The 57,671-nt window shown below is 62.7% G+C and carries 46 protein-coding genes, 1 tRNA gene and 2 pseudogenes (1 of these 49 running past the window's edge); 33 read left to right on the forward strand and 16 right to left on the reverse strand.

All coding sequences use genetic code 11. From position 1 onward, the window contains the following. The first annotated feature begins 175 nt into the window (after nucleotides 1-175). The 3 genes from AB4097_RS09745 (at nucleotide 176) to AB4097_RS09755 (ending at nucleotide 4,136) form a co-directional block, all read left to right on the forward strand. A complete protein-coding gene (locus AB4097_RS09745) occupies nucleotides 176-2,041 on the forward strand; it encodes an ATP-dependent nuclease (protein WP_442038902.1) in 1,866 nt (621 codons plus the stop codon). A 455-nt stretch (nucleotides 2,042-2,496) separates the two neighbouring features. Then, nucleotides 2,497-2,817: a DUF6894 family protein gene (locus AB4097_RS09750; RefSeq protein WP_442038904.1), complete on the forward strand. Its 321-nt coding sequence runs from the start codon at nucleotides 2,497-2,499 to the stop codon at nucleotides 2,815-2,817. Nucleotides 2,818-3,017: 200 nt separating this feature from the next. Then, nucleotides 3,018-4,136, forward strand: a complete 1,119-nt coding sequence (locus tag AB4097_RS09755; RefSeq protein WP_442038906.1) for a M20 family metallopeptidase — start codon at nucleotides 3,018-3,020, stop codon at nucleotides 4,134-4,136. A 4-nt stretch (nucleotides 4,137-4,140) separates the two neighbouring features. Here the strand turns inward: AB4097_RS09755 and AB4097_RS09760 are convergent, their stop codons facing one another. Continuing rightward, a complete protein-coding gene (locus AB4097_RS09760; RefSeq protein WP_442038908.1) occupies nucleotides 4,141-4,776 on the reverse strand; it encodes a MarC family protein in 636 nt (211 codons plus the stop codon). Nucleotides 4,777-4,845: 69 nt separating this feature from the next. On the opposite strand from AB4097_RS09760, the gene AB4097_RS09765 reads away from it, so the two are divergent. Further along, nucleotides 4,846-5,700, forward strand: coding sequence for a hypothetical protein (locus AB4097_RS09765; RefSeq protein WP_442038910.1), 855 nt, complete (start codon nucleotides 4,846-4,848; stop codon nucleotides 5,698-5,700). Nucleotides 5,701-5,902: 202 nt separating this feature from the next. Here AB4097_RS09765 and rnk read toward each other — a convergent pair whose 3' ends face one another. Next, nucleotides 5,903-6,331: a nucleoside diphosphate kinase regulator gene (gene rnk / locus AB4097_RS09770; protein ID WP_442038912.1), complete on the reverse strand. Its 429-nt coding sequence runs from the start codon at nucleotides 6,329-6,331 to the stop codon at nucleotides 5,903-5,905. Between the two features lie 1,621 nt (nucleotides 6,332-7,952). On the opposite strand from rnk, the gene gyrA reads away from it, so the two are divergent. Beyond that, nucleotides 7,953-10,634, forward strand: a complete 2,682-nt coding sequence (gene gyrA, locus AB4097_RS09775) for a DNA gyrase subunit A (RefSeq protein WP_442039062.1) — start codon at nucleotides 7,953-7,955, stop codon at nucleotides 10,632-10,634. Between the two features lie 43 nt (nucleotides 10,635-10,677). Here gyrA and AB4097_RS09780 read toward each other — a convergent pair whose 3' ends face one another. Next, nucleotides 10,678-11,268: a hypothetical protein gene (locus tag AB4097_RS09780; protein ID WP_442038914.1), complete on the reverse strand. Its 591-nt coding sequence runs from the start codon at nucleotides 11,266-11,268 to the stop codon at nucleotides 10,678-10,680. Between the two features lie 321 nt (nucleotides 11,269-11,589). Here AB4097_RS09780 and coaD point away from each other — a divergent pair, with 321 nt between their 5' ends. The 12 genes from coaD to AB4097_RS09840 all read left to right on the forward strand — a co-directional run bounded on the left by coaD (nucleotide 11,590) and on the right by AB4097_RS09840 (nucleotide 19,914). Then, complete coding sequence (gene coaD / locus AB4097_RS09785; protein WP_442039064.1) at nucleotides 11,590-12,090, forward strand: pantetheine-phosphate adenylyltransferase; 501 nt, start codon at nucleotides 11,590-11,592, stop codon at nucleotides 12,088-12,090. 32 nt (nucleotides 12,091-12,122) lie between these two features. Next, nucleotides 12,123-12,671, forward strand: a complete 549-nt coding sequence (locus AB4097_RS09790; RefSeq protein ID WP_442038916.1) for a peptidylprolyl isomerase — start codon at nucleotides 12,123-12,125, stop codon at nucleotides 12,669-12,671. Beyond that, nucleotides 12,671-13,189 (forward strand): hypothetical protein, encoded by a 519-nt coding sequence (locus AB4097_RS09795; protein ID WP_442038918.1) that lies wholly within the window; start codon nucleotides 12,671-12,673, stop codon nucleotides 13,187-13,189. The genes AB4097_RS09790 and AB4097_RS09795 overlap by 1 nt, the downstream gene beginning before the upstream one ends. A gap of 49 nt (nucleotides 13,190-13,238) precedes the next feature. Continuing rightward, nucleotides 13,239-13,706 carry a peptidylprolyl isomerase gene (locus AB4097_RS09800; protein ID WP_442038920.1) on the forward strand — a complete coding sequence of 156 codons (468 nt, stop codon included), beginning with the start codon at nucleotides 13,239-13,241 and terminating at the stop codon, nucleotides 13,704-13,706. Nucleotides 13,707-13,908: 202 nt separating this feature from the next. Continuing rightward, nucleotides 13,909-14,985 carry a tRNA preQ1(34) S-adenosylmethionine ribosyltransferase-isomerase QueA gene (queA, locus tag AB4097_RS09805; protein WP_442038922.1) on the forward strand — a complete coding sequence of 359 codons (1,077 nt, stop codon included), beginning with the start codon at nucleotides 13,909-13,911 and terminating at the stop codon, nucleotides 14,983-14,985. 114 nt (nucleotides 14,986-15,099) lie between these two features. Continuing rightward, nucleotides 15,100-16,281: a tRNA guanosine(34) transglycosylase Tgt gene (gene tgt / locus AB4097_RS09810; protein WP_442038924.1), complete on the forward strand. Its 1,182-nt coding sequence runs from the start codon at nucleotides 15,100-15,102 to the stop codon at nucleotides 16,279-16,281. Between the two features lie 146 nt (nucleotides 16,282-16,427). Then, nucleotides 16,428-16,503: transfer RNA gene (locus tag AB4097_RS09815), tRNA-Lys, on the forward strand. Between the two features lie 181 nt (nucleotides 16,504-16,684). Further along, nucleotides 16,685-17,314 (forward strand): nitrile hydratase subunit alpha, encoded by a 630-nt coding sequence (gene nthA / locus AB4097_RS09820; protein ID WP_442038926.1) that lies wholly within the window; start codon nucleotides 16,685-16,687, stop codon nucleotides 17,312-17,314. Beyond that, nucleotides 17,311-17,970: a nitrile hydratase subunit beta gene (nthB, locus tag AB4097_RS09825; protein WP_442038928.1), complete on the forward strand. Its 660-nt coding sequence runs from the start codon at nucleotides 17,311-17,313 to the stop codon at nucleotides 17,968-17,970. Before nthA ends, nthB begins: the two co-directional genes overlap by 4 nt. A gap of 4 nt (nucleotides 17,971-17,974) precedes the next feature. Then, nucleotides 17,975-18,340, forward strand: a complete 366-nt coding sequence (locus AB4097_RS09830) for a nitrile hydratase accessory protein (protein ID WP_442039066.1) — start codon at nucleotides 17,975-17,977, stop codon at nucleotides 18,338-18,340. Nucleotides 18,341-18,712: 372 nt separating this feature from the next. Further along, entirely contained in the window at nucleotides 18,713-18,877 is a 165-nt protein-coding gene (locus AB4097_RS09835) for a hypothetical protein (RefSeq protein ID WP_442038930.1), read from the forward strand. A gap of 257 nt (nucleotides 18,878-19,134) precedes the next feature. Next, nucleotides 19,135-19,914 (forward strand): STAS/SEC14 domain-containing protein, encoded by a 780-nt coding sequence (locus AB4097_RS09840; protein WP_442038932.1) that lies wholly within the window; start codon nucleotides 19,135-19,137, stop codon nucleotides 19,912-19,914. A gap of 319 nt (nucleotides 19,915-20,233) precedes the next feature. Here the strand turns inward: AB4097_RS09840 and AB4097_RS09845 are convergent, their stop codons facing one another. The 3 genes and pseudogenes from AB4097_RS09845 to AB4097_RS09855 form a co-directional block, all read right to left on the reverse strand. Next, the gene (locus tag AB4097_RS09845; protein ID WP_442038934.1) at nucleotides 20,234-20,746 is read right to left on the reverse strand and encodes a DUF421 domain-containing protein; all 513 of its coding nucleotides are present in this window, start codon (nucleotides 20,744-20,746) and stop codon (nucleotides 20,234-20,236) included. Next, complete coding sequence (locus AB4097_RS09850) at nucleotides 20,736-22,064, reverse strand: DUF2254 domain-containing protein (protein WP_442038936.1); 1,329 nt, start codon at nucleotides 22,062-22,064, stop codon at nucleotides 20,736-20,738. Before AB4097_RS09850 ends, AB4097_RS09845 begins: the two co-directional genes overlap by 11 nt. 144 nt (nucleotides 22,065-22,208) lie before the next feature. Continuing rightward, a pseudogene (locus AB4097_RS09855) lies at nucleotides 22,209-24,213 on the reverse strand (BCCT family transporter). Nucleotides 24,214-24,410: 197 nt separating this feature from the next. On the opposite strand from AB4097_RS09855, the pseudogene AB4097_RS09860 reads away from it, so the two are divergent. Both AB4097_RS09860 and AB4097_RS09865 read left to right on the forward strand, forming a co-directional pair. Continuing rightward, nucleotides 24,411-24,713 (forward strand): annotated as a pseudogene (locus AB4097_RS09860) (STAS domain-containing protein); the annotation flags it as partial. Nucleotides 24,714-25,012: 299 nt separating this feature from the next. Further along, nucleotides 25,013-26,245, forward strand: a complete 1,233-nt coding sequence (locus AB4097_RS09865; protein WP_442038938.1) for an anion transporter — start codon at nucleotides 25,013-25,015, stop codon at nucleotides 26,243-26,245. Between the two features lie 188 nt (nucleotides 26,246-26,433). On the opposite strand, the gene AB4097_RS09870 is transcribed toward AB4097_RS09865, so the two are convergent. The 5 genes from AB4097_RS09870 to AB4097_RS09890 form a co-directional block, all read right to left on the reverse strand. Further along, nucleotides 26,434-27,354 (reverse strand): Bug family tripartite tricarboxylate transporter substrate binding protein, encoded by a 921-nt coding sequence (locus tag AB4097_RS09870; protein WP_442039068.1) that lies wholly within the window; start codon nucleotides 27,352-27,354, stop codon nucleotides 26,434-26,436. A 164-nt stretch (nucleotides 27,355-27,518) separates the two neighbouring features. Then, nucleotides 27,519-30,254, reverse strand: a complete 2,736-nt coding sequence (gene acnA / locus AB4097_RS09875) for an aconitate hydratase AcnA (RefSeq protein ID WP_442038940.1) — start codon at nucleotides 30,252-30,254, stop codon at nucleotides 27,519-27,521. A gap of 243 nt (nucleotides 30,255-30,497) precedes the next feature. After that, on the reverse strand, nucleotides 30,498-31,385 hold the full coding sequence (locus AB4097_RS09880; RefSeq protein WP_442038942.1) for a GntR family transcriptional regulator: 888 nt from the start codon (nucleotides 31,383-31,385) through the stop codon (nucleotides 30,498-30,500). A gap of 103 nt (nucleotides 31,386-31,488) precedes the next feature. Then, nucleotides 31,489-32,127 carry a hypothetical protein gene (locus tag AB4097_RS09885; RefSeq protein ID WP_442038944.1) on the reverse strand — a complete coding sequence of 213 codons (639 nt, stop codon included), beginning with the start codon at nucleotides 32,125-32,127 and terminating at the stop codon, nucleotides 31,489-31,491. Between the two features lie 31 nt (nucleotides 32,128-32,158). Further along, nucleotides 32,159-33,553 carry a selenium-binding family protein gene (locus AB4097_RS09890; protein WP_442038946.1) on the reverse strand — a complete coding sequence of 465 codons (1,395 nt, stop codon included), beginning with the start codon at nucleotides 33,551-33,553 and terminating at the stop codon, nucleotides 32,159-32,161. Nucleotides 33,554-33,826: 273 nt separating this feature from the next. Here AB4097_RS09890 and AB4097_RS09895 point away from each other — a divergent pair, with 273 nt between their 5' ends. The 5 genes from AB4097_RS09895 (at nucleotide 33,827) to AB4097_RS09915 (ending at nucleotide 37,659) form a co-directional block, all read left to right on the forward strand. Next, nucleotides 33,827-34,114: a DUF3303 domain-containing protein gene (locus AB4097_RS09895; protein ID WP_442038948.1), complete on the forward strand. Its 288-nt coding sequence runs from the start codon at nucleotides 33,827-33,829 to the stop codon at nucleotides 34,112-34,114. A gap of 537 nt (nucleotides 34,115-34,651) precedes the next feature. Then, nucleotides 34,652-35,035 (forward strand): hypothetical protein, encoded by a 384-nt coding sequence (locus tag AB4097_RS09900; RefSeq protein WP_442038955.1) that lies wholly within the window; start codon nucleotides 34,652-34,654, stop codon nucleotides 35,033-35,035. A 206-nt stretch (nucleotides 35,036-35,241) separates the two neighbouring features. Beyond that, nucleotides 35,242-35,703, forward strand: coding sequence for a glutelin (locus tag AB4097_RS09905; RefSeq protein ID WP_442038962.1), 462 nt, complete (start codon nucleotides 35,242-35,244; stop codon nucleotides 35,701-35,703). 462 nt (nucleotides 35,704-36,165) lie between these two features. Beyond that, nucleotides 36,166-37,461, forward strand: coding sequence for an epoxide hydrolase family protein (locus tag AB4097_RS09910; RefSeq protein WP_442038964.1), 1,296 nt, complete (start codon nucleotides 36,166-36,168; stop codon nucleotides 37,459-37,461). Between the two features lie 18 nt (nucleotides 37,462-37,479). After that, nucleotides 37,480-37,659 (forward strand): hypothetical protein, encoded by a 180-nt coding sequence (locus AB4097_RS09915; protein WP_442038966.1) that lies wholly within the window; start codon nucleotides 37,480-37,482, stop codon nucleotides 37,657-37,659. 39 nt (nucleotides 37,660-37,698) lie between these two features. Here AB4097_RS09915 and AB4097_RS09920 read toward each other — a convergent pair whose 3' ends face one another. Next, complete coding sequence (locus tag AB4097_RS09920; RefSeq protein WP_442038968.1) at nucleotides 37,699-39,387, reverse strand: FAD-dependent oxidoreductase; 1,689 nt, start codon at nucleotides 39,385-39,387, stop codon at nucleotides 37,699-37,701. Between the two features lie 905 nt (nucleotides 39,388-40,292). Between AB4097_RS09920 and AB4097_RS09925 the strand changes: the two genes are divergently transcribed. The 9 genes from AB4097_RS09925 to AB4097_RS09965 all read left to right on the forward strand — a co-directional run bounded on the left by AB4097_RS09925 (nucleotide 40,293) and on the right by AB4097_RS09965 (nucleotide 51,538). Further along, nucleotides 40,293-41,270: a phosphate acetyltransferase gene (locus AB4097_RS09925; protein ID WP_442038970.1), complete on the forward strand. Its 978-nt coding sequence runs from the start codon at nucleotides 40,293-40,295 to the stop codon at nucleotides 41,268-41,270. A 3-nt stretch (nucleotides 41,271-41,273) separates the two neighbouring features. After that, on the forward strand, nucleotides 41,274-42,494 hold the full coding sequence (locus tag AB4097_RS09930) for an acetate/propionate family kinase (RefSeq protein WP_442038972.1): 1,221 nt from the start codon (nucleotides 41,274-41,276) through the stop codon (nucleotides 42,492-42,494). Nucleotides 42,495-42,498: 4 nt separating this feature from the next. Then, nucleotides 42,499-43,011 (forward strand): hypothetical protein, encoded by a 513-nt coding sequence (locus AB4097_RS09935; RefSeq protein WP_442038974.1) that lies wholly within the window; start codon nucleotides 42,499-42,501, stop codon nucleotides 43,009-43,011. Between the two features lie 35 nt (nucleotides 43,012-43,046). Next, nucleotides 43,047-45,476, forward strand: coding sequence for a DUF3141 domain-containing protein (locus tag AB4097_RS09940; protein WP_442038976.1), 2,430 nt, complete (start codon nucleotides 43,047-43,049; stop codon nucleotides 45,474-45,476). Next, on the forward strand, nucleotides 45,473-46,279 hold the full coding sequence (fabI, locus tag AB4097_RS09945) for an enoyl-ACP reductase FabI (protein WP_442038978.1): 807 nt from the start codon (nucleotides 45,473-45,475) through the stop codon (nucleotides 46,277-46,279). Before AB4097_RS09940 ends, fabI begins: the two co-directional genes overlap by 4 nt. A 49-nt stretch (nucleotides 46,280-46,328) precedes the next feature. Next, nucleotides 46,329-46,808 (forward strand): hypothetical protein, encoded by a 480-nt coding sequence (locus AB4097_RS09950; RefSeq protein ID WP_442038980.1) that lies wholly within the window; start codon nucleotides 46,329-46,331, stop codon nucleotides 46,806-46,808. Then, nucleotides 46,801-48,036 (forward strand): HlyD family secretion protein, encoded by a 1,236-nt coding sequence (locus AB4097_RS09955; protein ID WP_442038982.1) that lies wholly within the window; start codon nucleotides 46,801-46,803, stop codon nucleotides 48,034-48,036. Before AB4097_RS09950 ends, AB4097_RS09955 begins: the two co-directional genes overlap by 8 nt. Before the next feature lie 161 nt (nucleotides 48,037-48,197). Further along, the gene (locus tag AB4097_RS09960) at nucleotides 48,198-48,641 is read left to right on the forward strand and encodes a hypothetical protein (protein WP_442038984.1); all 444 of its coding nucleotides are present in this window, start codon (nucleotides 48,198-48,200) and stop codon (nucleotides 48,639-48,641) included. An 80-nt stretch (nucleotides 48,642-48,721) separates the two neighbouring features. Continuing rightward, nucleotides 48,722-51,538, forward strand: a complete 2,817-nt coding sequence (locus AB4097_RS09965; RefSeq protein WP_442038986.1) for an SH3 domain-containing protein — start codon at nucleotides 48,722-48,724, stop codon at nucleotides 51,536-51,538. A 26-nt stretch (nucleotides 51,539-51,564) separates the two neighbouring features. On the opposite strand, the gene AB4097_RS09970 is transcribed toward AB4097_RS09965, so the two are convergent. The 4 genes from AB4097_RS09970 to pflB form a co-directional block, all read right to left on the reverse strand. After that, on the reverse strand, nucleotides 51,565-53,007 hold the full coding sequence (locus tag AB4097_RS09970; protein WP_442038988.1) for a porin: 1,443 nt from the start codon (nucleotides 53,005-53,007) through the stop codon (nucleotides 51,565-51,567). A gap of 149 nt (nucleotides 53,008-53,156) precedes the next feature. Next, entirely contained in the window at nucleotides 53,157-54,725 is a 1,569-nt protein-coding gene (locus tag AB4097_RS09975; protein WP_442038990.1) for an aspartate:alanine exchanger family transporter, read from the reverse strand. Between the two features lie 9 nt (nucleotides 54,726-54,734). Further along, the gene (gene pflA / locus AB4097_RS09980; RefSeq protein ID WP_442038992.1) at nucleotides 54,735-55,556 is read right to left on the reverse strand and encodes a pyruvate formate-lyase-activating protein; all 822 of its coding nucleotides are present in this window, start codon (nucleotides 55,554-55,556) and stop codon (nucleotides 54,735-54,737) included. Between the two features lie 4 nt (nucleotides 55,557-55,560). After that, nucleotides 55,561-57,671, reverse strand: partial view of a formate C-acetyltransferase gene (gene pflB, locus AB4097_RS09985; RefSeq protein WP_442038994.1) — the 3' portion only. It continues 205 nt past the right edge of the window; only the last 2,111 of its 2,316 coding nucleotides appear in the window; the start codon falls outside the window, past its right edge; the stop codon is at nucleotides 55,561-55,563.

A 57,671-nucleotide genomic window follows, 5' to 3' on the forward strand; every position in this document is an offset into this window, starting at 1 on the left:
CTGGCGGTCGAGACGCACGAGAACTGGCTGGAAGCCCACCGCTACCTCAATATGGAGGATCTCAAGGAGCACAAGAAAACCACTCTTCGCGAAGCCGCTTAGCCAGCCCGACCGGCCGCCCCTCTTTGCAGAACTTGACGCACACAATCGCCTCAATCCTCCCGGCGGCCGGAGAGTGCTGTCTCGCATCAAGGACTTTCCACGCGACCGTCGTCTGGATGAATGTACCGACGAAACAGAGGTGGTCTCTTCGCGCTGGAAGTTGACCGAGACGGAAACGCAAACGCTCACGGAGCTTCTTGGGGAAGCCAGCCATGTCACCGAGGTGGACGTGGGACGCCGCTACGGCAAAACCCACCTTTGGATCAGTCTACCCGGCGCGAAGGCGCCCATGGTCGCGGACAAGGATGTAAAGGCAGCCTTCCGCAAGCTCGACCCGGTCATCACCGCTGAGGTTGACCGCGTCCCGGCGGACCAGAGTGGCCCGTCCGCTACCGCTTGGGAGGAGTTGAAGGAAGCAGGAGAGGATGTCTCCAACGTAAAAGCCTGGGCAGCGCGGGTCGAAGCAAAGGCAAAGGCATTCCGCTCAGCACTCGGACAGGCTGATGTCATTCTTTCGGACGCCGCAGACGAGCTTCTGGCAGGATTGGAAGAGAAGGCTGCCGCAGTCACGGGCTATGATAAGGCTTGTCAGACGGCGAGGGACACAGTTGCTGGCTGGCTACCTCTGTTCGTTTACGTCGCTGACTTCCCCGAACTCAAGGGGCATCAGGACATCGCTAGATTCATGCAGCGCCGGTCTGAGGGACAACCATTGACCGAGGCCGAAGAGAACTTCGAAAAACTTGCCAAGGTGGCTGACTTCAGCGCTGAGAATCTCAACGCGCTGTGGCAGGCGGGCGACCACGAGACGCGTAACCAGTTGCTCAACCGAGCCGGGGCGCTTGTTTCGAAGGAGATCCGCCGCCTTTGGAAGGACCGTTCGCTCAAGGTACGCTTCAACATCGACGGTGCACACCTTGACACCTTGATCTCGGATCCGAACTCGACCTATGACGTTGAGGTCAACCTAGACGACCGCAGCCGCGGGTTCCGCTGGTTCTTTTCTTTCTATATCTCCTTCGCCGCAGACACGGACGGCGGCCAAGCGCAGGGGGCGATTCTCCTGCTTGATGAGCCCGGCCTCTACCTGCATGCCAAGTCGCAAGAGGACCTGTTACGGCACTTCCTCCAAGACTTCGAGAATCAGATCATCTACACGACCCATTCGCCTTTCATGATCCCGGCTGACGACCTCAGCGTCGTTAGGACCGTGAACATCACGCAAGAGGCTGGGACGACGGTAACCAACGATCCGACCGGCGATTCGCGGACCTTGTTCCCGCTTCAGGCTGCCTTGGGCTACCATGTTTCCCAGACGCTGTTCATCGGCCCCGCCAACCTGCCGGTGGAAGGCATCACCGATTTCTGGATCCTATCCTCAGTCAGCGGTTACCTTCGTTCGCACGGAAAGGCCGGGTTGCCGGAGGACATGGTCATCACCCCCGCAGGAGGGGCAGGGAAGGTCTCTTACATGGTCGCTCTGCTTTCATCGCAGCAGTTGAGCGTCCTTGTACTGCTGGACGACGAGAAGGCAGGCCGTGAAGCTCAGAAGGAGTTGGTCACCAGCCGGTTGGTGCGCGACAGCGCATTAATTTTCGTTTCCGAGGCCTTCGCCCAGCCGCGGGAGGCCGATATCGAAGACTTGGTCGATCCCGCGATCTATGAGGAACTCGTGCGGCACACGTACCGCAAGGAGTTAAAGGGCAAGAATCTGAATCTTAATACCAACATCCCTCGGATCGTGAAGCGTTTCGAAATAGCATTCGTTGATGCCGGTCTCGAGTTCAACAAAACTCGACCTGCCCGAGAATTTCTTGCGCGAATGGCAACTGATCCGGAGAAGATTCTGAATGGCGCAGGCTTGCAAACTTTTGAAACGTTGTTCAAGGCGATTGCTGAGCGCTATGCCAAGACGAGACCAGCACTGGCGGCTGAATGAGCCAGACAGAATCTTTGATGCGGATTCTAGCGGAGACGACAAATTGGTCAGCCGTGAAGGCTGAAACGATAGCGGAAACAGTGCACTAACACACATAGACGCGCTTCTGTACCGCACACAAAGTTTCTAGCGCATCGGACGGAAAAGTGGACCCGGTATTCGCTGACGCGGCCCTGCGGGTCCGCTCCATCCGATGCGCCAGCCAAGAGAAAAAGCATCGGATGGATCCCAAAAGTGCAAATCCACTTTTGGGTCCGATGCTGTAGTCGGACGGTTCTCGGCAGGAAAGGCTATCCAGGAAGACGGCCTTTCCTGCAGCTCGCCGAAGCGGCGTGCGTGAACGACCATGCACGGCAGCGGCTGTCGCCAAGCTTGGCTGCGGCCGTGCGATTTGATCGTTCGGGACAATATTCTGCAGCTTCGCATGGATGTTGATGGTAAACTGAAAACTTACCTTGCGTCAGAGCATGGAAGCTGCTCATCTAGCGGCAGATTCAGGAGCCATTGCGGCTCGGATGTTGAGTGAAGATTTCCAGGGTTGTCCTGTCGTGCACTGCTACTTTCATCTTGTGCACACGCACGAACGGATCGTCGACGAGGCAGGGATCGAAGTCTCGGATTTGGAGGCAGCCCATTATCAGGCCCTCAAAGCCATCCAGGAACTCAGACAGGAAGGCGAGACGGACGAGGTTGACTGGCGCGGCTGGAATCTCGAGGTGGTCGACGAGGATGGAAACGTTCTGCTGTCGATTCCGCTCAATGTGGCACAGCACTGAAAATCGATCGATTTTTGAAGGAATTTGCGCGGAATGGGTCACCTATAGTGACGCAGCGCCGTGGTGCTCTCATGCATGAATTCTTCGTCATATGGCCATGGCTTTGTCTCGGGATGGCCTCAGCGTGTGCATCCGAGACTTGATGTTTCGGGCGAAGAATGGTTAGCCAGCAGGCACCCTCGTTCGAAAACGAAGACATCATGAGCCTCTCCTCGCCATCCCTCGATACGCTCTTCACCTGGATCCGCACTGAGAGCCCGACCCACGACCGGGCCGGGGTCAACCGGATGATGGATCTCGTGGTCGCACAGATGCAAGACGCGCCGGTGGCGATTGAGCGTCTCGCGGGCACGGAAGGTCTGGGCGACGTTCTCGTGCTGCGCGCCGGGCCTCAGACAGCCGAGCCGGGCGTTCTGGTGATGTCGCATCTCGATACGGTGCATCCCGTCGGCACCGTGGAGAGCGACCTGCCGCTGCGCGTCGAGGGGGACCGGCTCTACGGCCCCGGCATCTACGACATGAAGGGCGGGGCCTGGTTTGCTCTCGAGGCGTTCAAGGAGGTTGCCCGCAAGGGCACGGCGGCGCGGCCCATCGTCTTCCTCGTGACGCCGGACGAGGAAATCGGCTCGCCGATCACCCGGCCGATGATCGAGGATCTCGGCCGCCGTTCGGCCTATGCGCTCGTGACGGAGCCGGCCCGTGACGGCGGCCAGATCGTCACCGCCCGCAAGGGAGTAGGGCGCTTCGACGTGCATGTGGAGGGTCGCCCGGCGCATGCGGGGTCGCGTCACAAGGACGGGCGCAACGCCGTCTACGAATCTGCGCGGCAGATTCTCGCCATCGAGGGCCTCACCGATTACGCCCGGGGGATCACCACCACGGTCGRCATGGTCTCCGGCGGCACGGCGGTGAACACCATCCCGCAGCATTGCCGCTTCCCGGTGGACCTGCGCGTCGAGACGGTGGCGGACGGCGAGGCCGTGACGGCCGCGATCCTCGGATTGAAGCCCTCCAGCCCGGACTTCAAGGTCTCGATCACCGGCGGCATGAACCGGCCGCCTTATGAGCGGACCGAGGCTACCTCGCGGCTCTTCGACCACGCCAAATCCTTGGCCACCGAGATCGGGTTCGACCTCGTCTCGGCGCCCCGCGTGGGCGGCGGCTCGGACGGCAATTTCACGGCGGCGCTGGGAATCCCGACCCTCGACGGCCTCGGCATCGACGGCGACGGCGCGCATACGCTCCAAGAATACGGCCTGATCTCTTCCATCGCGCCGAGGCAGAAGCTCATGATGCGCCTGCTGGAGACCCTGCGGTAACGGTTCAAGCCGCTCCCTGAACCAGCGCCAGCACGCCGTCGATGATGAACTGCACGGCGAGGCCCGCGAGGATGACGCCGAGCAGCCGGGTGAGGACCACGTTGCCGGTCACGCCGAGCCAGCGGGAGACGCGATCGGCGGCCGAGAACACCACGAGGCAGCTCAAGATGCCGAGCGCGATCAGGATCAGCAGGGCGCTGAGATAGGCGATGTTGCCGTCCGCCCGCCCGGCGAGCAGGATTACGGCCGTGATGGCGCCGGGGCCCGCCATCAGCGGAATGGCGAGCGGGAAGGCCGCAACATTGCGGATGTGATCCTCGGTAATGGCGATATCCGCCGTATGCTGCTTGCGCTCATTGCGGCGCTCGAACACCATCTCGAAGGCGATCCAGAACAGCAGGAGGCCGCCTGAGATACGGAAGGCCGGGATGCCGACGCCGAGAAGCCGCAGCAGCACCTCGCCGCCGAGGCCGAAGAAGGCCAGGATGCCGAAGGCGATCATGCAGGCCCGCATGGAGACCCTGCGGCGCTCTTCTGCGTTCATTCCCCGGGTCAGCGAGACGAAGATCGGCGCAAGAGCCACCGGATCGAGGGTGACGAGCAGGGTCACGAGAGCGGCGGAGATGTAGTCGAGGAGCATCGGCTGGACCTTCCCTTAAGCTTTGCTTTATGGGGTCATCGGGCGGATTTGACGAGGGGCGATGCGACAATGTTCACGGTTTTGGATCGGATCAGCTGGCCGGGTCACCCGGACAAGCCTAACGAGGATATCTGCGGAGCCTCCGGCGACTGGGCCTGGGTGATCGACACCTCGATCTTTCCCGGCACCAAGCCCGTCATGCACGAGACGAGCGACGCCACCTGGCTCGCCCGCTTCGCAAATGAGCGGCTCTCGGAGCTTGTGCCTCATGCGGAGGACGGCGTCACGCTCCTGCGGCACGTCATGGAGGAGGCCCGCACGGCCTACCGGGCCGTCGCGCCTCTGGAACGGCACGAGGATTTCGTCACCTGGCCCCTCGGAGCCATGACGCTGGTGCGCCGCAAGGACAACGTTCTCGACGCTTGGACCTTCGGCGACACCACGGCCTATGTGCGGCAGCCGGACAACTCGGTTCAGGTGCTGGGCGACGCTCCCGGCCTGCGCGAGGCGGAAGCCGCGAAGGCGGCCGAATTGATGCAGCAGGCGGGCTCCCGGCCCACTGCCATTCTCGGCGAGCCCACTTTCCTCGCTTGGCTCGGCGAGCGCCGGGAGCGCCAGCGGAGAAGCGGCGTTCCGGCGGCCCTCCTGAGCCTCAATCCGGATGCCGTCGGCCGGCTGCGGCACGAGACGGCGCCCTGCCATGAGGGAACGGCGATCCTCCTCGCCTCTGATGGCTTTTCGGCGCTCGTCGATCTCTATCGGGCCATGGACGCCAAGACCCTGATGGAAGCCGCCCTTGCCACCGGCATCGAACCCCTGGCGAAGCTGGCACGGGGGATCGAGACCGAACGCGATCCGGACGGCCGGCTCTTTCCACGATTCAAGACGAGTGACGATACGACGGCGTTGCTGCTGAGGGCTTAGAGCATCGGACCCAAAAGTGGGCTTGCACCTTTGGGATCCATCCGATGCTCCACTCCTTGACGAGCGCATCGTTGGGCGCGGCCCTCTGGGTCCGCACAATGCGCTAGCCGGAGTGTCGCCCCGGCGAGCCGGAGGCTCAGGGAAGGGATCCATGACGCAGGGCTCGTGGAATTCCTTCGCCGACACTCCGGCCGGGACCTGCTCAGGCGGGCTCACGCTCTATGGCGGCAGGGCTTCTGACCTGAAGCACTGTCAATCGCCGCGTTTCTCCGGTGCGCGTGGTCCAGTCGATCGATTGACCGAGCGGGAGGCCAATGAGAGCGGTTCCGATTGGCGTCAGCACCGAGATCTTGCCCTGTGAAATATCCGCTTCATGCGGATAGACGAGGGTGACCGTCTGCACCCGTCCCGTGGTGTCGTCCCGGAAATCGACCTCGCTGCCCATATGGACGGCGTCTGGGCGCTGCTTCCCGCCAGCCAGAACATGGGCCCGGTCAAGCTCACCCGAGAGTTCCCGTGCCACATCCGGCATCGTGTGCATGGCCGCATCGGTAAGGCTCGTAAGCTTCTCGTAATCGGCCGCCGTCAGCGTGATCCGTGGCTTGGTTGTGCCGGTTGCTTTTCTGGACATGTCTTGTCTCCTGTTCCTGAAGTGCCGCAGCGCAAGACGCTGCAATGGGATCGGAATCGCCATCGGATTCCGATCGTTTGGGATGAGCGATGCGCTCGCGCATCGAAGTTGCGGATTGCCTCGCCGGCGACGGCACGCGGAGGCGAAGGGCCCTGGTGATCCGGCGTAGGAACGGAGGCGTCTCGACGAGGCGAGGCACGAGCCGGAAGAGGCACGGTGCGCGAAGCTAAACTTGGCTTCGCAGGACGTCCCGCGTTTCAGATACTAGGAAAGCGCCCCGAGCTCGGGGGCGCGGACGCGCGTTGAGCTCGGGGCTACTTGCCCGCGATGAGGTTGCCTGCCCGGTGCAAGCCGCGACGGTATCGTAAGAAGCTCAACATGATGAACCAAGGCTCCTACACCTTGCCGCGTTTGTCAATTGACGGCTCCGCCCTGCTTCTCGCACGCGTGGAAGCGGGCGCATCGGGTTCTGGCGACCTCTCCGTCATGGCCGGGCTTGTTCCGGCCATCCCGATGCTGAAGAGCGCCGCGCCTTTCCGATCGGGGTCACCGGCACGAGGCCGGTGATGACGAGGAGAGGCGGTGAGCGGATGTTATGTTCTTATTTTGTTCTTGACAGTTGTCTCAACCTTGGCTATATCATTGCACAGCCTGATCCGACGAGGGGCGCGCTTCGCGAGGCGTCGTAAGTTGTGGGAGCAGGCACGGTCCTGCCCGCCGGTCACGCAGCCGGCGCCAGGAGGCCCTTGGCAGCCCTGTGCTGGTCCAAGTCGAAACGCCTAAAAGAACCGTGCGCGAAGCGGCCTCCCGGCTCTTCCATCTAACACTCACAGCGAGCCGGACGGCCCGACGCGCCACCCTCGACCACCGGAAAGGCTCGCAGCGCAAGCTGCGGGCCCCAAGGTGCTGGCTCTTTGACAGGGATCCATCGACATCCACCCGCCGCGTCATGGCCGGACGCGTTCCGGCCGCCACGTCTTCGGCACCACAACGCTGTCAAGACGTGGATCCCGGCACAAGGCCGGGCAGAACGGGAGGGTTTCCACGGGCCGTTCTCCCAAGGCAGCAGGCCAGCCCAAGACTCATCGCCCTACGCGGCAGGACGCAACGCTTCTCGTGCTTGGGACCCGAGCGGTTCCAGATCCCTACCGGCGCGCCATCAATGGCGGTTTCACACCCAACCCGTGGAGGCTACGCATTGAGGAGAGAAACCGTGATAAAACCATTTAAATTCAATCCGCTGCAGCAGGTAGCTAATCCGGTTTCTCGCCAGTCGATCCCGTCTGTGAAAGCGCCACAATCGCGCGGCCGTTGGCGGCTGTGCCTGGCCTGAGAATAAGTTGCTGAAACGTAAACGGATTTTGGCTTCGTGCTTGCCTCTGGAAAACCTGTCAAAAAGCTTGAAAATTGCGCCGTTCTCGCCCATCTAAGAGACTGATTTCAATTGGATTCGCGGGCCTGCCGAACGGCTTGACGAAGCGGCATCGGAAGTCGCCTCTCGCGAAAGGGCAGACCGTTTTAAGAAAGACCAACCTTGACCGATCCGAACGATAACCGCCCTGGCGGTCCCGGTGGGGACCAGCCGGCGAGCGACATCAAGCTGATTTCCATCGTCGATGAGATGAAGCGCTCCTATCTCGATTACGCCATGAGCGTGATCGTGAGCCGCGCTCTGCCGGACGCGCGCGACGGCCTCAAGCCGGTGCACCGGCGCATCCTCTATTCGATGCACGAGAACGGCTACACGCCCGACAAGAAATACGTGAAATCCGCCCGCATCGTCGGCGACGTGATGGGTCAGTATCACCCGCACGGCGACAGCGCGATCTACGACGCCTTGGTGCGCATGGCGCAGGACTTCTCGCTGCGCCTCATGCTCGTGGACGGGCAGGGCAATTTCGGTTCCGTGGACGGCGATCCGCCGGCGGCCATGCGCTACACCGAGTCCCGTCTCGCGAAGGCTGCGATGCCGCTGCTCGACGACATCGACAAGGACACGGTCGATTTCACGCCCAACTACGACGAGTCGAAGGACGAGCCGTCGGTTCTGCCCGCGCGGTTCCCGAACCTGCTCGTCAACGGCGCCGGCGGTATCGCGGTCGGCATGGCCACCAACATGCCGCCCCACAACCTGGGCGAGGTCATCAACGGCTGCCTGGCCCTCATCGACAACGACGGCATCTCCACCGAAGAGCTGATCGAACTCATCCCGGGTCCGGATTTCCCGACCGGCGCGCTGATCCTCGGCCGCGCGGGCGCCAAGTCCGCCTATACGACCGGCCGCGGCTCCATCGTCATGCGGGCGAAGTCCGAGGTCGAGGAGGTCCGCAAGGACCGCGAAGCGCTGATCTTCACCGAGATCCCGTATCAGGTGAACAAGGCTTCGCTGATCGAGAAGATCGCCGAGCTGGTGCGCGAGAAGAAGATCGAGGGCATCGCCGACCTGCGCGACGAATCCGATCGCGACGGCATGCGCATCGTGGTCGAGATCAAACGCGACGCCATGGCCGACGTGGTGCTCAACCAGCTCTATCGCTACACGCCGTTGCAGACGAGCTTCGGCGCGAACATGGTGGCGCTCAACGGCGGCCGCCCCGAGCTGATGAACCTGAAGGACCTGATCAAGGCCTTCGTGGATTTCCGCGAGGAGGTCGTCTCCCGCCGCACCAAGTACCTGCTCAACAAGGCGCGCGAGCGCGCCCACGTGCTGTGCGGCCTTGCGATTGCGGTCGCCAATATCGACGAGGTCATCCGCCTCATTCGCACGGCGCCGGATCCGAACTCCGCCCGCGAGGCCCTCATGGGCCGCGACTGGCCGGCGCACGACATCGCGCCGCTCATCGCGCTCGTGGACGATCCGCGCCACAAGATCAATGAGGACGGTACCTATCGTCTCTCCGAGGCGCAGGCCCGCGCGATCCTCGACCTGCGCCTGCAGCGCCTGACGGCTCTCGGCCGTGACGAGATCGGCGACGAGCTCGCCAAGCTCGCGGCTGAGATCTCGAACTACCTCGAGATCCTGCGGTCGCGTGATCGCATCATGGGCATCATCAAGGACGAGCTGGTCGAGGTTCGCGACGCCTTTGCGACACCGCGCCGGACGCAGATCGTCGATTGGGATTCCGATGTCGACGACGAGGATCTGATCGCCCGCGAGGACATGGTCGTGACCGTGTCCCATGCCGGCTACATCAAGCGCGTGCCGCTCTCCACCTATCGGGCGCAGCGCCGCGGCGGCAAGGGCCGTTCCGCCATGACGACGCGGGACGAGGATTTCGTCACCCGTCTCTTCGTGGCGAACACCCACACGCCCGTCATCTTCTTCTCGTCCGAGGGCCAGGCCTACAAGGAGAAAGTGTGGCGCCTGCCGCTGGCCGCTCCCAACGCCAAGGGCAAGGCCCTGGTGAACATGCTGCCCATCAAGCAGGGCGAGCGCATCACCACCATCATGCCGCTGCCCGAGGACGAGGCGTCCTGGGACAAGCTGGACGTGATGTTCGCCACCTCCCGCGGCACGGTTCGCCGCAACAAGCTGTCGGACTTCGTCCAGGTCAATCGCGGCGGCAAGATCGCCATGAAGCTGGATGAGGGCGACCACATCGTCGACGTGCAGATCTGCTCGGAGAACGACGACGTGCTGCTCACCACGGCCAAGGGGCAGTGCATCCGCTTCCCGGTCACGGACGTGCGCGTGTTCAAGGGCCGCGATTCCATGGGCGTGCGCGGCATCAATCTCGCCGAGGGAGACGACATCATCTCCATGGCGATCCTGCGCCATGTGGAAGCGACCGGCGAGGAGCGGGCGGCCTATCTCAAGATGCGCCGCGCCGTCACCGGTGAGCAGATGGGCGCGGATGCCGACGCATCGGACGATGCGGAGGAGACGGAAGGCGCGAACTTCTCGCTCTCGCAGGAGCGCTATGCGGAGATGAGCGCGCACGAGCAGTGCATCCTGACGCTCTCCGAGAAGGGCTACGGCAAGCGCACCGTGTCCTACGAGTACCGCATCACCGGACGCGGCGGCAAAGGCATCACGGCCATGGCGGTGAACAGTCGCAACGGCAAGCTCGTGGCCTCCTTCCCGGTCGACAACGCCGACCAGATCATGCTCGTCACCGATGGCGGCCAGCTGATCCGCGTGCCGGTCGAAGGCATCCGCGTCGTCGGCCGCAACTCCCAGGGCGTCACCGTCTTCTCCACCCGCGACAAGGAAAAGGTGGTCTCGGTGGAGCACATCGAGGGTGAGGACGAGGAGAATGGTGAGGGCGTCGATGATGTCGCGACCGAGGGCGGCGAGGACTAAGCTTTAACAAGGCTTTTCGGAAGGGCGCCTCGGCGCCCTTTCTTTATGGCTTGCGAAGGGTGCGTTCAAATTCTGTGAGTACAGTCTCGGCAGTATCATTCGAGGAATTATCCGCCACTGCAGTCATTCGGATCTTAACGAACTTGCCGCGATTTACGGTGATGAAGATGAAGGAGTCGCGTTCATTCCCTCCCTGCGTAAGCCTGAGGCGAGCCTTCGCAAAGGAGTTGGATTCCGACCGATCGAGAACTTTCGCTTTTTGATAGACGCCTGCTTGTACGGCGGTGTTCACATCACCAACCGCCGCTTCCACTTCCCGTTTCGCGAAATCGAGCGCAGGGCCAGACGGCAAATCGAGCTGCTTATCGTAGATATAGATGTCGGCCCAAGCCTTGCCAGGTTCCGCATAGGTCACGCTGAAGCCTAACCCTGACGACTTATAATCAACTTTTGACTGACGTATCAGCCTACCCAAGGATTTTGGGAAAACAAAACCTTCGATATCAGCGGCGGAAATGTCTGCCGAAATCGGGCTGCGAACAGGCTGGGCGAAGACTGGATACGCTGCAAAGATGGACAGAGCTGCGAGGATGTACCAGCTGTAGAATGTCAGAGAACGGTAAGATTTGATCACATGAGCCCCCAGATATGTTACTTAGTTATATGGGGGTGAAGATTTTGGCGAGCCCTTTAATCCGCATCCTGCGAGAGGTAGTCAGCTGCTCCTCGGGCATTTGAGGGTGCTAGGGCATGAAAAGCCGCTCTCTGCTTCAGCCCAAGCTCGCCAATGCGGCAGGGCTCAGGACGGCGATGGCCGTGATGGCGACGATGAAAAGGCGGAAGACCATGGCTCTCTCCTGACTTAAGGTGGGCCCTATGTCTCATGGCGCCGTCCAGCCTGCCGTGTGCCAGCGCACGGCTTGCTCAGGCGCCTCAATCCGGCTACGCCTTGGGCATGATACGCACCGCGCTCTACACCGGCAGCTTCGATCCCGTCACCAACGGGCACCTGGACGTTCTGCGCCAGGCCTGCAGCGTGGCGGACAGGATCGTGGTCGCCATCGGGGTCCATTCCTCGAAGGCACCGGTCTTTCCCGCCGAGGAACGGGCCGAGATGCTGCGCGAGGTCTGCGGGCCGGTTCTGCAGGAGAGGGGCGTCGCACTGGAGGTGGAGACCTTCAACGATCTGGCCGTCGAGGCGGCCCGCCGCCATGGCGCGAGCCTCATCGTGCGTGGCCTCAGGGACGGGACGGACTTCGACTACGAGATCCAGATGGCGTCCATGAACGCCGCCATGGCGCCGGAGGTCCAGACCATGTTCTTTGCGGCTTCGCCCTCGGTCCGCCCCATCACGGCCACGCTTGTGCGCCAGATCGCCGGAATGGGCGGCGACGTCTCGGCCTTCGTACCGGGTCTTGTCGCCGAGCGCCTGAAGGCCAAATTCAAGCGGCCATAAAGTTTCATCATCCTCGAAGGAGATATCGACCCATGAAGCGTTTGTTCGCAGCCGGAGCGCTCGTACTCGCCGGCCTCGTCCCGGCCGTGGCCCAGCAGGCCAACGATCCGCAGAATACGATCTTCCTCGACACCAAGGAGGGCCGTATCACCATCCGTCTGCGGCCGGATCTGGCGCCCAAGCATGTGGAGCAGATCAAGGCCCTGACGAAACAGGGTTTCTATAACGGCGTCGTCTTCCACCGGGTGATCGACGGCTTCATGGCCCAGACGGGTGATCCCACCGGCACCGGCACGGGCAAGTCGAGCCTGCCCAACATTCCGGCCGAGTTCACCAAGACCCAGTACAAGCGCGGCTCCGTCGGCATGGCCCGCTCCCAGAGCCCAGATTCCGCCAACAGCCAGTTTTTCATCTGCTACGAGGGCTGCGGCCCGCTCACCGGCCAGTACACGCTCTTCGGCGAGGTCGTGTCCGGCATGGATGTGGCCGACAAGATCAAGAAGGGCGATTCCGCCGCAAACGGCATGGTGTCGAACCCCGACAAGATCGTGAAGATGCAGCTCGCCACCGACGCGAAGTGATGTACGCCCTGCGGTCAGGCGGAGCATGGATCTCCGCGCTCCTCCTGTGCACGGGAGCGGCTGCGCCGGTTCTGGCGCAGGTGGGGCGCCCCAGCGATCCGGATGGATACTGGGAGAGGTTCGAGCAGCCTCCGTCCCTGCCGGAGAGCTTCAATGGCATCATCCATCCCCGAACCGACGAGGAGCCGCCCAAGAAGGTGAACACCCTCGGCGACATCGGGAAAGCCATGCAGGCCTGCTGGCAGCCGGGCGGCGTGCGCTATTCCGGACAGGAAGTCACGATCCGTCTCAGCTTCAAGCGGAACGGTGAGGTGCTGGGCAAGCCCATGATCACCCATTACCGGGCAGGGGAGCCCGACGCGGAGAACCGTCAGGCCTTCACGCAGGCCGTGAGGGAGGCCCTGGTGCGCTGCTCGCCCATGCCATTCAGCGAGAGCCTCGGCGCGGCGGTGGCCGGTCGCCTTTTCACGTTTCGCTTCATCGACGCGCCGGTGCCGGAAAAGAACCAGGCCCTATAGTGGTCGGCCGCCGTCTTCCCTAAATACACGCCATTCGAAGGAGAATCCCATGGCAGATCCCGAAAACACCATCATCATGGAAACCACCAAGGGCCGCGTGGTCATCGAGCTGCGTCCCGACCTGGCTCCCGGCCACGTCGAGCGCATCAAGACGCTCTCCCGTCAGGGCTTCTATGACAACGTGCCGTTCCACCGGGTGATCGAGGGCTTCATGGCCCAGACCGGCGACCCGACCGGGACAGGCACCGGCGGTTCCGACCTGCCGGACCTCAAGGCCGAGTTCAACGCCGAGCCGCATGTGCGCGGCGTCTGCTCCATGGCTCGCACCAACTTCCCTCACTCCGCGAACTCGCAGTTCTTCATCGTGTTCGACGATGCCCGCTTCCTCGACAAGCAATATACCGTCTGGGGCAAGATCACCGAAGGCATGGAGAACGTGGACAAGATCAAGCGCGGCGAACCCGTGCGCGATCCCGATCGCATCGTCTCCATGAAGGTCGCGGCCGACGTGGCTTGAGATCAGCCGATATGTTTCGTCATGCCCGGGCTCGTCCCGGGCATCCACGTTTTCAGATGAAACGAACTGCCCTAAGCCCTCATCCTGAGGAGGTCACTTCAGTGACCGTCTCGAAGGACGAGGGCGTTTCCAGTGCTCTTTGGACCATCCTTCGAGACGCAGCTGCGCTGCTCCTCAGGATGAGGGTGGAGACATAGTATCCATGCGGGTCGACCTTTTCGATTTCGATCTTCCCGAGGGCAGCATTGCGTTGCGCCCCATGGAGCCGCGGGATGCCGCGCGCATGCTCGTGGTCCGGCCCGGATCAGGCCTTGAGGACCGGATCGTCCGCGATCTGCCGGATCTGCTTCAGCCGGGTGACGTGCTGGTGCTCAACAACACCAAAGTCATTCCATCCCGGCTCTATGGCTTGCGCGTCCGTGAGGAGAATGCGGCTCGGGTCGAGATCATGCTGCACAAGCGCGAGGGTGCCGACCGCTGGCGCGCCTTCGCCCGGCCGGCCAAGAAGCTTACCGTCGGCGACCGCATCCGCTTCGGAGACCCGTCCGAAAGCACGGCATGCGAACTCGTGCGGCTCGATGCCGAGGTCGTGGAGAAAGGCGAGGGCGGCGATGTGGCGCTCCGCTTCTCCTTTGCGGGCGCCTTCCTGGACGAGGCCATCGCTCGGCTCGGCGAGCTTCCCTTGCCGCCCTACATTGCCGGCAAGCGCCCGACGGACGACCGAGACCGGAGCGACTACCAGACCGTCTACGCGAAGGACGAGGGCGCGGTCGCTGCTCCGACCGCCGGCCTGCATTTCACGGACGATCTCTTTCGGCGCCTCGACGAGCGCGGCATCGCCCGGCACTTCGTGACGCTTCACGTGGGAGCGGGCACGTTTCTGCCGGTGAAGGCCGACGATACCGATGAGCACCGGATGCATGCGGAATGGGGCTCGGTCTCGGATGAGACCGCCCAGGCGCTCAATGAGGCCAAGGCCCGGGGAGGGCGGATCGTGGCGGTCGGCACCACATCCTTACGGCTTCTGGAGAGCGCTGCCCGCGAGGATGGGAGCATCGCGCCCTTCTCCGGCGATACCGCCATCTTCATCACGCCCGGCTACCGATTCAAAGCCGTGGATGTGCTGATGACCAATTTCCACCTGCCGCGCTCGACTCTCTTCATGCTGGTTTCGGCCTTTGCGGGGCTGGATTGCATGAGAGCCGCCTATGCCCACGCCATAGAAGCGGGCTATCGCTTCTACTCCTATGGCGATGCGAGTTTGCTGTTTCGACGTTGATGCTCCGGATCGACCCAGCACGGAACGCGCGGGAATGGATCCGTTTCCAGGCGCTGCGGATTCATGGATCCGCTTCCCTTCCGCTTCGGCGGGAGATGACAAGATGAGGTTTGAATGACCACCGAGACCTTCACTTTCACCGTCAACAAGACCGACGGCGCGGCACGGACCGGCGAGATCCGAATGCCGCGTGGTGTCATCCGCACGCCCGCTTTCATGCCGGTCGGCACGGCCGCGACCGTGAAGGCCATGTATCCGGATCAGGTGAAGGCGCTCGGGGCCGACGTGGTGCTCGGCAACACCTATCACCTGATGCTGCGTCCCGGCGCGGAGCGGGTGGCGAGGCTCGGTGGGCTGCACCAGTTCATGAATTGGCCCTATCCGATCCTCACGGATTCCGGCGGTTTCCAGGTGATGTCGCTTTCCGCCCTGCGCAAGATCGACGAGACCGGGGTCACCTTCCAGTCCCATATTGACGGCTCGACCCATGTGCTCACCCCGGAGCGCTCCATCGAGATCCAGGGGCTCCTGGGCTCCGATATTCAGATGCAGCTCGACGAATGCGTAAAGCTGCCGTGCTCCGACGAAGTGGCCGAGAAGGCGATGCGCCTGTCTCTCCGATGGGCGGAGCGCTGCCGGGTGGCTTTCGGAGAGCAGCCGGGAAAGGCCATGTTCGGCATCGTCCAGGGCGGCGCCGTGGAGCGGTTGCGCATCGAGAGCGCAAAGGAACTCGCGGCGCTGGATCTCAAGGGCTACGCCATCGGCGGTCTGGCCGTTGGCGAACCGCAGGACGTGATGCTGCGCATGATCGAGACGGTCGAGCCGCACATGCCCAGGGAGAAGCCCCGTTACCTCATGGGGGTCGGCACGCCGGATGACATCGTCGAGGCGGTTCGACGGGGCGTGGACATGTTCGACTGCGTCATGCCCACCCGTGCCGGACGCCATGGTCAGGTCTTCACCCGCCATGGACGCATGAACCTGCGCAACGCGCGCTTCGCCGAGGATACCGCCCCGCTCGATCCGGAATCGAAATGCACGGCCTCGAACACCTATTCGCGCGCCTACCTCCATCACCTCGTCCGCTCGAACGAGATCCTCGGCATGATGCTTCTGACCTGGAACAACCTGGCCTATTACCAGGAACTCATGGCCGGACTGCGCAAGGCGATCGCCGAGGGACGCCTCGATGACCATATCGGCGAGGTCAAGGAGGGCTGGGCCAAGGGCGAGCGGGACAGCAAGGCGGATATCGGCCGGCACGCGGACAACATCGCCATGGGGGACGAGGAGTAATTCCGCGGCCTGGAGCAGGACCTTTGTCCAGGCATTCTTGGGAAAATCGGCCGCTTAAGGGCCATAAGCTGAGGATTTACCCGCCCAGGCGGGGCTTTTCAATTGACCCGAGGCCCGAGACCCCCTATCTCCGGGCTCACCTCTGGGAGCGCGTAGCTCAGCCGGTAGAGCATCTGACTTTTAATCAGAGGGTCCTGGGTTCGAGTCCCAGCGCGCTCACCAACAACATCAAAGGGTTACCGGCATTTGCCCTTTGAACCGTTCTCTCCCAGGCAGCCGGACGATCTCCGCAACTGTGCAATGTCCGATCATCTGAATTTGATCGGCGCGGCAATGGCTGGCTTCGCGGCTACCACCCGGTTAGCATGGCACCGACTCATCTGGATAGGCGAGGGCGGTACGTATGGGGCACGACCATCATCACCACGATCATGACGACCACAGCCATTTATCAGAGATCGAGCTGCGGGTGCGTGCGCTTGAGTCCATCCTGGTCGAGAAGGGCTATGTCGATCCATCCGCTATCGATGCGCTGGTCGAGACCTATGAGGTCAAGGTAGGCCCCCGCAATGGGGCCAAGGTGGTCGCTAAAGCCTGGGCTGACCCAGCCTACCGGGAGTGGCTCCGGACGGATGCAACGGCCGCCATTGCCTCCCTCGGCTTCATCGGTCGCCAGGGCGAGCATATGGTGGCGGTCGAGAACACCCCAGATGAGCACAATATGGTCGTGTGCACCCTATGCTCCTGCTACCCGTGGCCGGTGCTTGGCCTTCCTCCGATCTGGTACAAGTCTGCCCCTTACCGCTCCCGAGCTGTGCTTGACCCTCGCGGGGTTCTGGCCGAGTTCGGGGTAAACCTGCCGGAGACCACCCGCATCCGCGTTTGGGACTCCACTGCTGAGATCAGGTACCTCGTGATCCCGATGCGCCCCGAAGGCACGGAGGGCATGGGCGAGGAGGCACTGGCCGAACTCGTCACCCGGGACTCCATGATCGGCACTGGTGTCGCCCAGACTCCGAAGGCAGTGCAATGAATGGCGCACAGGACCTCGGCGGCATGATGGGCTTCGGTCCGATCGCGATCGAGCAGGACGAGCCCTGGTTCCATGCCGAGTGGGAGCGACGGGCCTTTGGCCTCACCCTAGCCATGGGTGCTACGGGCAGTTGGAACCTCGATATGAGCCGGCACGCCCGCGAGTCCTTGCCGCCTGCTGAGTATCTGACGTCAAGCTACTACGAGATCTGGACCAAGGGCGTCGAAAAGCTTGTTGTTGCGGCCGGGCTCGTCAGCGACGAAGAGTTGAGACTCGGCCAATCCCTCGCAGAGCCGGCGCCGATCAAGCGGGTGCTCAAGGCAGAAGACGTGCTGGCCGTGTTGGCCCGCGGCGGTCCGGCAGATCGCCCGCTCGACCAGCCGGCGCGCTTTGCGGTTGGTGACCGGGTCCGCACCCGCAACATACATCCCAGGGGGCACACCCGCCTCCCTCGCTACGCCCGTGGCAGGGCTGGGGTTGTTGAGTTGGTGCATGGCGCGCATGTGTTTCCGGACGCGAACGCTCATGGACAAGGCGAGCAGCCACAATGGCTCTACACGATCTCCTTCTCGGGCCGGGAACTCTGGGGAGAGCAGGCGGATCCGACCATCAGTGTCTCAATCGATGCCTGGGAGAGCTACCTTGAACCGGCATGAGGATATGGTCCGTGTGGCCGCAGAGGTTGCGCCGATTCCCCGGGGGGATGATGGCGCGCCTGTCTTTCGCGAGCCGTGGGAGGCTCACGCCTTCGCAATGACCCTGGCTCTCTACGAGCAGGGCCTGTTCACCTGGACGGAGTGGGCTGCAGCGCTCTCGGATGAAATCAAAAAAGCTCAGGGCACTAGTGATTGCGACGACGGCTCGACGTACTATCATCACTGGCTTGCGGCGATTGAGCAGTTGGTCCGGGACAAGGGTATTGCAAGTGAACAGGTCCTGGAGGAACGACGGGACGCTTGGGATCGTGCGGCACACGCCACGCCGCATGGTCAACCAATTTTGCTCGCGAACGATCCATTCCGGTAGTTTACGAGCCAGGGCCGGGTGCAAGGCGATGCTCCCTGCGTCATGGGCTGACCTTAAAATGTGAGGATGCACCCGCTCCCCGAAGAGCGGCGAGTGATACCCTGCATCCAAGTCCCATATCACAGCGCCGCAGCTGCCTCAGTTGCCGCTGATAGACTTCAGCAACCATGCTCCCACCAGCAGTGACTCATAGCAAGGTTTCCGCTTGGTTATATGATCGACGGCGACTACAGCGAGCCCAATCCGCCAGCCCGCGGGAGAGATCGATGTGGCCGTCGTTGGGGGACCTCTCGGGGCTACTTCGCCGAGCGCGAGGGCATTGCGTTCAGAGTGACGCCTGTGCGACCGATCTTCGATGGGCCGCAGCTCTCTATGGTGTTCGATATCTCCATGGCAGCGCGCAAGGAGGACGAGGCATTACGTCAGGAGGTCGATGCGGCGCTTGCCCGGCGACGTGCGGACGCGGATGCTATTCTCAGGGACTACCGGGTGCCTCGTCTCGATAACGGCGCGATGCAGGCAGGACGAACGCCATGAGAGAGCTCCTGATCCTGTCCTCGGCTGTGACAGTTCCTGTCGCCGACTGACGAACGGGAGTGATGCGAATATGGCGCTAAAGCATCGGACCCAAAAGTGGACTCGCACTTTTGGGTCCGATGCTTCCTCTTTTAATGAGAGCATCGTTCGGGCCGGAAAACCGGGGCCACTTTTCCGGACGATGCTCTAGTCCCGTCATTTCCGAGAGAGTAAAATATAGCATTGCTTGCCCGCCTTGCTTTCCAAAGGATGCTGCCATGCTGGAGATCCTACCCACTTCCGAACACGTAGTGGCGATGCGGGTGAGCGGCCATGTCGACAGGGGTGACATTGAGCGCGGCATCTCCGCGGTCGAGGAGGCCCTGGCCCGGCAGGAGCGCATCGCGGTCTATGTCGAGATTGCCATGTCGGGTATGACGCCGGGCGCGTTCGTTCGGGATCTCGGCTACGGGCTGCGCCACCTGCGCCATTTCGCCCGAATGGCAGTGGTGACCGAGCAGGAGTGGGTGCGCTGGATCGTCGAGCTGCAAGGCCGCATCCTGCCTCAGATCGAGATCCGCACCTTCGCGCCCGGTGAGCGAGACGAGGCTCTGGCCTGGGCGAACCGGCCGATTGCAGCCGGTGTGCCCGACGCGGCACAGGCATCGCCCTCGGTCCGCCTGATCGAGACGAACAAGCCCGACGTGATCGCGTTCGAGGTGAACGGACGCATCCATCGGGACGATATGCATGTTCTGGTCGGGACTTTCGAGCGGGAGTTAGGCGCTCATGAACGGTTGCGCGTGTTTGTCCGGATCGTTAAGTTCGATGGCGTCACGCTTGAGGCCCTGCGCGAGGATGGGCTGACTTCTGTGAAGATGCGGGGCTGGCGCCAGATCGAGCGCTACGCCCTGGTCGGCGGCCCGACGTGGATGACCACCCTGACCGAATGGACCGCGCCTGTGGCTCGCATCGAGACCCGCCATTTCGAGTTCGCCCAGGAGGACGAGGCTTGGCGCTGGCTGGAAGCCGAGCCACGGATCGCAAATCCTGCGTGAGGCGAGAGCGAACGAAAGAACGCACAAGGGAAACCAAACCAATCGACAGCCCGGGCATTACCCCCGGTCGCTGTCGTGAATTCTCCCATGCCGTCTGCTTTCGATCTCATCGGGGTCCTTTTTCTCTGCGCATAGACGGTCATGGGGCCGTGGAAGATGAGGGAACTCCTCCAGGACCAGCGCCGCCAGCGTGGCCGGTGCCATTCATCGCGTCCAGGTCGAGATGCTGCATGCCAATTCAGGCAGCGGAGGCAAGGGGCCGGACAGCGATCATCCGGAGCAGTGCATGATAGGGCAGCACTTCCAGACGCGAGAGCCGCTATGCCTTGCGGACGGTGGCCAGGGTCGACGCGTCCGCATCATGGTCCGACGCATTGATGATGGCAAAGGTGCCATCCGTCTCCAGGACGACGGCCGCCACATCGGTGGCGTCTACGATTCCGCTGGAGCGCAGGGCCGCCATGACCTCCTCACGGGTGATCCGCTGCGTCCGCATCGCGCCATCCAGAAATCTGCCCTGGTGCATGATCAGGGTCGGTTCGCTCTTCACCAGATTCTGGAAGCTGCGTGAGTGGACGGACAGCCACGTGATCGCAAATTGTAGGAACACCAGGAGTACCATCGCCAGCATGCCTTCAACCAGGGCGACCGACTTGCTGAGCAGCACGGTGGCAAGGATTGAACCCAGCGCCACCGTGACCACGAGGTCGAAAGCATTCAGCTTGGTCAGCGTACGCTTGCCCGAGATCCGCAGGATCGCCACGAGGGCGATATAGGCCAGCGTGCCGACGACGAGGACACGTTCCAGCCCGGCCCATGAGTCAAAGAACATGAATCCTTGCCTCCTTCGCGCGAGTCGAGGTGGCGATCCTGGCCCGCTCGACCCGCAAGAGGACTGCGGCCCGGTCGCATGGGGCAAGCCGCGCCGCCTCGGCGGTCTCGGCCAACTTGCCGAGATGTTGGACCACCGCATCCTGAGTATCCTGGCGCCGGAGAATGGACGCAAGCTGCCCCAGGACATCCGCCATGCGGATCAGGACGGCCGGGATTTCCTGTCCGGCCTGCCGAAGCGGATCGAAGGCCGCATCGACGAGGCCCTGCACGTCGGAGCGACGCGCAATCACCCGGATCACACCCTCCTGGTCAGGAAGCAAGCTTGGCGGGAGGACACGCTGGAATATTTCCTCAAAGGCTGCGCCGAGGCGGTCCACCACGGCCACGGCCGTGTGCGGATCGTTGATGCCGGGCGACAGCGCCCGCAGGCCGATCTCGACGAGCTGGCGCAGGCCGTGCTCCAGATCCTGGGCCGGGCTGCGCTCCTCGCCGACCACGACGGCGTCCCTGACCGCTTCGACGGCATCGATGCCCAGGGGCCGTGCCGCATGGACGACCACATGTTCCCCGCCTGCCAGGACGAAGTGTCCCGCCCGCACCTTCACCTCGAGGAGGGCACGCTCTCGGCAGGCCACCGATACGAGCCTGTCGTAGTCGATCACCTGGATGTAGCCGCTTCGCCCCAACGACACGGTACCGGCCTTCGGTGGGATATCGTCCGGCATGGCGTCATCGCTTTCACCCGTCTCCGGGAGCATGCCGCGGACATTGCCACGCAGGTCATGTGCTACCCGTGCCACGATATTGTCGGCCACGATGGCACGGGCGACCTTGTGGACGTAGAACAACAGAGCGAAGAGGCATATCACCGTGAGGACGCTGCCGATCGTCACGGCGGCATGTGGCACGCCCTCGTTCCCAAGCGTCTCATTGAGACTGCGCAACACGACCAGAACATACAGGATGGTGCCGAGGAACAGGCCGATCACGGCTTGGATCTGCCGGTCGCCCATGAAAGTGGGGACCAGGCGGGGACCGAGCTGGTTCGCCGCGAGCGTCAGGATGACGAAGGTGACGGAGACCACGAGCGAGAACATGGTCATCAGGCCGGACAGCAGGCTCGACAGGAGGCCGCGGGCGCTGCTCGCATCACCCCCATAGATCCACCAAAGCTCCCCGTCGCCCCAGTCTTCGAGCAGCGAGGGACCGAACGTCAGAACCCAATAGGCCAAGCCGAGCGCGAGAAGACTCAGGATCAAGGGGAGGATCCAGAGTTGTCCGCGAAGAAGGACCATGATGTTCCGGATGCGCTCCATGTCCTGACAACCCCGGTTGCCCCGGCTGGATCCATCGTGCCTTCGTCGATGTCATGTCAGGCGGGCGCACGGGTCTGACGTCCGGAGAGGACGTTCCGGGCCGTCCCTGGGGCTGCCCGCTCGACGCCTTGGCCGCGACGGCAGTCACTGGGAGGGTGGATCCGGCTCATGTTCCGGCGCGCCGTGAAGGAGTTGCATCGCTGGCGATTGGACGAGCAGGAGATAGCGCTCGAACTGGACGAGAACGTCCGCGATGATCTGGTCACGGTGCAGGCCCATGATGTCGCAGCCGCGACCGCCGCTGGAAAAGTAGGTGCGGGCCTCGTAGCGGTATTCCGGCTTGCCGACGTCAAGAGGTGAGAGGGTGGCCATGGGCTGGGCGCTGCGGCTGACGCCATAGATGAAGTCGCGCACACCTTCAGCGGGTGAGCGCAGGGCGATCGCACCCCGATCCTCCTCGGCCACGGACGAGGGGCGTCCGCGCGCGCTCAACTCGCGCGCGACCTGGTCGAGCGCCGGAGGCACGTGGGTGGCGATGAACGCGCCGACTTCGGCCTCGGTGAGAGCATGGAGGATGAGGGCGAGGCGGCGCTGCCAGGTGAGACCTGCGGCGGGCTGGGCGGAGGGAATGTTCGTCCTGGCGGCGTGGGCCTCCTGCTGGGCGAGATCCGCCCGCATGCCGACCAGGAGCGACCAGACGAGCGCCAGCATGACGAAGGTGAAGGGCAGAGCGCTGGCCACGGTCGCCGATTGCAGGGCGCTGAGCCCGCCGGCCAGGAGCAGGCTGGCCGCCACAATGCCTTCGAGCCCGCACCAGAAGACGCACTGGCCGGTGGTTGTTTCGGTCTCGCCGCCTGCGGCAATGGAGTCGACGACCAGCGAGCCGGAATCCGCGGACGTGATGAAGAAGATTCCGACCAGGAGCACGGCCAAGGTGGAGGTGAGGCCTGAGAACGGCAGATACTCGAAGAACTTGAAGAGGCCGACCGACACGTCGTCGGCGACCGCCGTGACTAGGGCACCGGCTGCCGTGCCGGTATCCACGAAGATCGCGGTGTTGCCGAACACGGTCATCCAGAAAAAGGTGAAACCGGCCGGGATGAACGGCACGGCCGTGACGAACTCGCGCACGGTGCGTCCGCGCGAGATGCGGGCGATGAACATGCCGTCGAAGGGGGACCAGGAAATCCACCATGCCCAGTAGAAGAGCGTCCAGGCATCGATCCAGGGCGTCGGCTCATAGGCATAGATGTTGAAGGTGCGCAGCAGCCGCGTGTCGAGATAAAGGCCCAGGTTCTGCACGAAGTCGCGAAACAGCAGCGCCGTCGGTCCGACCACCAGGACGAGGAGCATCAGCAGGATCGCCACGACCAGATTGATCTCGGAGAGGATGCGGCCCACCTTGTCGAGGCCGGTGACGACTGACACCGTGGCCAAGGCCTTGATGGCAGCGATCAGGGGGAGTTGGACCCCGATGCCGATGGGGCTGCCGAGAAGATAGTTGAGGCCGGCGTTGATCTGGGAGACGCCAACGCCAAGGGAGGTGGCGATGCCAAACATGGTGCCGACGATGGCGAAGATGTCGACGGCGTGACCGATGGGACCGTCGATGCGCTCCTTGAGGAGCGGGGTAGAGACCGGACCGGATCGTCAGCGGCAGGTTGTAGCGGTAGCCGAAATACGCCAGCGACAGGCCGACCACGGCACAGATAGCCCAGGCATGGATGCCCCAGTGAAAGAATGTGACGGACATGGCTTCCCGCATCGCCGCGACCGAGCGCGGCGGGGCAGTTGGCGGTGTCATGAAGTGGGTCATCGGCTCGCCCACGGCGTAGAACATGAGGCCTATGCCCATGCCGGCGGCAAACAGCATGGCGATCCAGGAGGTGAACCTGAAGTCGGGCGTGGACTCGTCCGGCCCGAGCCTCAGCCGGCCGTAACGTCCCAGGCAGAGGAGCAGCACGGTAGCCAGGAAGATGCCGACGACGAGGAGATAGAGCCACCCGAAGCTGTTGAGAATAGCAGACTGCAAGTCCTTGAAGACTTGGCTGGCGCGATCCGGCGCAACAATCCCGATGGCAAGGAAGACGCCGATGACACCGACGGCACCGAAGAAGACCGGTGGGTTGATGATGAAGCGCTTGAACATGCGGCAACCCTTGGATGCTCCGTCCCCCGCCGCAGCTCTTTCCGGAGCGTGAGCATCGCTCTCCTGAATACCCAAGCTCCTGATCCAGGTAGAAGACGGCCAAGCCAGAAGAGTTCCCTGTCAAGAGGTTTCAATCGATCGATGATGTCTTTCAAAACGAAGGTCGTCCAAATGAGTCTCTTCGTGAAATCACGAACTTGGCGGCCGACGGTCAAGAGCGCGAGTACCTCGTCGAAGGGCAGCTCTTCTTTGCCTCGGCCGACGCTTTCATGGCGGCGTTCGACTTCACGGAGCCTGTGCAGCGAGTGCGCATCGACGTCAGCCGGGCCCACATCTGGGGCCTCACCGGCGTCAACGCGGTCGATCGTGCCGTCCTGAAGTTCCGCCGCGAAGGTATAGAGGTCGAGGTTGTCGGCCTCAACGAGGCCAGCACGACCATCATGGACAAGCTTGCCGTTCACAATGAGCCGGGAGCCATGGAAAAGGTCTTTGGCCACTGAGGCTTTGCCGCGCATAGGACACCCCGACCTGGCTCCTGAGCCCCTCCCGATCCGGAGCGCTGCCGTGCTAAGGAAGTCACTGGTGGGCGTCATGGGATGCCGCGAGTCCAAGCGGGAACGGACACCGACCTCGGCGGTTCCCTCTTTCGCGTCCTTGGCTCATTCAAGAACAGCGCATCCCGAGGAGATCGACATGGCGTGTTCTGGGCCATGATGCCCGAGATGAAAGGCTTTGCCCCCGATGCAGCCTCAGGAGAGGGCTCCCATGGGATAAAGGCTGCCCCGGGCAGGATCCGATGATGGATACGCAAGCCTTGGCCGCTGCGGCCATCTTCATCCTGACCTATGGCGGCGTGGCGCTTGGGCGCATCCCCGGACTTCGGCTCGACCGGGCCGGCATTGCCCTGCTCGGGGCTGCCTGCATGCTCGCAGCCGGAGTGCTCAAACCCGAGGAGGCCTATCGCGCGATCGATCTCGACACGATCACGTTGCTCCTCGGCATGATGATCATCGTGGCGCACCTGAAGCTGTCGGGGTTCTTTCGCCTGGTGAACGGCTGGGCTATCACCCACGCCCACTCGCCTCTGGTGCTTCTCTTCGTGATCGTTCTGACCACGGGCGTCTTCTCGGCCTTCCTCGTCAACGATGCGGTGTGTCTCGTGATGGCGCCGCTGGTCCTGGATGTGACGAGACGTCTTGGACGCAATCCCGTTCCCTATCTCTTGGCCGTGGCGATGAGCTCTAACGTGGGCAGCGTCGCGACGATCACCGGCAATCCGCAGAACATGATTGTCGGGGTGATCTCCCAGATCCCGTATGCGGTCTTCGCGGCCAATCTCACGCCCGTGGCGGTCATTGGCCTCCTCCTCGTCTTCGGGCTGATCAGGATCCTGTGCTCGAGCGAATTCCGGAGCCCGAAGGCAATTACCGCGGAGCCGAAGCCGTCTCGGATCCACAAACCGCAGATGGCCAAGGCCATCCTTGTCACCATCGGGGTGGTGGTCGCCTTCTTCGCCGAGATCCCGGTCGCAAAGGCGGCCGTTTCCGGAGCGGCGCTGTTGCTCGTGACGCGCCAAGTGAAGCCGGGCAAGGTCTACCGCGAAATCGACGGTCCCTTGCTGCTCATGTTCGCCGGCTTGTTCATCGTGGTCGCGGGAGCCGAGAAGGCCCTGCTGACCCCTGATGTGATCGAAGCCGTGCGCCGTCTGCAACTGGCCGATACCTGGGTTCTCACCGGCGTCACGGCCGGTCTGTCGAACCTGGTCAGCAATGTCCCGGCCGTGCTCGTGCTCAAGCCGTTTATCCAGGGACTTGCCGAGGAGCAACGGCTCTGGCTGGTGATCGCCATGGCTTCGACGCTGGCCGGCAACCTCACGCTGGTAGGTTCGGTCGCCAACCTGATCGTGGCCGAGAAGGCACGTGTGGTGGGTGTCGAGATCGGGTTCGGCACCTACCTGCGCATTGGATTGCCGGTGACGCTGATGACCCTCGCGGTAGGCGCGTGGTGGCTTTCGGGCATCTCAGGGCTTTAGAGTATCGGACGTGAACTCGAACTCACGTCGATACTCTAATCGTTTGGTTTTCGCATCTTTCCACGCAAAACCGGTTCCCACTTTTGCGTTCGATGCTCTAGAGGATCGCACGCAAAGCTGAGGAGCATGTCTACCTCGACCACGTCGCGGGAAGAGGGGGAGCCCGCATTGCGAACTCCCCGGTTGACTCAGGACTTCACGAGTCCGACCGATTTCAGGATATCGCCGACCCGGTTCTGCTCGTCCTTGATGAAGGCCTTGAACGGCTCGCCGGCGAGGTAATAGTCCTCCCAGCCGCGCGCCTTGAGGATCTCGGCCCATTCCTTCGACTTCACGACCTTCTCGATCGTGTCGGTGAGCGTCTTGCGCTGTTCGGCGGTGATGTCGGGACCGGCCATGACGGCGCGCCAGTTCACGATCTCGACGTCCATGCCCTGCTCCTTGAGGGTCGGGACATCGACACCGCTCATGCGCTGGCCGAACGAGATAGCGAGCGCGCGGAGCTTGCCGGCCTTGATCTGGCTCTCGAACTCGCCGTAGCCGGACACGCCCGCCGTGACCTTGCCGCCGAGCATGGCCGCGAGAGCCTCGCCGCCGCCCGAGAAGGCGATGTAGTTCACCTTCGCCGGATCGGAGCCTGAGGCCTTCGTGAACAGGGCCGCCAGCATGTGATCGGCGCCGCCCGCGGAGCCGCCGGCCCACGTGACCTTGGCAGGGTCAGCCTTTACCGCATCGGCCAAGTCCTTGACCGATTTGATCGGGGAGGTGGCCGGCACGACGATCACGAGCGGGTCGCCCGTCAGGCGCGCGATCGGCGTCACCTGGTCGAGGCTCACCGGCGACTTGTTGGTCAGGATGGCGCCGAGCATGGTGATGCCGTTGACCATGAGCTGGCTGGAATCGCCCTTGGCCGTGTTGACGAACTGGGCGAGGCCGATGGTGCCGCCCGCGCCGGTAACGTTGACCACCTGCGCGCTCTTGGCGGCTCCGGTCTGCGTCAGCACCTGCTGAAGCGAGCGCGCGGCGGCGTCCCATCCGCCGCCGGGTCCGGCGGGCGCGATGATCTTGAGTTCCTGCTGCGCTAAGGCGGATGACGCGACGAGCGTCATGGCCGCGAAGGCGGCGCCGCGGATCAGTCTGGTCAAGTGGCTCACGATTTCCTCCCTTGGGTTGCGTGAGATGATGAGCGCCGACCGAGATGTCGGTCAGCGTCCGCTGCAGCATCGGACCCAAAAGTGGATTCCACTTTTGGGATCCATCCGATGCTTATTCCTTAGTCTGGCGCATCGTTGACGCGGAAAACCGGATCCACTTTTCCGCACGATGCGCTAGCCGGCGATGTTGTTCGCCGTGAGCTTTCACCGGTTTCGGTGAATTCCTGGTCCCGCGTCTCGCGGCTTGTGGCCTCCGCGTTGGTGACGCGATGCAGAATGAGGGGAATGATGCCGCGGCCGCGAAGGATCTCGACCTCGAGGTTCGTCTCGATGGCGGCGGTGGCGATGAAGGTTTCGGTCTCGCCCGACACCCTGCGGATCGTGACGGGCACAGGGCAGCGCGGGCTGATCCGGGCGGGATCGGCATCGATGACGATGCTGTCGCCCGGCCGGAGATGAAGGCGGGTGGGATGCCGATCGGCCGGAAGGCGCAAGGGCAGGACCCCCATGCCGATCAGATTCGAGCGATGGATGCGCTCGAAGCTCGACGCCAGCACGGCGCGGGCGCCGAGCAGGGCAACGCCCTTGGCGGCCCAGTCACGGGACGAACCCATTCCGTAACGCTCGCCCGCCACGACGATCACGGAGGCTCCCTCGTCGGCATAGCGTTCGGCTGCGCGGAACAGGGGCAGCTGCTCTCCCGAGCCCACATGGATCGTGAAGCCCGGCGCGATCTGCGGATCGAGAAGGTTGCGCACGGACTTGTTGGTGAAGAGGCCTCGGACCATCGCCTCCCAATTGCCGCGCCTGGAGGCAAAGACGTTCAGGTCGCGAGCGCTCTCCCCACGGGCGATCAGATACTCGGCGGCCTCGCCCGTTCGCGGGATCTGCCCCGCCGGGGAGATGTGGTCGGTGGTGATGTCGTCACCCAGCACGAGCAGCGGATGAGCCGCATAGGTACCTAAAAGCGTGCCTTTGCCGAAACCTGCGAAAGGCGGGCGGCGGATATAGGTCGAGCCGGGATCCCAAGGAAACAGGGGCGTGGCCGGGGCATCGAGGATCCGCCACGTCTCGCTCGCCTCGGCCTCGTCGTAGGAAGGGCCGTAATCGCGGGTGTCGATGGCCGTTGCCAAGGCCGCGTCGATCTCGTCGCCGGTCGGCCAGAGATCGGCAAGCCGGATTGTCTCGCCCGACGATGTTCGGGCGATGGGATCGGCGAGGATGTCGCGATTGACGTCGCCCGCCAGCGCGAAGGCGACGACGAGCGGCGGCGAGGCCAGGAAGCCCGCTTCGAGCTGCGGATGCACCCGCCCCGGAAAGTTGCGGTTGCCCGACAGCACGGCCACGGGAACGATGCCACGCTCGGCCATGGCCTGCTCGATGATCGGAGGCAGCGGGCCTGAATTGCCGATGCAGGTGGTGCAGCCATAGCCGACGATGCCGAATCCCACCGCCTCCAAATCCTCCAGCAGACCCGCGCGACGCAGATAGCGCTCGGCCGTCGGCGATCCGGGAGCGAGCGAGGTTTTTACCCAGGCGGGCGGCGTGAGGCCGAAGCGACGCGCCTTGCGGGCGAGAAGGCCCGCGGCGACCAGGAGCCTGGGATCGGTGGTGTTGGTGCAACTCGTGATCGCCGCGATGGCCACGGCGCCGTTGCCCGGCTGATGGGCAGATGTCGGCGCGGGTCGGGCCTCCAGCATCGGCGCAAGCGCCTCGACGGTTCTTCCAGCCGGGATGCGATCCTGCGGACGGCGAGGGCCGGCAAGGCTGACCTCGACCTCGTCGAGGTCGATTTCGACCGTGCTCGTAAAGCGGGGCGCGGCCTTCGGATCGAACCAGAGACCCTGGCGCTTCGCGTATTCATCGACGAGGCGAACATGCTCGATGGAGCGGCCCGTCTCGCGAAGATAACGCAGCGTCTGGTCGTCGATGGGGAAGAAGCCGGAATTGGCGCCGAACTCCGGTGTCATGTTGGCAATGACGGACCTGTCACCGGCAGAGAGGGTCGAGACACCTTCGCCGTAGAACTCGACGAAGCGATCCGCGAGATCGATCCGGCGCAGGCGCTCCGTCACCGTGAGCGCGAGATCGGTGGCGAGAACGCCCTGGCGCAGGCGCCCTGTCAGTCGCACGCCTACAATGTCCGGCACGCGGATCATTGCCGGCATGCCGAAGAAGACGCTCTCGGCCTCCAGTCCGCCCACGCCCCAGCCGAGCACGCCGATGCCGTTGATCATGGGGGTGTGGCTGTCGGTGCCGATCAGGGTATCGGGCATGGCCCATGACTCGCCGTCCCGTTCGGCAATCGTCACCACGGTCGCCAGGCGCTCGAGGTTGAGCGTGTGCATGATGCCGGTGCCGGGTGGATGGACGCGGAACCCGGTCAGAGTCCGCGTGGCCCATTTCATGAAGCGGTAGCGCTCGGCATTGCGCCCGTACTCGCGCTCCATGTTGCGGCGGAGGGCATCAGGCGAGCCGAACACGTCGACGCCGAGGGAATGGTCGGTCGAGACGTCGACGGGCAGCACGGGATTGAGCCGGCGCGGATCGTAGCCCGCCTCGGCGAGCGACGCGCGCATGCCGGCGATGTCCACAAGGGCCGGGCCACAGGTGGTGTCATGCATCATGACGCGACCGGGCAGGAACGGGATCTCCTCCTCGCTGCGCCCAGTCTCCAGCCAGTTCAGGATGGCCGCCTTGGCGTGCGGAGCGTCCTCACTCGCATTGCGCAGGACATTTTCCAGCATGATCCGAAGGATGTGCGGTAGCCGGTTGAGGTCACCGCTGGCCGCCGCAGGAAGGTCAACAATGCGATGGCGGCGTCCGGTGATCGTCATGTCGGCGGTTTGGGGCATGGCTGCACGGTTTTGATTGGAAACAGCGGGAGCGGAGCATTCGGCCCGCTCAGCGCACTCACTGGCATGGGTCAGGCGTGGGCCCCGCCGGCGCCTAGGACACGGATGCACGCTCAAGACAGATATATTAAATAATGTGATTATAAAATACAATGCATACTATAGTTATAAAATGCAATGTCACCGAGATGCATATCTACCCATCGTCTGCCAAGCCCCGTGGGAGGACCTGCCATTCGGGACTCAGGTCAGTTGCGGGCTCTTGATTGCGCTGGCGCCGAGAATATGAGCGCGAAGGAACTCGGCTGCCCTCTGTCGATCCCCCGCCTCGATAAGATCGAGAATGTGAAGGTGCTCACGCGATTGCAGAGGGAGGCGGCTGCGGTCGACGGTGATCCGGTACTCGATCAGCCGGCGCAGGCGGTTCACCCGGCGGACGGCGTCCACGAAGAACTCGTTCTGCGAGCACCCGACCAGCATCTCATGGAATTGCGAGTTGGCCTGGAACAGGTGGGTGCGTGACATGCGCTCGAAGCCGCCATCCAGGATGGCCTGCTGCTCTTCCCGGGCAGCGCGGAACGCCTTCGGATCGATCCGGAACGTCGGGAGCAGCAAGGCCTGAGACTCGATAGCTGCACGGAATTGGTAGGCCTGCTCATATCCCTCCCGAGACGTTAGTCCGGCACGGAATTCCCAGCCATTACCAGGAAGTCGCTCGACCCAACCCTCCTCGGCGATCCGGTGCAGGATCTTGAGCAGGCGACTCCGTGGGATGCCGTAGAGCCTCATCAGTTCGTTCTCGCTGATGCGGTCGGCCAGCTTGCCGGACAGGCGATCCTCGGCGATCTGGAAATAGAGGTCGTCCTCGGGCTCCTTTTCAGCGAGGCTCGGCGTGCCCTCTCTGGCAAGCTCGCTGGCATCTTTGGCAAGGAAATAGCCGCGATACGGCTCCGACCGGACGATCTTCAACTCCTCCAAGCGCTTCAGGGCCGCAGCGATAGGGGCGCGGGACACCCGAAGCGCGTCGGCCAGCGTCTGGGTCGGCAGGTGATGGCCGCGGGCCAGATTGTTCTCGCGGATGTGCTCGATGATGCGGGCGGTCATCTGGGGCGAGAGACTGGGCCGGGCCATCTTTGAACCTCGATCGGATATGCTGCTGCGCGTCGGAATGTAGCCATGGGCCAATCCTTGTACAGCCCTTACCTTTCGGTGATTGTGTGTCGGGACCCCGATATCATCCTGCCAAAAGAACGATGCCGCCTCCGGCCAAGGCAACGCTCCAGAGAGTATCGAGGTTGACCCAGCCTCGTCTGAGGAACGCAAGTCCTTTGTCATAGACGAAAAGACTGACCGTGCCGATCATCACCAGCATCGCTCCCGTGTGAACAGCGAGTGCCGCAAAAGAGATCGGCAGAGAGGTCGAAGCGGCAAGTTCGCCGCCCATGCCTGGCGAAACGCACAATGACAGGAGTGCAGGGATCAGCATGAAGCCGGCCCCATGAGCACTGGCCATCATGAAAGACCACACGGCCAGACCCGCCAAGCCGGTCTGCATCCCGATGCGGTGCGGGATGCGATGGCGGGAAAGAGCATGTGTGGCCGCCAAGGCTATCAGGAGGATTCCGGCACCGCGGCCGAGGAACGTCGCGTCCACGACCGTTCCGAAGACGATCACGACCAGCAGAACGGCGCTCACCGCGACAGCATGGCCGAAGGCGATGGGGGCAAGGGCCAGAACCACAAGTCCCCGACTCCGCCGATGAAGGCCTAGCGCGACGGCAAACAGCCAGCCCATGGCAGGGTTCAGGCCGTGGAATGCACCGAGCCCCGCGAGAGCCAGCCATGGCCAGAGGGTGGACGAGACCGTAGACATTCCATGTCGCTCGCCAACAACGTGGCGCCCGTTACGGGTAGCAATAGGAGTCGGAGGAGCAATCGCCGCCTTCGAGTCGGATCTGGTGCGGCCGGTGTCCGTTGGGCCACTCGATGAAGAAGTCCTCATCGAACGCGATGCCGCCGTCCGGATCCGCATTCAGCTTCACCATCCAGCCCTCGAAGCCGCGATGGTAGAACTGCTGGTCGATGGAGCCGTAGAGCGAGTTGGTGAAGTACACCCGCCGTCCGTCCCGGCTGATCTCGACCATCTGCGGCCCGCCCGTCAGATGCCCGTTCCTCGCCTTGGGATGAGAGGCGCGGGACATGATCCCACCGATCCGCACCTTGCCGGTGAGCTTGGGGTTCAACGGGTCGGACACATCGTATTGCTGGAGATCGCCCGTGCCCCAGCAGGACACGTAGAGAAACCTGTCATCCATGGATAGGTCGATATCGGTCACGAGCGGCGGCACCGCGCCGAAGCCCTTCAGCATGTCCGGGAGGTCATCCGGGCTTGCGGGTTCGGCCGGGATCGTGATGATCTTTTTGACCGCCCACTGATTGCCTTCACGATACCAGGTCCAGATCGAGGAGGAGAGATCCTTCAGGCTGATCACGCAATTGACGAACCCGTAGGCCTTCGTCGGATCGTGCGCCGGCCGAAGCTCGAACACGAGTTGATGCTCCTCGCCGAAATCGATCTCCTGCAGGTGCTTGCGCTTCAGCAGATCCCAGAAATGCAGGCGCCGGCCATAGCGCGAGCCGAGTAGGATCTCGGGCACCAGGCCGTTCTCGAAGGTGTCAGGTGTGCCCCATTCGCTGGTGACCAGCGTGTCGTAGCCCAGATGCCACCAGCCGTCATAGGCCAGTTGTTGCGGACCCCGCTCGACCTCCCAGCGACCGAGCGGTTCGAAAGTCTCGTGGTCCATGATGAAGATGCCGCCGGGCGCCGCGCCCTCCGCACTGCCGAGGGCCGTAACGTAAATCCCGTCCGGTCCACAATGGATCGTGTGCGGCCGGGTGTAGCCGGTCCGTTCGGCGATCACCTCAGGCTCGATCACCTTGACGATAGTGGGATTGCGCGGGTCAGGCTTGGTGTCGAGGATGTGAATGCGCGACGAGCGCAGGCCCGGCACCACAAGGTAGCGCCGCTCCACATGCGGGTGAGGCATGTTGGGACAAAGACAAGAGGAACACGCATTCCACCCGAAATGGTGCAGTTCGTCACCCGTGTTGGGCATGGCCACAGAGCCGATGATCTGGGCATAGGATGGCGAGGCCGGGTTGAGATCAACGACGGCGATGCCGTCGGGCTGCTGCCGGTCCGGATCGAACATGGCCACATAGGCCAGCGTCTCGGGTGGGGCCTTCTCGGCCAGGCGCGGGGATGGATAAAAACTCGGATCGGGCTGCCAACGCGTCACGACACCCTCCCTGATCGCCCCCTCAGGTCGACGGCAAATGTCTTTGTTCTTATGCAGGCCTCGGCATCATATCCGATCCTCCCGCTTGTGTCGCCTCCTGCCTCATCAGCTGATACGCCGATTGAAACGTCTCCTAACCCGTTCCAGATGTTCACCGATCGACCGGCCTGCAAAGAACGAATTTCTCCATGTGCCTCAGGATGGCGTAAGATGGTCTGGCTCGGCGGTCCTTAATCCGCCAAGAGATGGAACTGCCGTGAAAGTGAGGGTTCCATGTTGTTTGTCGTCATTGGCAAGCCAAAGGCCGCAAGCAGGGGCAAGGAACGGATCACCCGCCGGATGAGCTGGGGATACCCCATGGCCATGCGGATGATCGCCGAGTATTGGCCTATGCCCACCGAGATCGCCGTCTTCGCTATAGAGGAATTCGATAACGTTGCTTCACTCATGGCAGCTATCGTGGACTGGGATGATGTTGTCGACCTCACCGTCATGCCGGCGATGACGGCCAAGCAGGGCCTCGAACTGGCCAGGCAGATGCCGGCCAGCTCCTCTATCTGAGGCTCTCGCGAGGGGCCCGCTGCGAACATCCTTCGGCATTCGAACGGCACGGTCTATGACTCAGTCTACGGGCCCGGATCGTGCCTCTTTGCCGCCGGGATCCGTGACCGACAGCGCCCATCCAAGGTGCAATTCGGACGTCGCTCCCATGCGCTCCAGGGTCGACACGGGCGCACTTTCGCAATTCCAGTCATTGGCTTCATCTTGTGAAGAACAAGGGACACTCGTTGAGATTTGCCCCGGGCGTGCGCCGGCGCGGATCGGAGGCCGATCTCATAAAGCACGACGAGTACAAGCGCTGCAGATATCGGGTCGAACACCTTGGGGATGAGCCGAGCATCGTCTCGCAGTGTCGGGGGTGGCGTGTGGGTGTCAGCATCAGGTCGTGCCTCCTGGTCCCGGTCCTTGCCGGTCTCTCTGGCCCATTTGGTCAAGTCGGTGTCCCGTCCTGTCAAGCTGAGCGCTCACTTTTGCTGGAGGCTGTTGACTCGGATGGAGACGTTCCCGTCGCGATCCCCAGCCACCTGGAGAGAAACAATGCAATTTCCATCGATACTGGCGCTTGGCGCCGTCAGTCTTGTCCTGGCCGGGTGCCAAACCTCGCAACAGGCGGTTCAGAACAAGGAAGATCTGCTCGCGGCGGCCGGATTCACGCTGCAGCCAGCCAATTCGCCGGCACGAATTGCCGCCATGAAGAAGCTTCCGCCGAACAAGTTCGTTCGCCAGACTTCGGGTGGGACGGTAGTCTATGTCTATGCCGATCCTGCCGGGTGCCAGTGCGTCTATTTCGGCAACCAGGCAGCATGGTCGAGTTATCGTGCCGCCGTCTTTGCCAAGCAACTGGCCGACGAGCAGCAGATGACCGCAATGATGAACCAGAACGCCTTCGATTTTGGGCCGTGGGGTCCAGGTTTCTGGTAAGCCGTTTTTTGCGCTCGAATGCGAGGCCATTCTATCGCGAGTGGGGACCGCACGAGCGGCCATCGACAATCTTCGAGCACGATTTTGCTCGCCCGGTTCCTTAGCAAGATGGCTTACCGGGTTCCATCGTAATGATGCATTCGAGGGAGAATGTGATGGTCGTGAGACCTGTCCTGCTTCTGGTCTTCGCCTGCGGAGGCGGGCTCATGGCGTCATTCGTACGACCGACCACCGCCGCAGCCGCCTTTACCTGCCCGGAGACCGTGACGACCGATGCGCCGAGGAATACGCCCTCCCTGAGTGGTCTGTATTCAGACGCAACGAACCCGACAGCCGGCCCCCGCGTCGGGGAGTTAGTCGCCGACCTGCGCAGGGATGGTCTCAAACCGGCGCTCGTCGTTGACCATCTTGTTGGCGCCTATTGCCCGCTTGTCGCAAACGACGCCAGCCTCTCTGACTCGCAGAAGGCCGACCGGGTTCGGCGGTTCGCCCGGCAGGTGACGGGGCTCGCCTACGGGCAGACGGGCCAACAGGAGTTGGATGTTCTCGTTGACGTGCCCTTGATGCCAACGGTGCTTCACCAGGTAGAGCAGGCGGCGGCCGGGGCTGGGATGCCGCGGGACGCATGGATCAAGCGAGCGATCAAGCGACAGTTGGCGGTACCGTGATCCGGCAGTCTCGATTCCAACCTCGCGCCGACGCCTTCGTCATGGAGACTGGAGCCACCAACCAGGATGCGGAACATCGAGTGTATCCCAAACGTGACGTCCACTTTTGGCCCCTATTAGGTTCAGGAAGATACGCGCCCTCACAGAACCTGCATGAGTAAGCGGACCTGAGCCCAACTTCTTGAAAAACAGGTGAAGCGGGCATTCACACGGACTTGCGTGAAGACTCCGTTTGCCGCCTGTGGACCTTTGCCGCGAGCGTCGCGGGACACCTCATGGACGTTTGCGATGGGCGCCCCGGCCAGTGCTTCGCTTGTCACTCGGGCTGGAAAGCGTATTCTGTTCGCATGCGTTCAAGTCCCGCGTTGGCCCTGGGCTCCCCGATGAGCCGCTTTTGATCGACACCTTTGTCGACGTCGCTCCTGTACCGCGTGGTTTCCTCTACCCCGAAGGAGAATGACGATGTCCTATCTTATCACTTCAGCCGGAATGTTGCTTGTCGCATCGGCAGTCGTATTCGCCGTCGGTCTGGCCCCCATGCCTTTGGCGGCGCAGTCCGCTCCATCGAGCACGGCGAATGTTGACACCGCCATCCGCCCCTTCCGCGTCAACATCCCCGACGAGGCGCTCAGCGACCTTCGTCGCCGCATTGCCGCAACCAAGTGGCCGAAGCAGGAGACGGTTCAGGATCCGACGCAAGGCGTGCAGCTTGCGACCATGCAGGCCCTCGCGCGCTATTGGGGAACTGATTACGACTGGCGCAACGTCGAGGCGAGGCTGAACGCCCTGCCGCAGTTCATGACGAACATCGACGGTCTGGACATTCACTTCATCCACGTTCGCTCGCCTCAGCCGAATGCGTTGCCGGTCATCATCACGCACGGGTGGCCCGGCTCGATCATCGAGCAGTTGAAGGTCGTCGAGCCGCTGACCGATCCGACGACCCATGGCGGCAGTGCATCGGACGCCTTCGATGTGGTCATTCCATCGTTGCCGGGCCACGGGTTTTCGGGGCAACCAACGGCCCCCGGTTGGGACCCGCAGCACATCGCCCGCACCTGGGTCGAACTCATGAAGCGCCTCGGCTACACGCGGTTCGTGGCGCAAGGAGGCGATTGGGGTGATGCCGTCTCGGAGCAGATGGCCGTGCAGGCGCCTCCCGAACTGCTCGCCATTCACACCAACATGGCTGCCACCGTGCCCGACGAGATTGCCAAGGCGCTTCAATTCGGCGATCCGGCGCCGGCGGGGCTCTCAGCCGACGAGAAACATGCCTACGATCAGCTCGATTATTTCTACAAGCATGGTCTGGCCTATGCCCAGGAGATGAGCAATCGCCCGCAGACACTCTACGGGATCGAGGACTCACCCATTGGTCTTGCCGCCTGGATGCTCGATCACGACATCCGCAGTTACGAGCTCATTGCTCGGGTCTTCGATGGCAAATCAGAGGGTCTGACGCGCGACGACATCCTCGACAACGTCACGCTCTACTGGCTGACGAACACGGCAGTCTCTTCGGCTCGTCTGTATTGGGAGAACAAGCTCGCCTTCTTCGCCCCGAAGCACATTGCTATTCCGGTTGCTGTGAGCGTCTTCCCGGATGAGATCTACGCCGCGCCGCGCAGTTGGGCCGAGAAGGCTTTTCCCAAGCTGATCCACTACAATCGTCTCGACAAAGGCGGGCACTTCGCGGCCTGGGAGCAGCCGGACCTCTTCGTGCAGGAATTGAGGACTGCGTTCAAGCCGCTGCACTGATGGAACGGAGGTCGATCAATGTCCGAAGAGATCGATCAGGATCGCCGCCGCTTCCGGAGCGCTGCTGCCATCACGGTCGCCTCCGCCGAACTCGCCATGATGGGTTCGGCAGAGGCACAATCCAGCCCAGGAGCGGCATCCGATTTGCGCGCAATCGGCCCGAGTACGAACACGTCGTTCGGTGGGCGCTGGGTGTGACGTCACGGATCGTCGCTGGGTGGCTACATCGACCGTCCATCAAATAATCCTCATCACCTGCGGCACATTCGGGTGCCGATCGTTCCTGGCCAAGTATGCGTGCAACGCCGCCACGACCTGGGCGCCTTCTCCGACGGCGGCCGCCACTCGCTTGACAGAGCCTGAACGCACGTCGCCTATCGCGAAGACGCCGCTGCGGCTGGTCTCCAGCGGATGCCGCTCCTTTCCTGCCGCAACTCCGGTTTGGATGAACCCTTTCCCATCGAGGGTTATGTCGCTGTGCGCGAGCCAGTCGGTATTGGGATCGGCACCGATGAACAGAAACAGGTGGCGGATCGGGCGTGCCGTTTCTTCTCCCATGCGGTTGCACCAGCGGACTACTTCGAGATTGCCTTCCGGGCCGTCCAGCGCCGTGACCGTCGTCTCGGTTACGACATTGATATTGGGCTGAGCCTTGATGCGCTCTATCAAATAGCGCGACATACTGGGGTCCAAGCTTGCACCGCGCACGAGAAGCCACACCGTCTTGACGTGGCTCGCCAGAAAGACGGCCGCCTGTCCGGCCGAATTGCCGGCTCCCACCAGGGCGACCTCTTGGCCGGTGCAGAGCCGCGCCTCGATGGGGGACGCCCAGTAGTGAACCGACGATCCTTCGAATTGTGCGAGGTTGGACATGTCGAGGCGGCGGTAGCGGGCGCCGCTGGCCACAATCACCGCTCGGGTCTGGATCGCTTCATCGCCGCTCGTCTCGAGGCGAAAATGCTGGCCGGTCTCGACCGCCGTGATACTCAGATGCTTTGCCTCGTCAGGGATGGCCATCTCCACGCCGAACTTCTGCGCCTGGTTGTAGGCCCGCGCCATCAAGGCCATGCCGGAGATCCCGGTCGGAAACCCAAGATAGTTCTCGATGCGGGCGGAGGCGCCGGCCTGTCCGCCGAAGGCCCGGCAATCGAGCACGAGGACCGACAGGCCTTCCGAGGCCGCGTAGACGGCAGCCGCTAGGCCGGCAGGGCCAGCCCCGATGATGGCGACGTCATAGAGCTTCGACTCATCAATCGACATCACCAGACCGAGGCAGCGTGCGAGGTCACGCTCTCCCGGATTGAGCAGGAGCTTGCCATTGGGACACAGCACGATCGGCAGGTAGTGGCGGTCCACGTGGAACCGCTCGACGAGGATTCTGGCGCAGGAATCCGTGTCGGCATCGAGTACGCGGTGCGGATGACCGCTTCGGGCAAGGAATCCTTGCAGGCGCAACAGATCGACGCTGTCCTGATGCCCGATGATGATCGGTCCGCTACCGCCGCTTTCCAGAAGGCCTACCCGACGCAGGATAAGCGCCCGCATGACTCGCTCGCCGAGGCTGGCCTCCTGTACCATCAGGTCGCGCAACCGCCGCGAGGGAATGACGACCGCGGCTACTGGCTCGATGGCCTCGGCCGTCACGAGCGAGGGACGTTCGGAGAGTTGCGCCAGCTCGCCTGCGAAACTGCCGGGGCCATGGACGACGATGGTCTCGCGCCTGCCGCCGCCGGCGTCCTGGCTGACCTCGACCTTGCCGGATACGACCACGATAAGTCCTGGTGAGATGTCTCCGGCTTCAACAATGCGCTCGCCCGCGGCAAAGAATGCCGCTTCGCCGAAACGGCCCATCCGGGCGACGTCGTCCGGCGGCAGAGTGGGAAACATCTGATCTCGACGGGCAGCGAGCGTAGCGGATTGCGACATGGTTTCGGCCATCTGGCTCAGAGCGTAGAGCGTGAATCGCTCTTCCGTTGAGGTCCTGTGGCGCAGCCTAACCCTTGATGCCTGCCCTGAACAGGACCCCCGGTTATAGATGTCTCTCGACTAATGGCTTGATGGCTGAGCCACTTTCGTGGACCCGGTTGAGCAGAGCTATCACGTTTCGCTTGCATACTTCCGCGATCGACTAGAAACCCAGAAAGGCAGGAACTCTCGATTCAGAAGGCAGGATGTCTCTGCCACTATCCGATTCTGGGTGACATAGCGGTCGATAAACTCTGCAGCGAAACCGGCTATCTGCTCAGAGGCGATGCGGCGCTTTGGCAATCTAATGCTTGGCTTGAGGATCCCTTCTTGCAACGCGTTCGACCATAATAGGCCTAAACCTAGATCCATCGCGGTTCGTCTTGCCCAGTCTTTAGAATCCCACGCAATTTGCGCCTGCACGGCGCGAGAGCGCCGTGTTACGGATGATGATAGGACGACGATCCCAAGAGCCAGGGCTTGTTTAGAAAGAGTGCAGTCACGCTGATTGACCGCTTCTGCGACCGATCGCCGATTCAGCGGGCGCGCTCGCCGATTGATCCGTACAGCACAGCCATATGCGGCACCGGTTCGCCTCCTCAGCTGAATTCCTAAGAACTCCCAATCAGCTTGCGAAAAGTCAAAACGCTCTCGGAGTGAGGCGGTAGCAGTCCAATCATGGCCTTCATGGGAGGGGGCGCATCTCCTCGTCCCAAATCGTCAAGATACTGGCCCAATCGGTCAAGCAGTATGCTTGGTGAAGTCCAAACTGGGTGAGGCCGGCAAAGCTGCGATTGCCGACACACCGGACAACGTTCCGGCAGCCGCTATGGCGGCTAGCCATCAGATAAGGAGCAGAGGCGGCTATGACTGTTGCGACATCAGCTCAGAGCACTTCTCAACCAACGCGCCCGCACGCGAAATACGACCGGCTCGTGGCGGCCGCTCGATCTCTGCCGAGGTTGAAGGTTGCGGTGGCGCATCCGTGCGATGCGGCCTCGCTGAGTGCGGTGTTCGAGGCCACAGACCTCGGCCTGATCGAGCCGATCCTCGTCGGACCGCAGGCCAAGATAACGGCCGCCGCGCAGGCGCTCGGCAAGACGGCTGCCACGCTCCGCATCGTTGACGCTCCCCACAGCCACGCGGCCGCTGCGAAGGCCGTCGAGCTCGTTCGGGCCGGTGAAGCCGAGGCGCTGATGAAGGGGAGCCTGCATACGGACGAGCTCATGGGAGCGGTGGTCAGCCGTGACGGTGGCCTGCGGACGGCGCGCCGGATCAGCCACTGCTTCGTCATGGACGTTCCCAATCACGAGACGACGCTCATCATCACCGATGCGGCGGTCAACATCGCGCCAACGCTGGAGGATAAGGTCCACATCGTCCAAAACGCCATCGACCTCGCCCGGGCGATGCGGGTCGATCCGGTGCGAGTGGCGATTCTGTCGGCGATGGAAACGGTCAACCCAAAGGTGCCCTCGACCATCGAGGCCGCTGCCCTGTGCAAGATGGCCGACCGCGGCCAGATCACAGGCGCCCTCGTGGATGGACCTCTGGCGCTCGATAACGCCATCGATCTCGGCGCGGCGACGATCAAGAAGATCCAGTCGCCGGTTGCCGGGCAGGCCAACGTGCTCGTCGTGCCGGATCTCGAAGCCGGCAACATGCTCGCCAAGAGCCTGACTTTCCTGGCCGACGCGGATGCTGCCGGCATCGTGCTCGGGGCGCGGGTACCGATCATCCTCACCAGCCGGGCGGATTCGACGATCACGCGCTTGGCCTCATGCGCCGTCGCATCCCTTGTGGCCGATGCGCAGCGCAAGCAACTCGGCCTTCCGGAGATCTAAGCCATGATGCCGGTCCTCATCGTCCTCAACGCCGGCTCGTCGAGCCTGAAGTTCCAGGTTTACGACGTGGTTGACACCGCTGAGCCGCTGCTCGTCTGGAAAGGGCTCTACGAAGGTCTGGGCGGCGGTGCACACTTCGTCGTCAAGGCGAACGATGGCAGGATCCTCGAGGAGCGAACATGGGACGCAGGTGAGCAGGTCGGGCACGAGGAGGCGCTGATGCACCTCGTGGCGTGGCTGAGCCAGTTTCGGGACGAGCGCAGGCCCGTGGCCATCGGGCATCGGGTTGTTCATGGCGGCGAGGCCTTCTCCGGCCCAGTGCTTGTCAACGACGCCGTGATCGAGACCCTGGAGGCGCTGGTGCCGCTTGCGCCCCTGCATCAGCCGCACAACCTGGAGCCGATCCGGATCGTCCGCCGGCGCCTGCCCGGGATGCCGCAGGTTGCCTGCTTCGATACCGCCTTCCACCAATCCCAGTCCGACATTGCGACCTTGTTCGCGCTGCCGCGCGAGATGCGGGAGCGCGGCGTGCGACGCTATGGCTTTCATGGACTGTCCTACGATTACATCTCGTCCGTGCTGCAGGACAACGATCCACGCCTCGCGAAGGGACGGGTGATCGTCGCGCATCTCGGCAACGGTGCGAGCCTCTGCGCTCTTCATAAGGCAGCGAGCATCGCCACAACGATGGGCTTTTCGGCCCTCGACGGGCTGCCGATGGGCACCCGCTGCGGCGCCGTCGATGCAGGGGTCGTCTTCTTCATGCTGCGGGAGATGAAGCTCAGCCCAGAGGAAGCCGAGCGCGTGCTCTACACCAAGTCCGGTCTTCTCGGGGTGTCCGGCTTGTCGAACGACATGCGGGTTCTGCGTTCCAAGGCTGGCAGTGACCCGGACGCCAGGCGTGCCATTGATCTCTTCGTCTACCGTATCCAGCGCGAGATTGGCTCCCTCGTAGCGGCGCTCGGCGGGCTCGACGGGCTCGTGTTCACGGGCGGGATTGGCGAGAACGACGTGGCGACGCGCGCCGAGGTGATTGCCGGCCTTGCATGGGCCGGTCTCAGCCTCGATGAGGTGGCGAACCGCGCCGGCGGCCCGCGGGTCTCCGCCGGATCCGGCCCCGCCGCCTGGGTCATTCCAACCAACGAGGAACTTGTGATCGCCCGCCAGACGCGCAGCGTGCTTGGCCCGTCTTATCCAGATCCGCATCGTAACCAGGGAGATTGACGCCATGGAGACAGTGAGAACCGCATCGGAAACAGGACCGGCCGGGCAGGAGCTTGGGGACGAGACTTTCATGTCAGCGGCCGATCTGCGCAATTACATGACCGAGATGCAGATGGCGAAGGCCGGCAAGTCGGTCGAGGGCATGGATCGGGCCGAGAAGGCTCGGCAAGACCTGGTCAAGCGCCTGTCTCAACCGCTTGCCCTGACACCTGAGGCGTTGCGGGACATCCTCATGCCGCTGAAGGCGAAGCTGCGGGCGGCGGCTGAGCGCGGTCAGACCGAGTTGATGGTCATGCGCTTTCCCAATGTCCTGTGCACAGACCAAGGACGGGCGATCAACAATGCAGATCCGACATGGCCGGAAACCCTGACCGGACGCCCGCGTCAGGCCTACGAGTTATGGCGTGACCAGCTCCGGGATGCAGGTTTCAAGCTGAACGCAATGATTATCGAATGGCCAGGCGGAATGCCGGGCGATGTCGGCTTCTTCCTCAAGTGGGGGGAAACCAAGCGATGACTTTAGCCTGAGATCTCTTTGTATGGACGGCGATGATGCAAACGGCAAAACGGCAGACCGACTCTCAATCTGAGCGCGAGGACACTCCAGCGCAATCGCGGCTGGAGAAAGTCGTCCAAGCCCAGGCGAAGGTTACGCAAGTCTATCAGGAGCGATGTGCGAAGGCGTTTCAACGCCACGTCGATTCCGCCAAGGAGGCAAGCGAGCAATTCTGGGGCGGATCGCACGCTTCGACATCGCCGTTGGAATTTTGGCGTGACGCCAGTTCCTACTGGCTCGACTTCACCCAGCGCTCCATCCTGTTCTGGGACACCCTGCGGCAACGTGGCAACAACTGGCTCGAGCATGAGAAGGCCGGCAAGCCGCCGCTGCTCGACTTCGAGTGGGAGATGATCGCGGACGCCCGCTCCTTCGAGCGACCGACCAACTATGCCCTTGTGCGCATCGTTCGACCGGATGGCCTTGAGAGCGACCCGGACCGGCGCCCCTTCGTGATCATCGATCCACGGGCCGGTCACGGTCCTGGCATCGGCGGGTTCAAGCAGGACTCGCAGGTTGGAGTCGCGCTCAAGGCGGGCCATCCGGTTTATTTCGTCATCTTCTTCCCCGAGCCGATGCCCGGACAGACTCTCGCGGATGTTTCGCGCGCGGAGACCGAGTTCCTCCGCATTGTTGGTGAACGGCACCCGAAGACCCGTAAGCCTGTGGTGATCGGCAATTGCCAGGGCGGCTGGGCCTCGATGCTCGTTGGCGCCATGGAGCCGGAACTCGTCGGACCCATCGTCATCAACGGGGCGCCGATGTCGTACTGGGCAGGCAACGACGGCGAGAATCCGATGCGCTATGCGGGTGGCATTCTCGGAGGCGCGTGGCCCGCGCTTCTGGCGAGCGACCTTGGCGCCGGGACGTTCGACGGGGCCTATCTGGTCGAGAACTTCGAGTACCTGAACCCCGCGAACACCTACTTCAACAAGTACTATACGCTTTTCTCGAAGATCGACACTGAGCCAGAGCGCTTCCTGGAGTTCGAGCGCTGGTGGGGCGGGTTCTTCCTGATGGACCGGCAGGAGATCCGGTGGATCGTGGAGAACCTGTTCGTAGGGAACAACCTTGCCCAAGGCGAGGCCGAGTGGTCTGAGGGGCGCGCCTTCGACCTGCGCGCGATCCAGTCGCCTATCATCATCTTCGCCTCGCTCGGCGACAACATCACCCCGCCGCAGCAGGCGTTCAACTGGGTCGCGGATATCTATCCCACGACAGAGGCGCTCAAGGCGAACGGCCAAGTGATTGTCGGCCTTATGCACCAGAGCGTCGGCCATCTCGGCATCTTCGTCTCAGGTGCCGTGGCCAAGCGCGAGCACAAGCAGATCGTCGATCTCATCGAGTACATCGAGCATCTTCCACCCGGCCTCTACGGCATGCAGGTCGAGGAGCATAAAGAAAATGGGACCACGCGTTACGACGTGATGCTGACCGAACGTCGCGTCGAGGAGCTTCAGGTACTGCAAAAATATGACCGCAATGACGAAGTCCCGTTCAAGGCAGTCGAAGCGACCTCAGAAGCACTCGTCTCGGCCTATGCAACCTTTGTGCATCCCTTCGTGGCGTCGATGGTCACCCCGGCCGAGGCAAAGGTGGCACGGGCATTCAATCCGCAGCGGATGCAGCGCTGGGCAGCGTCGGACCTCAATCCTTACCTGTGGCCGCTGAAGGGCATGGCCGACATGGTCCGGGCTAACCGGGCGCCGCACGACAGTGATGGCACGATGGCCATGATGGAGCGCTGGACCGCGACCATGACGTCGGCCTCGCTGGACCTCTATCGCGACCTGCGCGACGCGGCGGTGGAGAACGCCTTCTTCCGCACCTACGGTCCGGCTGGCATCGTCATGGGCGCGGATCAGGGGCGAACTGCTACCGAAGAACCTGTCGATGCGCGCGATGCCCCTCTGGTGAAGGAGGCGCTCGCACATATCGAAGAGGGCAACCGGACAGAGGGCATTGTCCGTGCGGCGCTCCTGCTCCTGAAGGCCGGCACCGGACGGCGGCGACTCTCGGCCATGAAGCGGGCACGGGATCTCGTCGGCAAGGACATCGGCCTTCTCGACATGCCGGCGGAGGCCGCGCGCGAGATCATCCGCGAGCAATCTTACATCGTCGACTTTGAGCCGGTGAAGGCGCTCCTGGCGCTGCCGAAGCTCCTGCGAACCTCCGCCGACCGGCGTGGACTCCTCGACCTGCTCGATCGCCTGGAAGGTCGGATCGAGGCCAATGACAAGCAGATCACCTTGCTGGCTGAGATCAGGCGCCTCCTTTCTGGGCGCGATCCTGATGCTGAAGCGCGGGACGAACCGATCACGGTGACATTGGTCGAGAGGCAGCCTGTAAGCCGCCCCGAGGTGCCAGAGGAACCAAAATCTCTTCATCGACCGCGTGACCGTCGACGCACGAGGGCAAGTCAATGAATGATCAACCGGCAGAATTGAGCAAAATCGCGATTCAATCGAAGATCCTGCATGGCAAGCGGGCGCTTATTATCGGTATCGCGAACGAGAACTCCATCGCCTATGGCTGCGCCCGGGTCTTCCGACAGCTCGGTGCCGACCTCGCCGTCACCTATCTCAATGAGAAGGCCCGTCCTTATGTCGAGCCTCTGGCCAAGGAACTTGGCGCCTCGATCCTTGCCCCTTGCGACGTGGGTCGGGGCGGCGAGCTCGAAGCCGTCTTCGGACAGATCCGAGAGACCTGGGGCAGTCTCGACATAGCGCTCCATTCCATCGCCTTTGCGCCGAAGGAGGACCTGCAGGGACGGCTCGTCGACAGTTCCGATGAAGGTTTCAAGGTGGCTATGGACATTTCCTGCCACTCGTTCATCCGCATGGCCCGCTTGGCCGAACCCTTGATGAAGGAGGGCGGAACGCTTCTCGCGATGAGCTATCATGGCGCAAACAAGGTGGTGCCGAATTACAATTTGATGGGCCCCGTAAAGGCGGCGCTGGAGAGTGCTGTACGCTATCTCGCCTATGAATTGGGCGACAGGCAGATCCGGGTTCATGCTGTCTCGCCAGGTCCCTTGAAGACCCGGGCAGCGTCCGGCCTGAAAGATTTCGACGTGCTCCTCACCGAAGCTATCGAGCGGGCGCCTATCGGCGAACTGGTCGATATCGACGATGTCGGCCTCACGGCCGCCTATCTGACGACACCGTTCGCACGGAGGCTTACCGGGACGACCACCTATGTCGACGGCGGGCTTAGCATTATGGCCTGAGGAAGCGCTCGATGTTTGAAGAAGAATGGAAATCTCCAGGAGAACAGGCATGACATCAGCGCTCAATCCTGCGGCGCCGCACCATCTTCCGATATTCATCACCGCACCTGGTGAGACCGACGTCTTGATGGTCGTCATGGCGGTGGTGCTCGTGCTGGCCGTGCTGGGGGTCGGGATCCTGTTTCTTCGCCTGCATACGATGCCGGAGCGTATGGCGCACAAGTCGCAGAAAATTCAGTTCGAGATCGTTGCGGTATTGGGCTTGCTGGCGCTCTTCACCCACATGCACATCTTCTGGGTGGCTGGCCTGTTGCTTGCCTTGATCGATATTCCTGATTTCGGAAATCCGCTGCGCCGGATCGCCGGGTCGCTTGAGAAGATCGCGGGCCTCAAGCCCGGAGAGGGGGCGGGCAGGGCACCGGACGAGATCGGCGTTGAACCGCCATCAAGCGGGGCGGACGGCCACACGGTCGATGTGCCAAAGACGGTTGCACCATCCCGGATGCCGAAGGAGAAGGCCCGTGCTTGAGCTTCTTCTCTGCTCGTTGCTGACGATCCTGCCGGACTATCTCTATCGCCGTTACGCACAGGGCAAGCGGTTCGGGAAGGAGATCACGCTTTTCTCGGTCTGGTTCGAGTTGCGCTGGGGTATCATTTCCTGCCTGATGCTCACCATTGGGTTGATCACGGTGATCTTCTACAACCACCCCTCGACGACGAACGCCACGGCCTTCTTCCGGACCATCCCGATCCTTCCCGAAACCAACGGACGGGTCGCCGAGATCTATGTCGACGGCGTGAGCGGCACAGTCAAGCAAGGCTCGCCGATCTTCAAACTCGACAACTCGAAGCAGGAGGCGGCAGTCGAGACCGCCCGCCGCAAAATCGCCGAGACCGAAGCAGCAATGACAGTTGCGCAAGCCGACATCGTCGGTGCCGAGGGCAGGATCGTCGAGGCGAAGAGCGCTTATCAGCAAGCGGTCGATGAGCTTGAGACCAAGGAGGAGATCTACCGGCGCAATCCTGGCGCGGTCGCCACGCGGGATATCGACAAGCTCCGCGTCGCGGTGCAGGGGCGACAGGGCAGCATTGATGCTGTGACGGCCGCGAAGGCCCAGGCGGAAGCGCGGTTCTCTTCCCTGCTGCCTGCCGAGAAGGCCAGCGCCGAGGCCGAACTCGCACAGGCCGAAGTGGATTTGTCGAAAACCGTGATCCGGGCTGGCGTGGACGGGCGGGTGGAGCAGTTCACGCTTCGGGTGGGTGACATCGTCAATCCGTTGATGCGACCAGCCGGCGTCCTGATCCCCGAGGGCGCCGGGCGGGGACGGTTGCAAGCCGGCTTCCCACAGGTCGAGGCGCAGGTGATGCAGGTTGGAATGGCAGCCGAGGTAACCTGCGCATCCAAGCCTTGGACGGTGATCCCGATGGTCGTGACCGGGGTGCAGGACTTCATCGCTGCCGGCCAGATCCGCAGCGGCGAGCTATTGCTCGACGCGCAGCAGGTGGTCCGGCCGGGCACCATCCTGGTATTCATGGAGCCGCTTTACGAGGGTGGCTTCGACGGTGTCTCGCCCGGCAGCTCCTGCATCGCCAACGCCTATACCAGCAACCACGACCTGATCGCCTCCGGCCAAGTCGGAACCCTGAAAGGGATCGCCCTGCACGGGGTGGATGCCGTTGGGCTCGTGCATGCCATGATCCTGCGCATTCAAGCATTGATCTATCCGATCCAGACCCTGGTGCTCGGCGCGCATTGAGCGGCCCGTCTACCTGCAGCCTGAGCGGATCGAATACTGTGTTTCGGGACAGGGGTGTGGTGCAGTGGCGTGAGACCAATGATCGCAGGCAGGCTCCTAATCGTTCAGTTGGACGAGCTTTACGCTCTTCCGTTCGTATTCATGCACTGAAGGAGTGATCGATGTTCAGGACTCCAAACGCTCTTCGATATGGTCTGATCGCGCTTGCGACCACGTTCGTCTCGGTGTCGGCAGGTCCAGCATGGGCCGCGACCGGAACCGTGCATGTCGCGATCGCTCGGGCAGGCTTCATCGTCGGCGTCGGAGGTGGTCGCGGGACCCTTGTCTTCCAGGGCCGGCGCTACCCCTTGAGCGTCGGAGGCCTGAGCGTTGGCGCGACGATCGGCGTGTCGAAGGCGGAGTTGGTGGGGCGTGCCTACAACCTGCGTCGGCCCACCGACATTGCCGGAACCTACACGGCCGTAGGCGGCGGCGTCGCAGCGGGCGGTGGCGCATCGGGCGTTCGGCTGCAGAACGCGAAGGGCGTCGTCCTCGAGCTGCGTGGCCGTACGATTGGACTGGAGCTCAACGCCAACGTGAGCGGTGTGGAGATCAGCCTGCGCTGAGGCGGGACGAGGGCTCGGACGTTGCGGCGCGTATCCAGGGCAACTGGAGGATTGGGTGGCCTGGAGCCAAGGAGACCATGATGGAGAAGAGGTTCGGTTCACGTCAGATCATCGCGCTTTCACTCGTCCCAATCATTACTACGGCGCCAGCCCTGGCAGGCCCGGGCATCACCACCAGCAACGTCAATTTCCGCTCGGGGCCTGGGACGCAATTCTCCTCCATTCGCACGCTTCCGGAGGGAACCGCGGTCGATATCGGTGACTGCGAGGATTCAGGCAGCTGGTGCGCCATTACCGTCGGCGGGCGCAGCGGCTTCGTCAGCGGGCGCTATCTCGAGGAGAAGTCGGGATCGGAGGATTGGCCACGATCATATGAGATCGGCACAGGGCGCATGATCTTGTATCAGCCACAATTCACCGAATGGACCGACTTCAAGTCGGTGGACGCGCTGGCGGCGGCGGAGTTCCTGAAGTCACCCGATGCCAATCCGGTCTTCGGAGTGATCGGATTGAAGGGCAAGACCTCCTATGACGAGGATGCAGGTGAGGTCGTGATTTCCGATATCGCCGTCGCCGACCTGAATTTCTCCGGCCTTGGACGTGACGACCTGAAGGCGTTGGCGGTAGAGACCGGCAAATTCCTGCCGACTGGCCCTATTACTGTATCGGAAGCACGCATAACGGCGAGCCTTGCCGAGCAGAAGCGCATGACCGACGTGCAGGGGCTCAAGGCCGATCCGCCGCCGATATTCGTGTCGAAGTCTCCGGCAATCCTTGTGCAGACCGACGGAGCCCCCTCCTATGCTCCGGTGAAGGGCAAGACGGGCGTCTCGTTCGTGGTCAACACCAATTGGGATCTTCTCCGCGTGGACGAGGGCGGCGCACTTTTCCTGCGTGATGACACGCATTGGCTGACGGCCGGTACACTTGCAGGTCCATGGACAGCCGTGTCGGAACTGCCCGCGTCGCTGAAGGAGCTGCCCGATGATGGCAACTGGTCCGATGCCCGCGCTGCAATGCCGCCTGAGGCCTACGATGGCAATGCCGTGCCGAGCGTGATCACCACGGACAAGCCCTCGGAGCTCATCCTGTTCGCCGGTGAGCCCAAACTCGAGGACGTGCCCGGGACAGCGCTGCAATGGGGATCGAACAGCGAGTCCGATGTATTCTTCGATAAGACCGGCAGGCAGTGGTACGTTCTGCTGTCCGGCCGCTGGTTCCGCGCTGCGACGCTCGACGGGCCATGGACTTTTGTGACGCTCGACCTGCCGGCGGACTTCCGCAATATACCAGAGGATGCACCTTATTACGCCGTGCGCTCGTCTGTGCCAGGGACATCGGAGAGCGCGGAGGCACGGCTGAAGGCGAGCATTCCTACGACGGCCCGTGTCGAATCGGGCTCGATTACGCCGAAGGTTGCCTATGCGGGAGACGCCCAGTTCGCGCCGATCGAAACGACCGATCTCTCTTACGCGACGAATACGACGGACACTGTGATCAAGGTCGGAGATCACTATTTCCTGCTGCAGGATGGCGTCTGGTTCATGGCCGACAGCCCGAACGGACCATGGCAATTGGCACGCGAGGTGCCCGAGGCTATCTACCAGATTCCACCGTCCTCACCCTTCTACAACGTGACCTATGTGCGTGTGTATGACACTGAGCCTGACGCCGTCTGGTACGGCTACACCATGGGATACCTGTACGGCTTCCTAGCCTGGGGTACGTATGTCTATGGTACCGGCTGGGCCTATCCGGGCTACTGGTACAACTGGCCGGGCTACAGCTATTCGATCTATTATTCCCGGCCCGTAACGTGGGGTCTCGGAGCTTATTACAATCCCGTGCGCGGCATGTATGGCCGCTACGGCTACGCGTATGGGCCCTATCGTGGGATTCCAGGCGCGCGCGCCTGGAATCCTGTCACTGGTACCTATGGGCGTGCAGGAGCTGCCTGGGGGCCGCGAGGCTCGGCCGGGTTCGTCGGCGCCTACAATCCGCGCACTGACGGAGGAGCTTATGCGGCCGGCGGACGTAACGTATACGGCGCCTGGAAGTCCGCAGGGGTGAAGCGCGGCTCCGACTGGGCGCGGCTGACGGCGCGCGAGAACGGGGCCGGAGGCTCGTCCCTCCGCTGGAACACGTCCAACGGGCAGGGCTTCATCCGTGAGGGCCGGCGCGGTGACATCTATGCGGGGCGCGATGGCAATGTCTATCGCAACACCGGCGACGGCTGGCAGCGGTTCGACAGCGGTTGGCAGGATGTGGGGCGGCCGGAGCCACGGGATCTGCTCCAGCGTGGCGAAGGGCGCGAGGGGTTGTCTGCGGAGGGACGTGAGCGGGTGCAGGAGCGCGGCGGCAGCGAGGCGCTCAGGGGGCTCGCCGGAGCTGGAGCTGCCGGGGCGGCGGGCGCTGCGCTCGGTCAGCGTTTGAGCGGCGGTGAGCAGGTCCGGCGCGATGTTTCCGACAGCGATATCAGCCGCGATCGGGCGCAGCAACGCCAGACGCCTCAGCAACGTCCGGCAACGCGAAAAGGTCAGGCTCCGCAGCAACGCGAGGCAGTTCAGCAGCGCCGTGCGACTCAGACAGGCTCTGCCGTCCAATCGCGACCGTCAACACGACAACGCCCAACGCAGTCGGAGCGGCCGGCTGCCCAGCGTCCGGCTCCTCGTCAGCAGCTTCCGTCGAATATCATGCGCGACGCTCAGGCCCGCCATCTCGGCAACCAGCGGGAGATGGCAAGCCGCCAGTTCTCACGTCCTCCGGCGCAGTTCTCCCGGTCGCCATCGTTCGGTCCGTCGCGGAGCATGGGGCCGAGCGGCGGCTTCGGAGGCGGTCGCGGCAGCTTCGGGGGAGGGCGCGGCGGCGGAGGCTTCAGGGGCGGTGGCCGTCGCTAACGAAGCCGCGGCTCACCAAGGTCGTCTCAGAAGTCACGCTGGACGCGCAGGCGGCCCTCCCAGGTATCCTCCGATCCGGTCGCCCGGAAGGTGCCGGTCGGATCGCCGGAGGCGGTTGTCAGCGGAACCGCCACGCGTTCGCGCGGATCGACCCGGATGTAGAGCGCCTCGACACCGATGAGGAAGTCTTTCACTGGAGTCCAAATCACGTTGGCGCCGACGCGAATCTCATCGAAATCGACGAGGCCCGTGGTCGTTCCGGCCGTCCCGGCTGCAATCGTCGCGGCCGTCGCGGGGACCGTGTACTGAGCGATCCCCGGAGCATCGAAGCGCATCCAGGAGCCGAACACATTGGTCTGCCAGGTCGGACTCCAGTTGTGATTGAGGCCGCCCGCGATGGCATAGGCCTTGTTGGTCTTGAACTCGCCCGTGAGCGGATCGACGAAGGCATCCGTAAAAGGCATCGCCAGCGCGCCTGCGCTGATGAACCCGTTGCTGATCGGGCTCGTCTGGCCGGCATTGAGGTAGCCGATCGCGCCGTCCGTATAGGTCGCCATCATCCACACGGCATCGCCCTGACCGAGAGCGGGTACATTGGCATAGCCAAGGGCGGCAATGGCGAAACCGTAATCCGTATCGGCGTAGGTCGGATTGGGCAGGCCGGTGATGGGGTTGAGCACCGGGACGTTCACGCCGTTGACGGTCGTGATGCCCGCTGATACGTCACGGATCTGGTGCAGGGCGCCGGACAACTGCACTTCGCCCCAGGTGCCCTTGTAGCGGAGGTTCGCGACCACATCCGGCACGCGCTCACCGCCATAGGTGGAGGCGATCGGAGCGAAAACCGGGAACGGACTGCCAGCGCCGAAGACCGGGAAATCGAGATCATTGTTGACGCTGCGCTGGGTTCCGTCCTCGAACGACAGGGTCGCCGAGAGGCCATTCCCGAACGAGAAGGTATAGGCGAACAGGCTGACTTCGGCATTGGAGGGGTCATCGAACTTCAGGTCGCCGAAGTTCGGAGCCGGCAGGTCCGGGCTCGTGAAGAAGGACACCGCGCGACCGGCAGTCAGGCCGCCGAACTGGACAAAGGCCTGATTGACATTAGGCGAGGTGGAACTGAAGCCGTAAGCCCCGGTGTTACGGGTCATTTCCATGCGAATGTAGGTGCGCAGCATGCCGTATGCGGTGGCCGTGCGCGCGTCGAGATTGATGCGGCCACGTCCCCGGAAGCCGATCGCGTCCTGCGAGCGATCGAACGGTTCGAGATAGAGGAGTTCGGCGCGAACGCGACCGCTGACCCGCAGGCAGGTATCGGTGCCGGGGATGATGAAGAAGCCGCTGCCCTGAGTGGAGCAGATCCGGACGTAATCGACGGGGGCTGCGCTCTTGGCGGGCAAGTCGGCGGCCTGTGCCCCGCCGCTAACGATCGCCGCACATCCAAGCAGCAGAGTTCGGACAGACGCCATGGTGCAAACTCCAAGACAAGGCCCAGCCTTAATGATGAAAGAATGTGCAGACAGGCGAAACGGCGTCAAGAACGCTCAAACGTACGAATACTCGGGATCTTTTAAATTCTACCGAGTGTTGCCGGCTCGCATCATGTAAAGGGTCTGGATTAGCTCAGGAGAACCTGAACGGCGATGATCTTGATGATGGTCATGCTTGGAAAACAAATCGCATAGCCGATATCCGTCCTCTCAGTGGGCGCAAGGCGGCCTGCCGCAACGACAATGGCGGGATTGCCGGTCGATCCCGCACAGACACCGAGCAGATCGTCGAAGGGGATGCGCAATAGGTATCCGACCACCAAGACGATGAGGACGAGGGTAAGCAGTACAGCGGCACCGCCGAGCAGGATCTGTATTCCATTGCTTGCGACGGTTTCGACGAAGGGGCTTCCTGCCCCAATGGCGACAGCACCGATGAAGATCGCCAGCCCAAGATTTCGCAGAACCAGATTGGCCACCACTGGTATCCTCCAGCCCAAGGGGCCGGTTCGGCCGAGCCAGCCGAGGACGAGTGCAATGACGAGGGGTCCGCCGGCAACGCCGAGGCTGAAGGTGCCGCCTCCCGGCAGAGGCACAGGTATCATGCCGAGCAGAAGTCCCAGCGCGATCCCGACTCCGATCGACACGAAGGACAATTCGGCATTGCCCTTGATACTGTCGCCGAAGTAACGCTGGACTTCGCTTTTGCGGTCGGAGGGGGCGGCCGCCACGAGGAGATCGCCGAACTCGATCGTGAGATCCGGCGACGCGATGATATCGATGTCACCCCGGCGGATATGCGAGATGACGACGGGAAAATCCGGAAGCGGGATCTCCTGAACTGTCTTCCCGACAAAAGCCGCCTTTGAAACGTATACCCGCACCACGTCGAAACTGGAACGATCACGACTGATACGCCCTGGTTCCTCGTGGCCCATGGCGATCTTTGCCTGCTCGATACTCGCCGGGCTCCCGACCAGGAGCAATCCATCACCTTCGTGTAATCGAGTACCTGCTAGGGGCGGCGCATTCGCATGGTGCTGGCGAATGGCAACGATCTTGATATCGGCAGGCAGTATAGCGGAGACATCCTCAACCGTCTGATCTTCGCAATTCGACTCCAGGGTCAACTCAGCAATCCGCACGTTCTGAGAAGGTGCCTTGAAGGTTGGTTTGATCAGCGCGGCCATAACAGTCATCAGAACGATTGGGCCGATTACACCGAAGGGATAAGACACGGAGTAGCCGATGGCGGGGTCCTGGTTGCCCGCCGCAGACAATGCTGCCTGCAGGGTCGGCGTGCTCGTGCCCGAGCCGGCAAACAAGCCGGCCGCTGTCGCCATGGAGATGCCAAGGGGGGCAGCAAGCGACATCGCAACCAGGAGCGAGGCAATGACCGCGGCTGCGGCAAGGGCAATGTATTTAAGGCCTGGCCCTTTCAAGCTCGCAAAGAACTGAGGTCCGTACTGGATTCCGACACCATACACGAACATCACGAGGCCGAGCGTGCCAACCAATCCGGGAGGCGCCGCCTTTGGCGCAATGGCTCCGATGATCAGACCGGTGAACAGCACGGCGCCGGCGCCGAACGAGACACCAGCAATCGAGATCTGTCCGATCGCATAGCCGGTCGCGATGGCAAGGAACAGCGCCAGCAGGGGGGACGCTTCAAGCAACGTACGGAGGAGATCAAGCATCGATTTGACTCATCTTGCGCGACAACCGGCCTCACGAAATTGACCTAGCACCCGCTCCAGCAGTTCAGGGGAGGGAGGTGAGGTGTCCGAGAGCTCGTAGTTCAGGCCCATCGCCTTCCACTTGAAGACGCCCATCTGATGGAACGGGAGTACCTCGACCCACTCGACATTCTTCATGGGTGCAACGAAACGGGCGATGCCCTCGACATTGGCAGGGTCGTCGGTCAGGCCGGGAACCAGCACGAACCGTACCCACACGGGCTTGCCGAGAGCAGCCAACCGCTCCGCGAACTGAATGGTTGGGCGAATGTCTTGCCCGGTGGTTCGCCGATAGGTTTCGGGATCCCAGGATTTGATGTCGAGCAACACGAGATCGACTTGGCGCAGGTAATCGTCTTCAGCGCGTGCACCGAGAAAGCCCGATGTATCCAGAGCCGTGTGGAGACCCATTTCCTTGGCGGCAGCGAGCAGCCGTTCGGTGAAGTGCAGTTGAACCAGCGGTTCCCCGCCGGAAATCGTCAATCCCCCATCCATAGCACGCAGCGGTACTGCATAAGCCTCAAGCGCGGTCCGGGCACGCTCGAACGAAATGCGCGTGCCGTCCTTGAGATGCCAGGTATCGGGATTGTGGCAGTACAGGCACCGCAGCAGGCAGCCGCTCATGAACACGACGACCCGGATGCCGGGACCATCAAGGGTGGAGCCGGTCTCGTAGGAGTGAATCCATCCAAAGTCACCGCGGGGATCATTGAACGTGGCCGTTTCAGGAGCGTCTGGCGACCGCGCCTGCTGCAAGTCGTACCGGCTGTGGGCCCAGGGTTCGTCGGCCATGACCTCAGCCATCTCCATGGAAGGTGCGACTGATGACGTCCATCTGCTGCTCGCGGGTCAGACGCACGAAATTGACCGCATAGCCTGAGACCCGGATCGTCAGTTGCGGGTACTTGTCCGGATGCTCCATCGCATCGATCAGGGTGTCGCGGTTGAGGACGTTGAGGTTCATATGGAATCCACCCTGGCCGCAATAGGTATCAAGCACCTTCACGGCCTGCTTGATCTTCTCGCCCTGATCGAGGCGATTAAGGCTCGGCGTGACGGATACGGTATAGCTGATACCGTCCTGTGCGTCCGCATAAGGCAGTTTCGCTACCGAAAGGCAGGATGCGAGCCATCCATGACTGTCGCGACCGTGCATCGGATTGGCGCCAGGGGCGAAAGGCTCGCCAGCCTTACGGCCATCCGGCGTGTTGCCGGTATGCTTTCCGTAAACGACATTGCTCGTGATGGTCAGTACTGACTGAGTGTGAACGGCATTCCTGTAGGTAGGGTGCTTCCTGATCTTTTGCATGAAGGTGGAGACAAGGTCAGCCGCAATGCTGTCGACGCGGTCGTCGTTGTTGCCGTATTGCGGGAATTCACCCGTGATCTCGTAATCGACGATTAGCCCGTCGTCCCGTCGGATGGCCCGGACCTTCGCGTGTTTGATGGCGGACAGGCTGTCGGCCACCACCGAAAGGCCGGCGATGCCGAAAGCCATCGTGCGCAGGATCTGCTGATCGTGCAACGCCATCTCGAGGCGCTCGTAATAGTACTTGTCATGCATGTAGTGGATACAGTTCATGGCATGGACGTAGGTTCGTGCCAGCCACTCCATCATGACATCGAACTTCGCCATGACATCATCGTATTCGAGAACATCGCCGGCCACGGGTGCCGATGCCGGGCCGATCTGCTCGCCGCTGACCTCGTCCCGGCCGCCATTGATGGCGTAGAGCAGGCACTTCGCGAGATTGACCCGTGCGCCGAAGAACTGCATCTGGTTGCCGATCCGCATGGCCGATACGCAGCAGGCAATGCCGTAATCGTCGCCCCAATAGGGGCGCATGAGATCGTCGTTCTCGTACTGGATGGAAGAAGTCTCGGACGAGACCTTGATGCAGTAGCGCTTGAACCCATCGGGGAGCTGCTTTGACCAGAGCACGGTCATATTGGGCTCCGGCGCCGGACCCAGGTTCGTCAACGTGTGCAGCATCCTGAAGCTCGTCCGAGTAACCAAGGGACGGCCGTTGAGGTCCATGCCTCCGACACATTCAGTCGCCCAATAGGGATCGCCGGAAAACAGAGCATCGTAGTCGGGCGTGCGCAGGAAGCGGACTATGCGCAGCTTTTGGACGAGCTGGTCGATGAGTTCCTGGGCGCCTGCTTCGTCGAGAGCGCCGCTCTTGAGGTCTCGCTCGATGTAAATGTCTAGGAAGGACGAGATGCGGCCGATCGACATGGCCGCGCCGTTGGCTTCCTTGATCGCTCCGAGATAGCCGAAATAGGTCCACTGCACGGCCTCACGGGCATCGGCCGCCGGGCGCGTGATGTCGCAACCGTAGCCTTTCGCCATGGTCGCGAGATCGGCGAGGGCCCGCATCTGCTCGGCCATCTCCTCCCGCTCTCGGATGACGTCGTCGCTCGGCCATTTTGCGTCGAGCAGCGCTCGCTCTGCACGCTTCGCCGCCAGCAGCTTGTCGGTGCCGTAAAGAGCGACTCGGCGATAGTCGCCGATGATCCGGCCCCGGCCATAGGCGTCGGGCAGACCGGTGACGATGTGGCTGCGCCGGCAGGCCATGATCTCTGGCGTATAAGCGTCGAAGACCCCCTCGTTGTGGGTTTTGCGGTACTTGGTAAAGGTCTCGTGCACGATCGGGTCGGGCTCGAACCCTGCTGCCTTCAACCCGGCCTCCACCATGCGCAGTCCGCCATAGGGCATGATGGCGCGGCGGAAGGGCGCGTCAGTCTGCAATCCGACGATTACCTCGTTGACGCGGTCGATGTAGCCGGGCGCGTGAGAGGTCATCGAGGAGGGCGTCTTGACATCGACGTCCAACACGCCCTTCCGGATCTCCTCCTTGAAGTAGGGTTGGAGCTTCGCCCAGATGGCGTTCGTGCGCTCGGTCG

The organism is Microvirga sp. 2MCAF35, from assembly GCF_052115545.1.
In the GTDB taxonomy this organism is placed as follows: domain Bacteria; phylum Pseudomonadota; class Alphaproteobacteria; order Rhizobiales; family Beijerinckiaceae; genus Microvirga.

Excerpts from the sequence above, each read along its gene's own strand:
- AB4097_RS09760 (WP_442038908.1), bottom strand. The coding sequence starts at position 4,776 with ATGCTCCTCGACTACATCTCCGCCGCTCTCGTGACCCTGCTCGTCACC.
- AB4097_RS09765 (WP_442038910.1), top strand. The coding sequence starts at position 4,846 with ATGTTCACGGTTTTGGATCGGATCAGCTGGCCGGGTCACCCGGACAAG.
- rnk (WP_442038912.1), bottom strand. The coding sequence starts at position 6,331 with ATGTCCAGAAAAGCAACCGGCACAACCAAGCCACGGATCACGCTGACG.
- gyrA (WP_442039062.1), top strand. The coding sequence starts at position 7,953 with ATGAAGCGCTCCTATCTCGATTACGCCATGAGCGTGATCGTGAGCCGC.
- coaD (WP_442039064.1), top strand. The coding sequence starts at position 11,590 with ATGATACGCACCGCGCTCTACACCGGCAGCTTCGATCCCGTCACCAAC.
- AB4097_RS09790 (WP_442038916.1), top strand. The coding sequence starts at position 12,123 with ATGAAGCGTTTGTTCGCAGCCGGAGCGCTCGTACTCGCCGGCCTCGTC.
- AB4097_RS09795 (WP_442038918.1), top strand. The coding sequence starts at position 12,671 with ATGTACGCCCTGCGGTCAGGCGGAGCATGGATCTCCGCGCTCCTCCTG.
- AB4097_RS09800 (WP_442038920.1), top strand. The coding sequence starts at position 13,239 with ATGGCAGATCCCGAAAACACCATCATCATGGAAACCACCAAGGGCCGC.
- queA (WP_442038922.1), top strand. The coding sequence starts at position 13,909 with ATGCGGGTCGACCTTTTCGATTTCGATCTTCCCGAGGGCAGCATTGCG.
- tgt (WP_442038924.1), top strand. The coding sequence starts at position 15,100 with ATGACCACCGAGACCTTCACTTTCACCGTCAACAAGACCGACGGCGCG.
- nthA (WP_442038926.1), top strand. The coding sequence starts at position 16,685 with ATGGGGCACGACCATCATCACCACGATCATGACGACCACAGCCATTTA.
- nthB (WP_442038928.1), top strand. The coding sequence starts at position 17,311 with ATGAATGGCGCACAGGACCTCGGCGGCATGATGGGCTTCGGTCCGATC.
- AB4097_RS09830 (WP_442039066.1), top strand. The coding sequence starts at position 17,975 with ATGGTCCGTGTGGCCGCAGAGGTTGCGCCGATTCCCCGGGGGGATGAT.
- AB4097_RS09835 (WP_442038930.1), top strand. The coding sequence starts at position 18,713 with ATGGTGTTCGATATCTCCATGGCAGCGCGCAAGGAGGACGAGGCATTA.
- AB4097_RS09840 (WP_442038932.1), top strand. The coding sequence starts at position 19,135 with ATGCTGGAGATCCTACCCACTTCCGAACACGTAGTGGCGATGCGGGTG.
- AB4097_RS09845 (WP_442038934.1), bottom strand. The coding sequence starts at position 20,746 with ATGTTCTTTGACTCATGGGCCGGGCTGGAACGTGTCCTCGTCGTCGGC.
- AB4097_RS09850 (WP_442038936.1), bottom strand. The coding sequence starts at position 22,064 with ATGGAGCGCATCCGGAACATCATGGTCCTTCTTCGCGGACAACTCTGG.
- AB4097_RS09865 (WP_442038938.1), top strand. The coding sequence starts at position 25,013 with ATGGATACGCAAGCCTTGGCCGCTGCGGCCATCTTCATCCTGACCTAT.
- AB4097_RS09870 (WP_442039068.1), bottom strand. The coding sequence starts at position 27,354 with ATGACGCTCGTCGCGTCATCCGCCTTAGCGCAGCAGGAACTCAAGATC.
- acnA (WP_442038940.1), bottom strand. The coding sequence starts at position 30,254 with ATGCCCCAAACCGCCGACATGACGATCACCGGACGCCGCCATCGCATT.
- AB4097_RS09880 (WP_442038942.1), bottom strand. The coding sequence starts at position 31,385 with ATGGCCCGGCCCAGTCTCTCGCCCCAGATGACCGCCCGCATCATCGAG.
- AB4097_RS09885 (WP_442038944.1), bottom strand. The coding sequence starts at position 32,127 with ATGTCTACGGTCTCGTCCACCCTCTGGCCATGGCTGGCTCTCGCGGGG.
- AB4097_RS09895 (WP_442038948.1), top strand. The coding sequence starts at position 33,827 with ATGTTGTTTGTCGTCATTGGCAAGCCAAAGGCCGCAAGCAGGGGCAAG.
- AB4097_RS09900 (WP_442038955.1), top strand. The coding sequence starts at position 34,652 with ATGCAATTTCCATCGATACTGGCGCTTGGCGCCGTCAGTCTTGTCCTG.
- AB4097_RS09905 (WP_442038962.1), top strand. The coding sequence starts at position 35,242 with ATGGCGTCATTCGTACGACCGACCACCGCCGCAGCCGCCTTTACCTGC.
- AB4097_RS09910 (WP_442038964.1), top strand. The coding sequence starts at position 36,166 with ATGTCCTATCTTATCACTTCAGCCGGAATGTTGCTTGTCGCATCGGCA.
- AB4097_RS09915 (WP_442038966.1), top strand. The coding sequence starts at position 37,480 with ATGTCCGAAGAGATCGATCAGGATCGCCGCCGCTTCCGGAGCGCTGCT.
- AB4097_RS09920 (WP_442038968.1), bottom strand. The coding sequence starts at position 39,387 with ATGTCGCAATCCGCTACGCTCGCTGCCCGTCGAGATCAGATGTTTCCC.
- AB4097_RS09925 (WP_442038970.1), top strand. The coding sequence starts at position 40,293 with ATGACTGTTGCGACATCAGCTCAGAGCACTTCTCAACCAACGCGCCCG.
- AB4097_RS09930 (WP_442038972.1), top strand. The coding sequence starts at position 41,274 with ATGATGCCGGTCCTCATCGTCCTCAACGCCGGCTCGTCGAGCCTGAAG.
- AB4097_RS09935 (WP_442038974.1), top strand. The coding sequence starts at position 42,499 with ATGGAGACAGTGAGAACCGCATCGGAAACAGGACCGGCCGGGCAGGAG.
- AB4097_RS09940 (WP_442038976.1), top strand. The coding sequence starts at position 43,047 with ATGCAAACGGCAAAACGGCAGACCGACTCTCAATCTGAGCGCGAGGAC.
- fabI (WP_442038978.1), top strand. The coding sequence starts at position 45,473 with ATGAATGATCAACCGGCAGAATTGAGCAAAATCGCGATTCAATCGAAG.
- AB4097_RS09950 (WP_442038980.1), top strand. The coding sequence starts at position 46,329 with ATGACATCAGCGCTCAATCCTGCGGCGCCGCACCATCTTCCGATATTC.
- AB4097_RS09960 (WP_442038984.1), top strand. The coding sequence starts at position 48,198 with ATGTTCAGGACTCCAAACGCTCTTCGATATGGTCTGATCGCGCTTGCG.
- AB4097_RS09965 (WP_442038986.1), top strand. The coding sequence starts at position 48,722 with ATGGAGAAGAGGTTCGGTTCACGTCAGATCATCGCGCTTTCACTCGTC.
- AB4097_RS09970 (WP_442038988.1), bottom strand. The coding sequence starts at position 53,007 with ATGGCGTCTGTCCGAACTCTGCTGCTTGGATGTGCGGCGATCGTTAGC.
- AB4097_RS09975 (WP_442038990.1), bottom strand. The coding sequence starts at position 54,725 with ATGCTTGATCTCCTCCGTACGTTGCTTGAAGCGTCCCCCCTGCTGGCG.
- pflA (WP_442038992.1), bottom strand. The coding sequence starts at position 55,556 with ATGGCCGACGAACCCTGGGCCCACAGCCGGTACGACTTGCAGCAGGCG.